We start from the raw sequence: 56,802 nt of genomic DNA on the forward strand, positions 1-56,802 counted from the left end.
GCGGCCCGGCTGCCGAGACCGTGTCCGGCGTTGGCCCGGCTGCCGAGACCGTGTCCGGCGTTGGCCCGGCTGCCGAGACCGTGTCCGGCGTTGGCCCGGCCACCGAGACCGTGTCCGCTGTTGGTCCGGCTGCCGAGGCCGTGCCCGGTGTTGGTCCGGCTGCCGAGGCCGTGCCTGGCGTTGGTCCGGCCTCCGAGACCGTGCCCGGCGTCGACGGGGCCGACCAGATCGCGCCCGGCTCGGCCGCACCGGGCAGGCCCGGCGAGGGCTCGGCCGCGTCGGGTGGCGAGCCGATCGCGGACCCGCCGGGCCGCGACGACCGGAGCGACCACGACGGGGGTACGGCCTGATGCCGCTCTGGGTGGAGTTGGTGCTCCGGATCGGCGGCGTGGTGGTCGCGTTCCTCACCCTGCCGTTGCTTGTCGGCCAGGCCGAGCACAAGGTGATGGCGCACATGCAGGGTCGGCTCGGCCCGATGTACGCGGGCGGCTTCCACGGTTGGGCGCAGCTCGTGGCCGACGGGGTCAAGTTCGTGCAGAAGGAGGACATCACTCCGCGCGAGGCGGACCGGGCGGTGTTCCGGTTGGCGCCCGCGGTGGCCCTGGTGCCCTACCTGCTGGTGTTGCTCGTCATTCCGCTCGGTCCGAACGACCTGGTCGGGCAACCGTTGGACATCGGGCTCTTCTTCGTGCTGGCCGTGGTCGGCGTCGGGGTGGTGGCGGTGCTGATGTCGGCGTGGGCGTCGGCCAACAAGTACAGCCTGCTGGGCGGGTTGCGCGGGGCGGCCCAGTTGCTCGGTTACGAGCTGCCGCTGGTGCTGGCCGCCGCGTCGGTGGCGATGGCGGCCGGCACGCTCAGCCTGTCGGGCATCGTCGAGGCGTGGCAGCCGTGGTGGCTGCTCTGGCAGGCACCCGCGATGATCATTTTCTTCGTCGCCGGGCTGGCCGAGATCCGTCGGCCACCGTTCGACATGCCGGTGGCCGACTCGGAGCTGGTCTTCGGCTACATGACCGAGTACACCGGTCTGCGGTTCGCGTTCTTCCTGCTCGCCGAGTACGTCGGCATCGTGGTGATCGCCGCGCTGACCACTGTGCTGTTCCTGGGTGGTTGGCAGGGCCCGTTCGCCGACGACCAGCTGGGCTGGCTCTGGACGCTGCTCAAGATCTTCGCGGTGTCCTTCGTGATCATCTGGCTCCGGGTCTCCTACCCCCGGCTGCGCGAGGACCAACTCCAACGCCTCTGCTGGCTGGTCCTCGTACCCGCATCCCTCGCTCAACTGGTCCTAACCGCAGCCGTCCGCATAGCCCTGTAACCCAACCCCGCCCCGCAGCCCGGCCCCGCCGCGCCCCCGCCGCGCCCCGCCCGGCCCCGCCGCGCCCCCGCCCCGCCGTGCCCCGCCGCGTCGATCAAGGAGTTGTGGTGGGTGACAAATCACCCGGACACCCGTAATTCAGGCACCACAACTCCTTGATCGACGGGGTAGGGAGGTCGCCGACCCGCGATCTTGCACTTACTGTGCCGACAAAAGGGGCGTAGTGCTCGAATCGGCAACCAAAACTGCAAGATCGGCGGGGCGGACGGGTGAGAGCGCGGGCGGGCGGGGCGCGGTTGGGCGTGCGTCGGCGGGCGGGCGCGAGTCGGCGGAGCGGACGGGTGAAAGCACGGGCGCGGGGCGGGCGGGGGGTTGTTCGTTTAGGGCAGCGGGGTGTGTTCGGGGTTGACTGGTTCAACCGGGGGTGGGGGCGGGGTGCCGTCGCCGAAGGGGCGGCCACCCAGCGCTTCCCGACCGTGTGGGGTGAGCCAGTTGGACAGGTCGGGGCCGAGCGGAACGATCCCGGTCGGGTTGATGTCGCGGTGCACCTCGTAGTAGTGCCGCTTGATGTGGTCGAAGTCGATGGTGTCGCCGAACCCGGAGGTCTGGAACAGGTCCCGGGCGTACGCCCACAGCACCGGCATCTCGCTCAGCTTCTGCCTGTTGCACTTGAAGTGGCCGTGGTAGACGGGATCGAAGCGGACCAGGGTGGTGAACAGTCGCACGTCGGCCTCGGTGATGGTGTCGCCGACCAGGTAGCGCTGGTCGGTCAACCGCTCGGTGAGCCAGTCCAGCCGGTCGAAGAGCTGGTGGTACGCCTTGTCGTACGCCTCCTGGTTGCCGGCGAACCCGCACCGGTAGACGCCGTTGTTGACGTCCCGGAACACGACGGCGTTGACCTCGTCGATCTGTTCCCGCAGGTGCTCGGGGTAGAGCTGCGGGGCGCCCTCGCGGTGGTACGCCCTCCACTGCGTGGACAGGTCAAGGCTCATCTGCGCGTAGTCGTTGGTCACCACCTGCCCGGTCGGCACGTCCACGATCGCCGGCACTGTGATGCCGCGCTCGTAGCCGGGGAAGCGCTTGAAGTACGCCTCCTGGATGCGCTCGATGCCGAGCACCGGGTCCCGGCCGTCCGGGTCGAGGTCGAAGGTCCAGCTCCGGGCGTCGTGGGTCGGGCCGGCCACCGCCATCGAGATGGCGTCCTCCAGGCCGAGCAACCGCCGCACGATGATCAGTCGGTTGGCCCACGGGCAGGCCCGGCTGACCGCCAACCGGTACCGGCCCGGCTCGACCGGGTATCCGTCGCGCCCGTCCTCGGTGATCCGGGTGGCGATGTACCGCTGGTCGCGGGTGAACTCGCCGCCCGGCTCGACGTACTTGCCGCCTTTTTCCTCGCCCACGTCGCCCTCCCGGTCTGGTCAGTGTCTCTACCCAATCCTCGCGGATCTACGGCGCACCGTGGTCCCGGTTACCCTGCCGGCATGACGGACGTGGAGGCGGCGGCCCGGCGGTTCATCGCCGATGTGTGGAATGCCCGCCAGGAGGAGTCGGCGTACGAGCTGGTCGCCGAGGAGTGCCCGGGGCTGGGCGGCACCGGGCCGGAGGCGACGTTGGCCTGGCATCGTGAGCGCCGGGCGGCCTTCCCGGACCTCCGTTACAAGATCGTCGACGTGGTCGCGGCCGGTGAGCGGGTGGCGGTGCACTGGCGGGCCGCCGGCACCCACGTCGGGCAGTTCGGGCCGGTGCCGCCGACCGGGCAGGTGGTCAGCTATTCGGGTGCGACGTTCCTTCGCTTCGACGCGGCGGGCCGGATCGTCGAGGTGTGGAGCTGCAACGAGCTGTTCCAGTTGCTGCAACAGCTCGGCGTCGAGATGCTCCCACCGGTGGTCGGCGGGCCCGCTGCGTGATTCGGCTGATCCGCAGGTGACAGTGCTCCTCGGGTGAGCCCTAGGGCCGTAGACCTGTGGGTGGTGGTCGCGCGCGCCGTGGCCACAGGGCAGGATGGTCGACATGAGTGACCCCAGCGAGCGCGGTGCCACCGGCGAACGCGGCCTTCCCGGCGCGGGCCTGGTGAAGGGGCTGGCGGTCACCCTCAAGACGATGACCAGCCGTTCGACCACCCAGCAGTACCCGGACACGGCTCCTGATCTGCCGCCGCGCTCGCGTGGTGTGATCGCGCTGTCCGAGGAGAACTGCACTGTCTGCATGCTCTGCGCCCGCGAGTGTCCGGACTGGTGCATCTACATCGACTCGCACAAGGAGGAGGTGGTGGTGCCCGGCGCCGCCCGCCCCCGCCAGCGCAACGTGCTCGACAAGTTCGACATCGACTTTTCGCTCTGCATGTACTGCGGCATCTGCATCGAGGTCTGCCCGTTCGACGCGCTCTACTGGTCACCGGAGTTCGAGTACGCCGAGTACGACATCAAGGACCTGCTGCACGACAAGGACCACCTCGGTCAGTGGATGGCCACCGTTCCGCCGCCGCCCGCGCACGACCCGAACGGCGAGCCGGCCAAGGAGGAGACGTCCGCCGCGCGCAAGGCGGCCGCCTCCCGTCCCGCTCCGCCAGCGGTACGTCCCGACGCCGACCAGGATCCGGCGTCGTGAGCGCCCGAGCCGGAAGGGCGCCGCGGTGACCGGCGCGGATGTGCTGCTGGTCGCCCTCGGCGCGGTGGCGGTGGGTGCCGGCGTGCTGGTGGTGACCACGAAGCACCTGGTCCGGGCCGGGCTCTACCTGGTGGTGTGCCTTGGCGCGTTGGCCGGTGACTTCCTGGTGCTCAGCGCCGAGCTGGTGGCCTGGGTGCAGGTGCTGATCTACGTGGGCGCGGTGGTGGTGCTGCTGTTGTTCGCGGTGATGCTGACCCGGGCCCCGATCGGCGCTTCCGACGACCTGGACCGGCCTGGCTGGCCGGCCGCGCTGATCGGTGGCGGCGCCGGGCTGGGGCTGACGGCCCTGCTTGTCGACGCGTACCGCTGGAGCACTGTCACACTGCCGCACGCCGGCACCGCCGAGCGGTTGGGCGAGCAGATCTTCCAATCCTGGGTGCTGCCGTTCGAGGTGCTCTCGGTGCTGCTGCTCGCCGCCCTGGTGGGCGCGATCGTGCTGTCCCGTCCGGACATCGGCCGAGCCGCCCCGCAACGCGACGGCCGGGCGGCCGACCTGGTCGACAGCGAGCCCGGGGGTCGCCGGTGAGGCCGGTCATCCCGTACGTCACCGCCGCGCTGCTGTTCGGCCTCGGCGTGTACGGCGTACTGCGCCGCCGCAACGCGGTGCTTGTGCTGATGTCTGTCGAGTTGATGCTCAACGCGGTCAACCTGATCCTGGTCACCGCGGACACCACGGCCCGCGCCGTGCTGCCGCACTCGGGGCAGGTCTTCGCGCTGTTCGTCATCGTCCTGGCCGCCGCCGAGATCGGGGTGGGGTTGGCGATCGTCCTTCAGCTCTACCGGCTGCGGGCGACAGTCGCGGTGGATGACGTGCCGCTGACCGAGTCGCCGGATCCCGTCGGTGGGCGCGAGCCGGCCGTCGGAGACTCGGAGGCGGTCCGGTGACCGGGCTGCTCGGGGCGCTGCTGCCCGCCGTACCGCTGGTCGCCGGGCTGCTCGGGCTGCTGCTGCCACCGGCCCCTCGGCGCGACAGCGCGACCGGCGGCGACCGCGCCCGGACGGCCGCCGTGACGCTCGGCGTCGCCGGTGCGGCCGGTGCGCTGGCGCTGGCCGTCGCGCTGCTGCTCACTGTCGACGGGCCGATGGAGACGTCGGCCACCTGGGTCGACTTCGGTGGGCTGGCGGTGACCCTCGGCGTACGGCTGGACGGGGCCGCCGCACTGGTCGCGGTGGCGGTCACCGCTGTCGCCCTGGCCGTGCAGGTCTACTCGATCGGTTACCTGCGGCGCGGTCCGCACGACGACGTCGACGTGGATCACCGCTACCCGCCCTACGCCGCCCAGATCAGCCTCTTCACCGGTGCCATGTTGCTGGTGGTGGTCGCCGGGGACCTGATCATGTTGTTGGTCGGCTGGGAGGTGATGGGCCTCTGCTCGTACCTGCTGATCGCCCACGACCGCCGACTGGCCGGCGCCCCCGCCGCGGCCATGAAGGCGTTCCTGGTGACCCGGGTCGGCGACGTGGGGTTCCTCCTCGGCATCGCGCTGCTGGGTGTGTCGACGGGCAGCTTCCGGATTGCCGACGTGCTCGCCCACGACCACTCCGGCGCGACCTTGACCGCCGCTGGCCTGCTGCTGCTCGCCGGTGTGGCGGGCAAGAGCGCTCAGTTCCCGCTGCACACCTGGCTGCCGGACGCGATGGCCGGCCCGACCCCGATCTCCGCGCTGATCCACGCCGCGACGATGGTCGCCGCCGGGGTGTACGCGGTGGCCCGGCTCTACCCGCTGTTCACTGCCGCGCCGGTGACGCTGACAGTGCTGGGGGTGCTCGGCGCGGTCACGCTGCTGCTCGGCGCGCTCGCCGCCACCGCCCAGGACGACATCAAACGCGTGCTGGCCTGGTCGACGGTGTCCCAGTTGGGTTACATGACCGGCGCGCTGGCGGTCGGTTCACCGTCGGCAGCGCTGTTCCACCTGCTCACCCATGCCGCCTTCAAGGCGCTGCTGTTCCTCGCCGCCGGCGCGGTGATCCACGCCGTCGGCACCACGCTGATGTCGGAGATGGGCGGGCTGCGGCGCAGCATGCCTGTGACGTTCTGGTGCACCGTGGTGGGCCTGGGCGCCCTGGCGGGGGTGCCGCCGTTGGCCGGTTTCTGGAGCAAGGACGGCGTGCTGACTGTCGCCGAGTCGGCCGCGCTGGAGGGCACCGGCCCGGCCCCGTCCTGGGTCGGCTGGATCGTCTGGATCGCCGGGCTGGTCGGCGTGGCGGTCACCGCCTGGTACGCAGGTCGGCTGCTGTTGCGCGCCTTCTTCGGCGCACCGCGCCTGCCCCTGGTCCAGCCGCACGACCCACCGGCGGTGCTGCGCTGGCCGGTGCTGCTGCTGGCCGTGCCGGCCGCGCTGCTCGGTCTGGCCGGTTTCGTCGGGGCGTTCGCCGACCGTCTGCGGTTCCCCACCGTCCCGGTGGCGGGCTCCGAGGACGGCCTGGTCCACCTGGGGTCGGGGGTGCTGCTGCCGCTTGCTTTCCTGCTGTTCGGCGCCGCGCTGGTGCTGCTGGGCTGGCGGCGCGACAGGGCCGCCGACCCGGCGGCCGCGCTGGGTCCGCTGCGGCCGGTCTTCGCCCGCGCGTTCCGGCTCGACGACGTCCAGCACACCCTTGTCGTACGCCCGGTCCGCGCGCTGGCCCGTGCCGCGCGAACGGGTGACGAGGTGGTGGTGGACGGCGCTGTCGAGGGCAGCGGGCGAGCCGCGTCCGGTCTGGGCGCGGGGCTGGCCGCGCTGCACCGCGCGGCGCTGCCCCGGGCCGCCGCCGGTGTACTGGCCGGCGCGCTGCTGATCGGCCTGGCCGCCGCACTGGTGGGAGTCAACCGGTGAGCGCGAGGAGTGAGCCGGGTTTGCGAGCCCCGCAGTCGCGAACAGAGGCGGTCCGGTGAGCGCGAGGAGTGAGCCGGGTTTGCGAGCCCCGCAGTCGCGAACAGAGGCGGTCCGATGACGCTTGGGCAGGGGTTGCTGGTCGCGGTGCTGGCGGTGCCGGCGCTGGGTGCGGTTGCGGTGGCGGCGACGCCCCGGGACCGGGTGGCCCGGCTGGTCGGCACTGTCGCGGCGGCGTTGACCCTGTTGGCCGCGGTGCCGCTGGTGTTCGGCGGTCGGGGCTGGGTCGCCTGGTCGGGCAACGAGCCGGCGGTGCGCCCGTGGCACCAACTGGACCTTCAGTGGGTGCCCGGTCTGGAGTTGCGCTTCCACCTCGGCGTCGACGGCATCTCCTGGCCGCTGGTGGTGTTGACCGCGCTGCTCACGTTGCTCTGCTGCGCGTACACGATGTGGCGGGTTCCGGACGGCGGCAGCGGCCGGGCGCTCGTCGCGCTGCTGCTGGTGGTCGAGGTGGGCATCCTGGGCACCTTCCTCGCCCTGGACCTGGTGTTGTTCTTCCTCTTCTTCGAGGTCGTCCTGCTGCCGATGTACGCGATCATCGCCGGCTGGGGTGGCGCGGAGCGGCGTCGGGCGGCCCGGAAGTTCGCGCTCTACACGCTGTTCGGTTCGGTGTTGCTGCTGGTCGGCGTGTACGTGGTGGTCGCCGCCGCCGGCACCGCCGACCTGGTGACGTTGACCGGTGGCGCGGGGATGTCCCGGGGTACCCAGTTGGCAGCGTTCACACTGCTCGCGTTGGCGTTCGCGGTGAAGAGCCCGCTGTGGCCGTTGCACTCCTGGCTGCCTGATGCGCACACCCAGGCACCCACTGTGGGCAGTGTCGTGTTGGCCGGTGTGCTGCTCAAGATGGGCACGTACGGCCTGATAAGGGTCGCGGTGGGGGTGGCGCCGGAGGGCGCCCGTTGGGCGGCGCCGGTGCTCGGCGTGCTCGCCGTCGCCGCGATCCTGATCGGATCGCTGGTCTGCCTGGCCCAGTCGGAGGTGAAGCGGCTCATCGCGTACTCAAGCGTGGGGCACATGGGCTTCGTGCTGCTGGGCGTCGCCACGCTGACCGCCACCGGCATCCAGGCGGCGTTGATCGGCAACGTCGCGCACGGGGTGATCACCGGCCTGCTGTTCTTCCTGGCCGGGGCGGTGAAGGACCGTACCGGCACGGGTACCCTCGCCGAGCTGTCCGGGTTGCGGGAGACCTCGCCCCGGTTGGCGGGTCTGCTCGCGTTCGCGGCGATCGCGTCGCTGGGCCTGCCCGGGCTGGCCGGTTTCTGGGGTGAGGCGTTCGCGGTGATCGCCGCAGTGCAGGTGGGCGGTCCGCTCTGGACCACCCTCGGGGTGCTGGCGGCGGTCGGTGGGGCGCTCACCGCCGCGTACTTCCTGCGGTTGTTGCGTCAGGTCACCCACAACCGGCCGAGCCCCGCCGTCGGTCGGGTCGGCCCCGGTCTGGCCGGTGCGGAGTTGACCGCCTGGGTGCCGCTGGTGTTGCTCGCGTTGGCCATCGGGCTGGCGCCGACTCTGGTCCTCGGCGTCGCTGAGGCCCCTGTCGACGCCCTGATCGGGGTGGTCAAGCCATGAACGTCGTGCAGAGCGTGGACAGCGTCGCGCTGCTGCCGGCCTACCTGGCCGCCGGCACGGCCGTGCTCGTGCTCATCACCGACCTGCTCGTGGCCCGGCCACGGGCCACCATCGCCGTGGCCGCGCTCGGCGCGCTCGGCACCGCCGTCGGCTCCGCGCTGGTCGGGATGAGTGCCGAGCGGCGGACGTTCTGTGTGGGCGCCGACTGTTCCTGGATCTTCGGCGGTCGGGCGGCAGTGGTCGGCGTGGTGGTCGCGCTGCTGACGCTGGGCGTGCTCGGGCTGTCGGTGCCCGCGCTGCTGGCCGGACGGTCACCGACCGGGGAGTATGCCTTCCTGTTGGCGTGCTCGATGACCGGCGGTGTGGTGCTCGGCGCGGCCGGCGACCTGATCACGCTGATCGTCGCGCTGGAGACGCTGACCCTGCCGCTGTACGTGCTGGTCGGCCTGCGCCGGGGGAGCCTCGCGAGCGCCGAGGCGGCGGTGACCTTCTTCGTGGTCAGCGTGGTGGCGACCACGCTGACCCTGCTCGGCGCGGCGCTGCTGTACGCGGTGACCGGTGGGCTGCACCTGGACCGGCTCGGCGCGTTGCTCGCCGCGCAGCCGGAGCTGCGGGACCTGCCGTTGACCACAGCCGCGGTGGCGGTGCTGCTGGTCGGTCTGGCCTTCAAGGTGGCGGCGGTGCCGTTCCACGCCTGGGCGCCGGCCACCTACGACGGCGCGCCGCTGCCGGTGGCCGCGTACCTGTCCACCGCGTCGAAGCTGGGCGGCCTGGTCGCCCTGCTCGCCGTTGTGCAACGGGCGCTGCCGGCGGACCAGACCGGTCCGGTGCTGGCTCTGCTCGCCGTGCTCACCATGACCGTCGGCAACCTGGTCGCCCTGCGTCAGCGGCGGACCGTCCGGCTGCTCGCCTGGTCGTCAGTCGCGCAGGCCGGGTACATCCTCGCGCCGTTGGGAGCGTTGGCGCTGGCCGCCGGACGCACTGACGAGGCACTGTCCGCCGCGTACGCGGCCGCCCTGGCGTACGCCGTGTTCTTCGTGGTGTTGGAGCTGGCCGCGTTCGCCGGGGTGACAGCGCTGCGGCCGGCGGGTGCGGACGGGGGCACGCTGGACGACCTGCGCGGGGCAGCCCGGCGGCACCCGTGGCGGGCTGCGGCGTTCGGTCTCGCGCTGGTGGGTCTGGCTGGTCTGCCGCCGGGGCTGGCAGGCCTGTTCGCGAAGGTGACGGTGGTCCGGGCGCTGCTGGACGGTGGCGCGGCCTGGCTGGCGCTGGTGGTGGCGCTGAACGCCGTGATCGGGCTCGCCTACTACCTGCGGGTGACCGCCGCGCTCTGGGCGCCGAGCACGACGCCCGGCCCGGCCGCGGCGCTCGCCGGTGGCGGAGCGTCGGGCGTACCCGTGGTGGGTGTGGTGGCGGTGGTGCTCGCGGTGGCGACGGTGGCCGCCGTGGTGCTCGGCGTCGCCCCGCAGTTGGTGCTCGACCTGGCCGGTCGCTGACCCCACCTGGGCTTCGGTCTCAGTCAACTCTCAGCGTTGAGACGGATGGTTGGTGGGTACCGGGTTGTTACACCGGTCAGCGGATCCCGGCGATCCGTGCACCGAAGGAGACATCGTGCACCACAACCGTCTGAAGACCGCAGCGCTGCTTGGCCTGCTCAGCGCCCTGATCCTGGCGGTGGGCTACTGGTTCGGCGGCAGCGGCGGCCTGGTCATCGCCGTCGTCGTGTCTCTGGTCATGAACGGCGTCACCTACTTCTACTCCGACAAGCTCGCACTCCGCTCGATGGGGGCGCAACCGGTCACCGAGGCACAGTTCCCCGAGCTGTACCGGATGGTCCGGGAGTTGGCCACCGACGCCCGGCAGCCGATGCCGCGGCTCTACGTCAGCCCCACCGCGCAGCCCAACGCGTTCGCCACCGGTCGCAATCCGCAGCACGCGGCGGTCTGCGTGACCCAGGGCATCACCGAGATCCTCGACTACCGTGAGCTGCGCGGCGTGATCGGGCACGAACTGTCCCACGTCTACAACCGGGACATCCTGATCTCCAGCGTGGCGGCCGGCCTGGCCAGCATCATCACCCTGCTGGCGAACCTCGCCTTCTTCATTCCGCTGGGCGGCGGGGACGACGAGGACCGACCCAACCCGGCTGTGCTGCTGCTCACCCTGATCCTGGGCCCGATCGCCGCCACTGTGATCCAGTTGGCGATCAGCCGGAGCCGCGAGTTCCAGGCGGACGCCTCCGGCGCTGAGCTGAGCCGCGACCCGCTGGCCCTGGCCAGCGCGCTCCGCAAGATCGACGCGGTCGCCCGACGTCGGCCGTTGCCGGCTCAGGGCCAGCTCACCAGCACCGCCCACCTCATGATCGCCAACCCGTTCCGGGGCGGCGGCATGGCGGCGCTCTTCTCCACCCACCCGAAGATGGAGGACCGCGTCGCCCGGCTGGAGCAGATGGCCCGCAACTCGGGGCCGGTGCAGTTCCAGCGCTGACCCGCTGATCCACCGCCTCCGCCCGTACCCGGCCGCGCCGGGTACGGGCGGATCGCTGTGTCGGAGACTATTCCGCTGTCCTCCTGTCAGGCAGCGGCGTTAGGGTCATAACGGCTCACGCTCGTTACATCCTCGGGAGGTTCACGGTGTCCGCGCTGCGTCAGTACCTGGGTGTCTGGCGGATCCCCGGCGCGCCCATGCTGCTGATCACCGGCATCATTGGGCGGCTCGGAATCGGCATGACCCCGCTGGCGCTGCTCCTGGTCGTCGAGCAGGTGACCGGGCGCTACTCGCTGGCCGCCATCGCCGGTGGCATCTACGCCCTCGCCGGGGCCGCGCTCAGCCCGGTGGCCGGACGGATCGCCGACCGGATCGGCCCCAGCCCCGTCCTGCTGCTCACCGCCGTGGCCCACCCGCTGGCACTCATCGGGCTGCTGCTGGCCAGCCGCTCCGGCGACGACGCGCTCCCCGTCATCTACCTGACCGCAGGCGTGGCTGGCGCCACCTACCCGCCGCTCAGCGCCGCCATCCGAGGCGCATGGAACGACCTGACCGGTCCCAACTCCGGCCGATACCACCTCCGCAACACAGCGCTCGCCGCCGAGACCACGCTGTTCGAAATCGTCTTCGTCCTCGGCCCACTGCTCGTCGCCGGCTTCGTCCTCGTCGCCGACGCGGCGGCCGCGCTGATCGGCGCGGCAGTGGTCACACTGGTCGGCACCACCGCCGTGGCCCTCGGCCGGGTCATGCGCGGCTGGCGTCCGCACCCACAGGAACACCACGCCCGTGGGCTCGGCCCACTGAAGGTCCCCGGCTTCCCGGCCCTGCTGATCTGCGTCGCCGGCCTGGGCATCGCATTCGGGGCCGCCGGTGTGATCGTCCCGGCGTTCGCCAGCGACCACTCCACCGGCGACCCGGAGAGCCTCGCCGGCGTCCTGCTCGCGGTCTGGGGAGTCGGCAGCGCCCTCGGTGGGCTCTGGTTCGGCGTCCGCAAGCCAGCACCGAACATGACCCGGCAGTTCGCCCTGCTGCTCGCCGCGCTGGCCGCCACCTTCGCCGTGTTCGCGGTGATGCCCACCCCGCTCGCGCTGGGCGTCGCGCTGGTCGCCGGTGGGGCCACCATCGCGCCCGCGCTGACCCTGGAGAACACCCTGGTCGGCCGGATCGCCCCGACCGGCATGTTGAACGAGGCGTACACCTGGGTGGTCACCGTCGCGGTGGCGGCGAGCGCCGCCGGCGGCTCGCTGGCCGGCGTGATCGTGGACCACGCCGGCGGTGTCCGCTGGGCGTTCCTGTTCGCCGGGGCGGCGGTCGCCATCGGGGCCGCGGTTGCCGCATTACCCGCCGGGCCCATCGCCCGCGCGGAAACCGCAGCGGTACGCGCCGAACACCCCGTCCCGGTCTGACCTGCTCGCTTTTGCCTGTCTTCAGTGCGGCTTCCGGTCGGCTTGATCCACCCGGCGGCCGTGCCGCCTGATCCACCCGGCGGCCGTGCGCGCTTGATCCACTCGGGTTCCTGGAAGTCGGGGTGTCCCTGCGCGGCGGACGCCCCGACTTCCAGGAACCCGAGTGCCGTCCGCCTACCCTGGGCTCATGGCCAAGCTTCTATATTCGGCGACGGCGTCGCTCGACGGCTACATCGCCGGCCCCGGCGGCGACATGTCGTGGCTGAGCGACCACCTGGGCGGCGAAAACCCGACGGCGGAGCGCCTGCTCAACAACGTCGGCGCGATCCTGGCCGGCAACGGCACATTCGGCGGCGACGACCCGAACCGTGGCACCGACAGCGAAGGCGCGTTCGGCGGCCAGTACCACGGGCCGGTGTTCGTCCTCACCCACCGGCCACCGGCCGAGCCACCCGCGGACGTCACGTTCGTCGGTGACCTGCACACCGCCGTCGCCCAGGCCAAGGAGGCCGCCGGGGACCGGTATGTCAACATCCTCGGCGCCAACGTCGCCAAGCAGTGCATCGAGGCCGGGCTGCTCGACGAGGTCCTCATGTTCTTCGCCCCGGTCCTGCTCGGCGACGGGGTCCGCATGTTCGACCACCCCGGCGGCACCAAAGTGAGGTTGGAGTCGCTGCCCGGCGAGACCCAGCACTGGTACCGCGTCGTCTACTGAGCCCGCGTACGGATGGGGTGAGCCACATGGAACACGTCGACGACCCGGATCGAGCCTTCGGCCTGCGCATGACCACCCGGCAGTGGCGCCACCTGGATGGCGCGGTCGACAGCGAGGTCAGCGTTGCGGCGGAGAGCGGCGATCCTCACCAGCTCGTGCAGACAGGGTCAGGCATCCGCGAAGCGGGATGGGATCAGATCGCGCACTGGACCCCCGGTGTCGCCGGCTCGGGGAACTGGCCGACCGACGACGAGGAAGTCGCCGTCAAGCTGTCGCGCAGACAATGGGAGCTGGCTGCCCAGTGCGCCGCGCACTGGGCAGCTGTCGCCGGCGACGTGGGCCACGAGCAGGAAGCGGCCGTGCTGCGCTCTGTCCACGCACTCGTGGTCGACGGACTCCGTGCGGAATCAGCCTGACCAGCGGGCGAGCCGACGCACAGGGCGACGACCACCGCGTCGACGGTGACCTCGACCGGGCCGCGCCTCCTCGGTCTGGCGGTTGTCCCGGTTCGCTTGCCAGGCGGCCGACGCCGGCCAGGGCGGTTGATGCCGGCTCGGGCGGTGACGTCGACTCGGATGGTTGATGCCGGTCTGAGGGACGGCGCCGGCCCGAGCGGATGACGTCGGCTCGGGTGAGGTCGACGCTGGCGAGCGGATGGCGCGCAAGCCGAGGTGCCGAGCGACGGCAACCAGGCGGCCTCCGGGCATGCCGGGAGTAGGTCCGGGTACCTCCCAGGCGTGACCTTCTCGATCGCCGCACGGTGCCGGCGTACCGGCCAGCTGGGGGTGGGAGCCCTGAGAGCCAGACCTGCGGTCGGCAAGCTCGTCGCACATGTCCAGTCGGGCGGCGGTGCGGTGGCGACCCAGGCCACCCCCAATCCGTTTCTGGCCTATCACGGCCTGCCGTTGCTCGACGAGGGCCGCCCGCCGGAGGAGGTCCTGACCGAGCTGCTGGCCCATGACCCGGGCCGGGAGGTGCGGCAGGTCGGCATGGTCGATCACCACGGCCGCTCGTACGCCTTCACCGGCTCCCGAACAAAGGGCTGGGCCGGACACCGCACCGGGCCGGGTTACGCGGTGCAGGGCAACCGCCTGGTAGGCCCGCAGACCCTCACGGAGATCATCCGAGTGTTCGAGGAGAGTGCGGAACTCGACCTGGCGGAGCGGCTCGTCCTGGCCATCGGGGCCGGCGAGGAGGCCGGCGGTGACCGGCACGGCGCGCGTTCGGCGACCGTCGTGGTGATCGGGGATCAGCCGTACCCGCTCTCGGACGTGCGAGTCGACGACGCCGAGCATCCGGCGCGGGAACTGCACCGGCTGCACGGCGTCTTTCGGGAAGAGGTGCTACCGACCATCCGCGGGATGCCGACCCGCGACGATCCCATGGGCGAAGCCGCACGGCAGGCGCTCGGGGCGCAGATGGTGGGCAGGACACCGGCAAACGCCGTCCACCAGCAGACAGCAACGCCGGGAACCGACGAAGCCCTGTGAGTAGGCGTCCGATGCATCCAGCGGTCCCCGGTCTCGCCGCACCCAGCCAGGCCCTGCGCCTGCCTGACTTCGATGTCGTAGAGCCCCGGCTGGTCGGCAGCGGCTTGAGCGGCGGTCGCCGTCCTACCTGTAGTTGTTGAACTGGAGGGCGACTCCGAAGTCCTCGCCCTTGAGCAGCGAGATGACCGCCTGCAGGTCGTCGCGCTTCTTGCCGGTCACGCGCAGTTGGTCGCCCTGGATCTGCGCCTGCACGCCCTTGGGGCCCTCTTCGCGGATCTTCTTGCTGATCGCCTTGGCCTTGTCCGTCTCGATGCCCTGGATCACCTTGCAGTCAATCTTGAAGATCTTGCCCGACGGGCGCGGCTCCCCGGCATCCAGCGACTTCAGCGAGATGTTCCGCTTGACGAGCTTCTCCTTGAACACGTCCAGTGCGGCGCGGACGCGCTCCTCGGTCTCCGCCTGAAGACCGATCGCCTCCTCGCCAGACCAGGAGATCTCAGCGCCGGTGCCGCGGAAGTCGAACCGCGTCGCAAGCTCCTTCTCCGCCTGCCGAAGGGCGTTGTCGACCTCCTGACGGTCAACCTTGCTCACGATGTCGAACGACGGGTTCGCTGCCATGTTTCTGCTCCTGCTGTCCGGCGGTCTGGGCCTGCCGTCGGCCGCCGACCAGCGGCACGACCCCCTGACCGTACCCGGTTGCGTAGGTGCCGGGGGGAGCCGCTATCCTTGCTTCCGCCGCCGCGTTACGACGCGGTGGGGTGCCCTGGCGGGTTGCCCGAGCGGCCAATGGGAGCGGACTGTAAATCCGTCGCGAAAGCTTCAGAGGTTCGAATCCTCTACCCGCCACCAGGTGCAGACACGGCCCCTGACCAGCAGAGATGCTGATCGGGGGTCGTTGTCGTTTGTCTAGCCAAGTCTGGCTGGGTCCAGCCGATGACGACTGGTTGTGGGCAGATGGTGGGCAGGTCGATCTTGCCTCTCATTGCTTCTCTGGGGGCTGCGAACGCCCGTGTTCCGGGGGTTGCCGGCCTGGCGTGATCGCACCTGGAGCACCGGCTGAGGCTGCCGCGGGCTTAGCTGGATGCTTAGGTAGCCCGGGGGCAAGCCAGTCCCGGGGTTGGACTGGCGCGGCAGTCGGAAGCCCTCGCCCTCGATCAGGTCGACATGCCGGCTTCCGTGCCGCCTGGCCTTGGTCGTGCTCGTCTGGATCAGTGGAGTTCGGGGCGGCGGTCCGGCGGCAGTCGGTGGCTCTCCGCCCCGGCGCCGGAGGCGGCCGGGGCGGCTTGCCGCCGGCCGGCTCACCGCCCGCGCCGTGCGGAGCGCGGCGCCTTGATCCAGAACATAGGAAATCGGCAGCAGAGTGGGGGATCACAAGTGGGGGCAGATCACACGTCGGGTGGCACGCCGGACCGAGGGATCTCGCTTACAAGCTCTGTGCGACGCATCCAAGCACGTCTGCGAACGGTTGCAACTCCGGATCGAGTTTGTGCCAGTGCGTGTCAGCGCCAGTATCCGGCCTCGTTGCCGTCAGCAATGCTGTCAACAGCCAGTTTCATGGATAGCCAGGCGGCCCAGTTCGGCACAGCTAAGTTGGCGCTAGGTTTGACCCATCACGGCGTTCGTTGACCTTTCGTCGAAGCCGGCCGTCAGGCCGGCTGCTGAGGACGGACCCCCGACAGCCCGAGAGCGATCGCACCTTTTGCACCTTTTGCCTACTACAACTTGACACACCAGCGTGTCATGCTGTTCGCACCTATCCTGGGGAGAGGGACAAGGGCGACGACGGAGGGCGGCAGAGATGGCCACGAAGACCGGCGCCGAGTTGATCGAGTTCGGAGAGATTTCCGCCGAGGACCAGCAGGGCATGCTGGAACGTGCAGCACGAAGCCTGCTCAACCTATCTGCGACAGAGTTCCGCCAGCGCTGGGAGGCTGGGCTGTACAGGGAGAACGAGGACCCCCAGGTCACACAGGTAGCAATGCTGCTGCCCTGATGCCTGGTCGGACCCCGTACAACGCATACAGCGCGTTCGTGATCCCGCTCGCGAGCGCGCTGTCTTGCGTCGCAAGAGCGAAGATCGTGTGCACAAGTGGCGGTAGCAGCCAGCTTGGCAAGATTCATCTACTCCTGTTGGGCGGCGTCGATGAAGGTGCCTACGTCAGGCTCAAGGGTGGCGTTGACCTTGAGCTACGTGCCCGGATGCGATACGAAATCATCGAAGATGACCGTGAAGGCATGGGGCCGTTTCGGGTTACTACCCGTTGGTATGAGTACTCCCTTCAGGAGTCTGGTGGTCAGGCAGTAGTCGAGTACCACTGGCATCCGGGCGGGAAGTCTCACGAAGACCGTCCACACGTACACCTTGGCACCGCCCAACTTCGTCCGAACGCCGTCATGACGAAGAAGCAACACTTGCTGACTGGGAGGGTGACCTTCGAGCAGGTGATTCGCCAAGCCATCGAATACGGTGTCGAACCGCTGTGCGCTGACTGGGACGACAAGTTGACGGCAGCTGAGACGCCGCACGTTCTCTACAGAACCTGGAGCGTCGCGCCGAACATGCGTTAGGGGCGATGCAAGGGAACGGCTGCGCTTGGGGCAGCTCAGTTAGGCGGCCTCCACTACGCTGAGGCCGCCCGTTGGGTGCCTGGCATCGCGTAGCGACGGCCTCAGCGTAGTGGAGCTGTCAAGCCGCTGACATCGGGCGCAGCAGGCCGCAGCCGGCACGGTCAGCCTTAGCTACATACGGTTGAGGGAATCTCAGCGTCGCTGAGCGCGCGCTCGGCCTGCCTGCGGCCAACGCAGACCAGCGGCGTCATGGCCCGTTCAGGCTAGACCGTCGTTGACCCTCGTCAGCCCTGGAATCGGGCACGCAACACGGGCACGCCCCGCCCCCGGTGCAGTATGCCCAGTAGGGCTGTGGCATGGCTCGTTCCACTGACAATCCCGGCGACATGCTGGGCAACCTTCCACTACTCCGTGTCATTGGGGCCTTCCAGCGCGTTGCGAGGTGGGTTACGGTCGTGCATGTCTACATCGGAGCTTCGGAGGACGCATGGCGCGACGCAAGGGCCTGATTGCTCAGATGCTCGACGCGCGCAAGCAGGCCAAGAAGCTCCAAGCGCAAGCAGAGGCGCGCTGGCACCGCGAGTTGATGGCCGAACAGAAGCGTCATGAAGCCGAGGCCAACCGCGAGGCTAAGCAAGCCGAGGCAGCTGCGAAGAAGGCAGAGGCAGCGCGGCTGCGGCAGGAAGTACAGGCGACGCGTCTAGCCGACCAAGCAGAGGCGAAGGCAGCCCGGGAGGCCCTCCAACGCCAGCGTGTTGAGGAACGTCAGCGAGCTGCTGATGAACGTTCAAAGGCGCAGGAGGCAGCCGCTGCAAATCGCCTGGCGGAGCGGGAGACACACGCTCGCAAGACGGCAGAAGCGGAGTTTCGGACTGAGGCCATCAGCACGAGGATTGCCGAGTACGAACAACTGCTAGCCCACAGAAACCGACGGGCCGCTGGAGCCGCCCTTGAGCTTAGGGCGGCGTTGACGCACGGCGGACCGAACGCGTTCGTTGAGCGTCTACAACATGTCCTCGCCCAGTCGCGATACCCAGAGGGCCTGACAGGCAAGGTTGCCGCTCACTATGATTCGGCCTCCAGTGAGCTGCTGATCGAATACGAGCTACCGCTTCGAGACGTGGTGCCCAGCCTCGCGGCCTACCGTTACACGGCGACGAAAGGCATGACTGCGATACCGCGAAAGGAATCCGACACCAAGAAGCTGTACGGCAACCTCCTAGCTCGATTGACGTTGCGAACCATTGATGAGACGTTCGACGCGACTCCTCCAGATCTCATCACTAGCATCGTCTTCAACGGCTACGCTTCGACCAAGGACAAGGCAACTGGTCGCGCCATTCGCCCGCTGCTCATGAGCGTGGGCGCGGAGCGTGACAAGTTTGCCGTTGTGCAGCTCGATGAGCCAGAACTGGACCCGGTGCTCTGCCTTCGCAGCCACCTGAATGCCATTGTCTCCCCGCACCCGTATGACCTAGAAGGCGTCAGGCCAGTCGTTTCTTTTGACCTTTCAAAGTACAAGTTCGTCGATGGAATGGATGTCGTTGCCGGCTTGGATAGTCGTACGGACCTACTGACACTTTCTTCTGGAGAATTTGAGCATCTCATCCGTAGCCTCTTCGAGAGCCTCGGCATGAAGTCCTTGGTTACGCAACCCTCTAAAGATGAAGGTGTCGACGGTGTCGCTGTCAATGAGGATCCAATTGTGGGCGGGCTTTGCATCATTCAAGCAAAGCGTTACAGCAAAATCGTCGGCCTAGAAGCTGTTCATGCGCTTGCTGGCGTTATGGACCACAAGCGTGCAGCCAAGGGCGTCCTCGTCACTACCTCTTGGGTCGGCAAGGCGAGCCGCGACTTCGCCGCAGCAAATGGACGCATCGAGATTATCGAAGGCCGCAATCTCAAGCACCTACTAAGGGAGCACCTTGGCCTCGACGTCCTGATTGGTCTAGAGAAGATCCCACCGGGCTGGAACAGGGCAGACCTGGAGTAGAAACAACTGCATCGGGTTGATGGACCAGTGTGCCCCCTGGAGACTCCTTGACCCCTAGGTAACGATCAGGACCCGGCAACCTGCCCCGACACTCGACTTAGGCTGGCATCCGCGTCCTTCATCGTTCATCAGCGTCCAGGTGTGTACGCCCGGATGCCGGTGGCCCCCGAGTTGACCGGCCTGCCGTCGCTCACTTAGTCATTCAGCTTTTTGAACGCTCCTGGATCTTCTGACTTCCCTCTAGCAGGCGAAGTGCGTCCTCCACCAAGTCCAGGTATTCGAAGGCCTCGTCTTGAGTAATTGTGCGACCAGGGAAGTCTTTGGCGTGATTGGCAATGTTTCTGAGCTGTCGCATGTCCTCAATTGCGTTCCCAGAACTTGCACCGAGGATGCCCCGAGTCACTAGCACCGACAGGTCATCCCGAATGGTTCGAATGCGGCGATACCCTGCTTCTGGCGGCAGATAGGGCGTCGCGAGATCCCTTACTGCGCCTTCGACCAGATGGAAGCCGCCGATGACCCCGAGGGCTGGAGAGAGGGAAGCCACGTCTCTAAGCCGCCGTAAAGCTTCCTGCGTTTCATCCGACTCACCTTGTTCCTCGGTCGGATCGCTTGTCGACTCTGCTTCGAAGCCGGCTCTAGCTTCTTCTGTCAGAATGGCCCACTCAGCCTCGACAGGACCCGCTTTGAGCCTCGTTAGACCCTTTCCGAGTAGGTCGTTCAGTTTCCGTCTCAAGATTAGGACGACCGCTACTACAGTGAGGGGCCATGCAGCCGACTTAACCACACTGGACACGAACTGAAGCCAGGTCACCCCACTGACCTTAGGCCTCCAATCCGTCTTCCGCCGACCCGCCGTCCTGGGGAGCGGGCGGTGGACTGGTCGGATTGCCCGTGTCGTCGGCTGGCGGGATGGCTGGCGCAACCACCCACGGACCGCGACCTGCCGACGGACCCCTCGGCCATCTCGGAGTCGTCGCGCCCCCGCCAGAGGCGCGGTAACCGCGACCGACCCGCCGCCACCCGCTGCACGGATCCGGCGTGCCCTTTCCCGCGCCGCTCGGTTCGGCTCGGCGCGGCCGGCTGCCGGTCCGCGAACATCGAACACCCTCGGCGCTACAGTCTGCGGCGGCCCCGGCTTCCCGCGCTCCGCGCCTGCCGCCGGTCGTTCTGCATGGCCGGCGTGGAGCGACAGCGGAGCGTGCGGCCCGTCCTCGGCCGGCCTTCAAGGACGGAATGGTCTATCGCTCTGCCTGAAGCAGTCGGTAGGTTTTGACGACTGTTCCGACGACTCCGTTTGTCCGAGTGAGGCTCTGTTGTTCCATTAGGGCCGCGCCCACCTCGACAGCGAAAAGGGCTGCAAGCTCTGCGTCAGCGGCGACCTGGCGCTGTTGCGTTTCCGTCTCGGAGCCTTCGTCTGGACCGCGCTCACGTTGGCGAGGGGTTGCGTAGGTGCCGCGGCCGTGTTCGGTGGACACCAAGCCTGCCTCGCGCAGCGCGGCTATTGCTTGACGAACCGTGCCGCGCGCTGCCTGAAACTCGGCGGTGAGCGCGCTCTCGGCCGGCAAAAGAGTTCCGGGCGGGATGATGCCGCTCTCGATGCGCTCTCTCAACTCTTCGGCGATGGCGCGGTAGCGGGGCTGTCCGTAGTGCGGGGTGGGCACCTGCTCACCGTACCTGGCACTTGTCTTACCAAGTGCCAACCAAGTGACCTGTTTCGACGTATGGACAACTCGTCCACTTGTAGATACGTTTCCTTGTGTGCGGCTGAGGTGACGGCTCGTGTCAGGGGTGGTCTCGCGCCGGCCCTTGGTCGCACCTGATGCGCGGCGTCCTGACGGACCGGTTGCGGTAGCCGCGCGTACAAGTTGGCTCGGCGGTACCCGACCCGTCCGGCGTCGGACGGTGCGCCGTGCCTTCATCCGGGCCGGTGGCCGGCCGCATTCCCCCGCGGCTGGCCACCGGTCCCCGCCTACCTGTGGAGGTGCGATGTCCGACTCCCATCGTCGACACCATTGGCTCTCGTCCTGGTGGTCTCGGAGACGCCCATCTGCCTGGAGCGCCAGCAGCAACGGTCGGTCGAGTCCTGGCACGGCTTCTACAACCTCCTCGCCTTGGTGGTCGACGGGCGCCACCCGGGAATTGCCTGTGCTCCGGTATGCGCCCTTGATGACGCGAGCCCAGCTCTTCCGAGGCAACGGCGGGCGGTGGCCGCGATGAGTCGTACGAGCAAGCCGCCTGCCGTCACTAGCCACCCGGACTGGTGCGCCCCGGATCGCTGCGGCTACCTGGTGCCGCCGGTGATGACGCATATGGCCCGTCGTCATCGCGGCCCAATGCAGAGGGCCGGCGACAGTCGAGCGGGCGGGCTCGTCGTCACGTACCTCATCGGCAGCGACGCTCTGGGTGGTCCCATGGTCGGTGTTCATGTGACGTGCCGGGCCGGGAATTCCTGGGCGGAGTTGTCCTTGCCGCAGGCAGCCCAACTGGTTGAGCAACTTCGCGGATCGCTGGCCCAGGCCACCGGGCAGCAGGGGGCCGGCGATGAGTGAGGCTGCTGCCATCCCAGAGAGGCCGTCGCCGTCGACGATCGCGCCGGTCGTGTGCCCGGTGTGGTGTCGAGGCTGTGGACCGAACGACCCGATGCACCGCGGGCTTCTCTCCACCATCGGACGGGAGCGGACCGGCTGGGTCACCGTCCAACTGATCGTCGACCGGTTCGCCCGCCGGGACCTGGCCGTGAAGCTCGATGCGACCCGATACGGCGCGACGCAGACCGTGCTTCTGTCGCCCGCGCAGCTGGACCGGCTCATCGACGAGCTGGTGTACGCCCAGCTGGAGATGCTGACACCGGCAGAAGGCGGCGAGCGGGCCGGAGAGACGCGGTGAACGCCAACACCCGTCGGGGCTCAGTCGTTCCTCGTACTCCTGGCCTGCGTCCTGCGCCGCCACCGCGAGCAGCGGTAACAGTGCCGCCGGTTCCTGAGCGGCCCGCCGGCGGGACCACCTGGCAGACGTTGGAACGTCTAGGGGGTACGGTGACCGGTGTGCAAGGCCGGGACTGGCGCCCTCGCTACCTGCAACTCGCGGAAGAGTTGCGGGCGAAGATCGTGGGCGGCGAGCTGGCCCCCGGCACCCTGATGCCCAGCGAGACCGAGTTGGCCGACACCTCGGGCCTGTCGCGCACCAGCGTTCGAAACGCCATCCGGCAGCTCCGAGAATGGGGCCTGGTCCGCGCGGAGCAGGGGCGCGGCACCTACGTGCGGGCACCCCGCCAACGGGTACGCCGTCGCAACACCGAGCGGTACCAGTGGGAGAAGGATCGCGTCCTGCTCGACGAGGACGAGCGGCTGAAGACGGGCGCCACCGAGCACGACACCGGCCTGACAGTTGACGACCTGAAATTTCACGCCGAATACTCCCGGGTGGAGGCGGATTCGGAGATGGCGGCGGCCTTGCAGGTCGAGCCGGGTACGCCGCTGCTGCGCCGGGTCTACTGGACGTCGTCGCGGCACGAGAACGCCCCGCTGACCGTGTCGTACTCCTACCTGCCGTACGACCTGGTGGCCGCGAACCCGGACCTGCTCGACGCGGGCAACGAGCCGTGGCCGGGCGGCACCCAGCACCAGCTCTACACGCTCGGCATCGAGCTGGACCGAATCGACGACGAGATCCGCGCCCGCCCGCCGTCGCCCGATGAGGCCGAGTTACTGGACATCGACCCGGGCGTCTCCGTGCTCACCGTGCGGAAGACGTCGACCGACACCACCGGCCGGGTCGTCGAGGTCGCCGACGTGGTGATGCCGGGCGACCGCACCGAGCTTGTCTACTCCCACAAACTCCAGCGGTGGAAAACTTGACGCAGCTCGTCTCGGTCGTCACCCCGGTCCACGCGCCCAGTATCGAGTACTTGGCTGGCGCCTACGAGTCGTTGACCAAGCAGGAGATGCCGGCCGGGTGGGACTGGGAATGGCTGGTCCAGGAGGACGGGCAGACCGGCGCCCTGGTCGACGTGCTGCCCGACGATCCCCGGATCAGTCTGGGCACCGGCCGTCCCGGTGGGCCTGGTGTTGCCCGTACCCTCGCTCTCTCCCGAGTCTCCGGGCAACTCATCAAGGTGCTGGACGCCGACGACCAGTTGACCCCCGGCGCACTTGCTCGGGACATCGCCGCGTTCGACGCGCACCCGCAAATCGGCTGGACCACCTCGCGGGTACTCGACCTGCTGCCCGACGGGTCGACCGCCGGATGGGACAAAGACCCGGCCGGCGGAGTCGTCGACCGCGGTTCGGTCCTGTCGTTCTGGAAGGCGAACGACTACCGGGCATCGGTGCACCCGGCGACCCTGTGCCTGCGGCGGGATCTCGTCTTCGCATTGGGCGGTTGGATGGCGCTGCCGGCCTCCGAGGACACCGGCCTCCTGCTCGCCGCTAACGTGGTCAGCGCGGGCTACTTCACCCGGGAGTACGGCCTGCTCTACCGCAAGTGGCCCGGCCAGGTCACCAGCCAGGCCGCTCACCGGGAGCCGGCCGAGTACCAGGGACGGATGAGGATCATCGAGGCCAGAGCCAACGCCCTGGCCTCGATGATCCCGAACGGTTTCGGCGGCAGCGCTACGGCGTAGCCTCGTGCCCCGGCATCCCGTGGGTACGCCGCCGCTCCTTCATCTCCGCCTCGAAGATGTGCCGTCGGCCGCCGGCTAACTTCTCCCGCGCGTCCTGCTCGATCTCCTGGAACGCGGCGTAGTAGCCGTCGTCGAACTCCTCCACGATCTGGAACGTCCACCGACCGGGGAGCAGGTTCCGCCCCAACAGTTCGCGCTCGATGCGGTCGGCGACCTCAAGATGCCCGGCCTCCCGCATCAGCTTGACCACGTGGTCCAAGGTGAGGTCCGCTCCGCCGACAAGCTGGTGGGCTGAGTAGAGGTGGCCTCTCACGCGATGGATCGTCTCCATGGCCTTACTCAGCTCACCTAGTGCTTCAACAGTCTTATCAGCCATGCCGGGCGCCCTGGCGTGTGCTTCGTCAACAGAGCCCGTTTGATGGAAGGCGGTCACACAGCGATAGTAGACGGTCTCCCGCCTCCGTATTCATGGATCTTCATCCTGCCGCTCCGGCGGGAACGTCCAAGGCTAGTCCTTTGAGCTATAGAATAAGGCAGCTGCAAGCCCTGCCAGCATCATTAGCCCAGTAAAAACGGCGCCCGTGGCACTCCCGAACAAGATGACTAGTTCATTCCCTCGAACGCCTGCGGTGTAGGCAACGCAGACTCCTAGGATGCCGCTCAGAGGAGATATCGTAAGTGCACCTAGTGCTGCGATGAGGAAAAAGTAAATCCGGTCACGCATTGGATCCTCCGATTGAACTGACCGCCACCCCCGCTCGTGCGCAAGGGGCCTCGCCTAGAGAACGGTGGGCGGAACAGGTTTTGCGCGGATCCCGTCGTTATTTATTGTAGGTAGAGTGGGGCCCCTCGGATTGTCGTCCGAGGGGCCCCATGCTTGCTTAATCTAAATTAGCTAATAAGGACGGGTAGCCTGCCTGCTCTGCTGGCAGTGCGTTCCCTTCCGAATAGGTCGATCAGTGTAACCGTGATCGGCGCTACGGTGGATATCAGCGCGACAATGTTAAAAGCCAGTTGGACGGGGGGCCACTCGCCCCTCGTTCGGTTGCCCCGCTTTTGGTGATTCACCTCGATCCCTTCTTCCGTATAATCAAATTTGGCTCAATTCCGACACGATTCCGGTTCCTCCCGCTGGATGAGGGACCGGCCGAACCTTGGCTCCTGCCGGCTGCCATCGAAGCCGGTGACGGCGCTGCCGCCTGGTCTGAGCATCTGCTCAAGGAGTTTAATCCATTAGGGCACTTGCCCTAATGCTTCGTTGTTGTGAACCCTGAATATTTAATTACAGCGCATTCCTTTGGTAGTGGGATAGTGCTATCCTTCCTTTCCTTCACGGAGATTGCCCCCGAAGGGGCCGACCCGCGAGGGGGCGGCCCCTTCGGTTTCACGCGGAGTTCCGTCGATCCCTGCCGCAGCGAGCCCGATGCGAGCAAAAACCTGCGACGTGAACCGATCTTCATCGTCTTTGGAAACCTGCTCCGCGAAGGAGGAAACCACCTTCAGTAAGCGCTCCTCAACGCTCATCTCAGGCCTCCTCTTTCAACAATTCCTTCAAATTCGCGATCGCGGACTTGTGCAACTTTTCGGCTTCCCTGCGCGGGATCGTCAGGTGCCTGGACGCCTCGCTCAGGTTCATTCTCAGCCAGTACAGGAGGAAAATCAGTTCCGCCTGCTCTTTGCTCAAGCGGTTGATCGCCTGTCTTACTTCCCAACCGGACTCTTCGTCGGAATTTCCCTCCCAAACTCCGTCGTCGTTGTCTTCCGGAAGTCCGGCTGACTGCTCGTGACGCCTATAGCTTTTTTCGAGACCGTCTAGAAAGAGACGGCGAACCAGTTGGTAGACGTAGCGCGGACTTGTCTTAAACAACTCACGCATGCGCGTATTCGGCCAGCGCGACCAGATCTTGACTGCCGCGTCGCAGGCAGTCTCACTGCCTCGGCGCCCGCAGATGCTGTGACCGGCCCGCATGAGCGAAGACTTCCCGCTCTCGTGGTACCACTGCTCGAAATCGGCCTGGAGGGAGCGGCGCTGCTTATCGTCTAGGCCCTCCCACCAGTGCGTCAGGTTGTCGCTGGCACGCCGCTGCTCTGGAACAAGGTCCATTGCGTCGACCAGGGACTCGTCGGAGTCAGGCGTCTGCCTGCTCCCCGGGGGCCGATGGCTGCCCTCCGGGCGGTTCAGAGCACTCAAGTGCTCTCTCCTTCGGTTGCGCTCCAGCTCCAGCGGCTGGAGCTGAGGGCAACGCGCCCGCTGCCTATGGAACGGGGTCAGGCATCGGATTTTGCGGGCCAGGCCAAGATTTTTCTGCCTGCTCGATGAGCCAACTCGTTGACTTGTCTGCCAAGTGCCGTCTACCTTGGACGCAACTTGGCAGACAAGTTAACAAGTTGGAGGTTGAGCGATGGCTCTGCGCGGCGGTACGAGGTTCGCGGTGCGGTGTGAGGACGTGTTCCCAGCGGGGTGCGCGTTGGTGCCCGAGTCTCTGGGTGAGGTCGAGGACTACGACGAGAAGACCGGTCGCCGTAGCCCGGCGAAGGACAAGCTGACCGGCCAGCGGGTGTGGCAGGTCCGGGTGATGGACCTGGATCCGGAGCTGGGGAAGCGGTCGCGGGAGACGACGGTGAAGATCTCGGCGGACTACCAGCCGGTGCCGCCGACGGGTGGCCTGTTCGAGGCGGTGGAGTTCGACGGCATGACCGTCACGCCGTACGTGGGCAACAACGGTCGGATGGCGTATTCGCTGCGGGCGACCGGGATGCGTGCCCCGGCGGGCGCGGCGACGAAGGCGGCGCAGTAGCCGCATCTGGTGGGGGCGGGGCTGTCAGGTCTTGGCGGACGGCAGCCCCGCCCTCTGTCTCTTTCCCCTGCTCTGTCGAGAGAGGTAGTGACATGTCCAAGCGTATGCCTGCCGTCCTGCGGCGGCCCACAGTGGCGAGTGCCCGATGATGCGCCGGCCGCGCGGCGAGGTTGTGATGACCACCGCCGGGGACCTGATGGTGATCCGCCCGCGCCGTCTGGAGCTGCCCGTCTGGCTGATCGCGCTCGGCCTGGTGCTGCGGTGGATGTGGCGGGGCCTGTGGTGGTGCCTTCGCCACCCGGTCGCCGTCGGCCTGGTCGTGGCCGGGGTGAGCCTCTACCGCGAGTTCGGCCGGTCCGGCGTGATCGTGCCCGTGGTCCTGGCCGCTGCCGTGTCGGCGCTGTGGCGGTGGCGGCACGAGTCGTCCTGGTGGACCTGGTGCGCCGGCCCGATCCTCGGCCGGTTCCGTCAGCTCTTCGTCTACCGGCGGGCCTGGCGAGAGGCCATGACCCTCTGCGGCCTGGCCAAGGTGTACGACCATCGCACGGTCCTGCCGGAGCTGCTGCGGGTCCGCTCGGATCAGGCGCTCGACGTGCTGACCATCCGCATGGTCCGCGGCCAGACACCGGAGGAGTTTCAAAAGGCAACGGCGAACCTGGCGTACGCCTTCGGCCGGCGGCACGCCCGGGCCTACTCCGAGCGTCCCGATGACCCGCCGATCCGGTCGGGCTACTGGGCGCTGGTCCTGGGCGCGGTGGACCGGCTGCGGTTCCGGGACCGGCCGTCGGTGGTCTACCTGGTGGTGGTCCGCACGGATGCGCTGCGCACTCTGGTCGACCCGTTCGACGTCCCGTCGGTGCCCGACTTCACCGCGCTGCCGTTGGCTCGGCGGGAAGACCTGCGGCACTGGTGCCTGCACCTGCTCGCCACGCACGTCCTCATCGGCGGCGCCACCCGCTCGGGTAAGGGCTCGGTGCTGTGGTCGCTGGTCCGCGTTCTGGCCGGTGGGATCTCCTCCGGGCTGGTCCGGCTGTGGGTGATCGATCCCAAGGGCGGCATGGAGTTCGCCATGGGCCGGCCGCTGTTCGCCCGGTTCGCCTGCAAGTCGTTCGAAGCCATGGCCGACCTGCTCGACGAAGCCGTGACGGTGATGCGCGAGCGGCAGACCCGTCTTGCCGGCGCGGTGCGGGTGCACACTCCTACCCTGGATGACCCCCTGGTCGTGCTTGTTATCGACGAGATGGCGGCACTGACCGCGTACCTCCAGGACGTCGACCTGCGCAAGCGCATCGCCGGCTCACTCGGGCTATTGCTGTCGCAGGGTGCCGGTGTCGGCGTGCTGGTGGTGGCCGCGTTGCAGGACCCCCGCAAGGAGGTACTGCCGTTCCGGGACCTGTTCCCAACCCGGATCGCGCTCGGCCTGACCGAAGCGGCACAGGTCGACCTCGTCTTGGGCGACGGCGCCCGCAACCGGGGTGCCCTCGCCGACCAGATGCCCCGCTGGGCCAAGGGCGTCGGCTACGTGATCCTCGACGGCACCCCGGAGCCAGCCCGGGTCCGCTTCTCCTACATCTCCGACGACCACATCCGGGAGCTGGCCGCCGAGTACCCGGCGCCGGCCGACGCGGCGGACATCCTCGCCCAGGTCGGCCGGGAAACCGCCACTGAACCCGCCCGGCCGTCTCTGCCCCGGCAGCGTCGCGGACCACTGCTGCCCGACTCCCTGCTGAACATCCTCGACCGGGACACCGACGGAGGTGAGCCGCGGTGACCGCACCGACCGACGGCCGAACCTTCTACCGGCTCCGCGCACCCGGCACCGACGGCGCCACCAGCACGGCCGTGTCTGTCCGCGTCGACCCCGACCGGCCTGACCCGTACCCGGTCTATCTCGCGGTCGGTGGCGGCCGGCGGCGCATGTACCTGACCCCCGAGGAGGCGTGGGCGCTGTGGCGCTGCCTCTCTGAAGCGGTGGCCTCCCTCGGCGAGCCACCCGACCACATCCGTACCCGCGTCGCCCCGGCCCGGAGGTAACCGATGTCCCTCAAGAGCTTCTTCCTCGGCACCCACCGCCTCAAGCCGCTGCACATCGAACTTGACGGCTCCCCGGACCGGCTCGCCGGTGCCCTGCACGGCTTGGCGCACATGGTCAACCGCCGCCGCGACCTCAACGGCCAGCGAATCTGCATCACCCTGACCATCCGCGACAACGGCAGCGGCCGATGATCCGCGAACGCGCCGAGTCCGGCGTCCGGGTGCTGATCCTGCTCGCCATCGGCACCATGGCCGGCGCCGCCGCCTTCGCCCACGTCCACGACCTGACCGTCGCCCACGGACAGCCTGACTGGATCGGCTGGGCCAACGCCGTAGCGGTCGAGCTGATGGCCATCTACCTCGGACTGGAGATCCGCGCCCGCCGCCGCGACGGTCGACCCGTCGGCCTGGTCGGCGTCCTCCTGATCGCGTTCGCGCTGCTCTCCCTCGCCGCCCAGGTCGCCGAAGCCGAACCGTCCGTCTGGGGCTGGATCGTCGCGGCGGTGCCGTCGCTGGCCTTCCTCGCCCTGGTCAAGGTCGTCCTATCCAGCGAACCCACCACCCCACCGGCATCGGAGCCCGATCAGCCGCAGGGCGATTGGTACGACGAGCCGCAGCCGGTCGAACCCGCGCCGCCGGCTCCGGTGATGCCGCCGGCATCAGCCGCGGTGCTGCCTCCGGTCGGGGTCGTCCAGCACAACCGGCCCCAGGTTGTCGGGATCATTCGATGACGGCTCCGACCCTGCCCGGTCTCGAACCCGCCCCGACCCCGGTTGCTCCTCGGCCGGGGTCGCGGGCGGCCCGCATGGCGCTGCCCCGCTCGATCGACGTCCTGAAGGACATCGCCATCGAGTACGGCGTCTGCGTCCGCCCGCTCGCCATGCGCCGCACCGACCTCGACACCGGCCTGACCGAAGTCATCGACCTGCCCTGCGGCGCGACCCGCGAGGACAAGTGCCCACCGTGCGCCAAGAAGAACCGCCGGTTGCGCCAAGCCCAGATCCGCGAGGGCTGGCACCGCGACGACGAGCCACTACCCGGCCCGGAACCCGCGACCGAGGCGCAGAAGTCCCTGATCCTGTTCCGCGCACACCTGGAGTTCTCCCGCGACGAGGCCGTACGCGCCGCCCAGTGGGACCAGGTGACCGACCTCGACGAGGCAATCCGCGAGGTAGAGGAAGCCATCGCCGCTGAGGGCCTGCGCGGGCGCGTCGGACCACCCCACACCACCGACGACGAGGACCAGGACGGCGAGCCCGGCCCACGGCGCAAGCGCTCCACCAAGCGGCGCCAGGATGCCCCGGAACTGCCCCGGCGCAAGGTCGAGCGGCGCACCGTCGGCAAGACCTACACCGCCCCGGACGGCTCCACCTACCAACCGTCGATGTGGCTCACGCTCACCCTCGACTCGTACGGCCCGGTCCGCCCCGACGGCACCCCCGTCAACCCGGCCAGGTACGACTACCGCCGCGCAGCCTGGGATGCCGTGCACTTCCCCCGGCTGCTCGACCGGTTCTGGCAGAACCTCCGACGGTGCGAGGGCTGGAACGTCCAGTACGCCGGCTGTGTCGAGCCGCAACGCCGTCTCGCCCCGCACGCCCACTTCGCCATCCGGGGCACCATCCCTCGGGACGTGCTCCGCACCGTGGCGGCGGCGACCTATCACCAGGTGTGGTGGCCCTCGGTCGACGTCCAGCGCTACACCCTCGACCGGCTTCCGATCTGGGACGAGCAGGCGACGGCATGGGTCGACCCCGATACCCGGGAGCCGTTGACCACCTGGACGGAAGCCCTCGACACCATCGACGACGACCCGGACGCCGAGCCGGTGCACGTCGTGCGCTTCGGCGCCCAGGTCGACGCCCGCGGCGTCATGCCCGGCACCGAGGACGCCGAACGGACCATCCGGTACGTCACGAAATACATCACCAAGCACACCGGCGACTGCCACAAGGCGACCACCGACCGGCAACGCAAGCACCTCGACCGGCTCTGGCAGCAACTCCAGCTCACCCCGTGCACCGACCGGTGCGCCAACTGGCTGCTCTACGGCGTCCACCCGAAGAAGGCGCACGCCAAGCTCAAGCCGGGCCGCTGCAAGGGCAAGGTCCACCAGCGCGACACCCTCGGCATCGGCGGCCGGCGCATCCTCATCTCCCGCGACTGGTCCGGCAAGACCCTCGCCGACCACAAGCACGACGCGCGGGCGTGGGTGCGGGCACTGCTCGGCGTCACCACCGACGGCACGCAGCTCGTCGACGACCAGGGCGACACCGCCGAACGGGTCCGGCACGCCTGGGAGTTGGCCCGGCCCGATGACCCGGACGTCGGCCCGATGACCCACCGGCTCATGCGGTCGATCAGCGAACGCGCCCGCTGGCGATCCGAACTGCTCGCCGCGAAGGACCGGGCCGCGCAGGGGTCTCCAGATCTTTCGGCAACTCAGCACGGCGCGCAGCACGACGGGGAGGAACCGCAGTGAACGAGGAGTTGTTGACCGTGCCGGAAGTGCTCGCCGAGCTGCGCGTGCCGCGCTCGACCTGGTTCTACTGGCGGCAGACCGGCAAGGGACCACGGGTGATCAAGCTCCCGAACGGGCAGCTGCGGGTCCGCCGGTCGGCGCTCGGTCGGTGGCTCGGCGACCTGGAGCAGGACGCCGCATGAAGAGCTACGAGGTCCAGATCTGGGAGATCGGTAAGCGCGCTGATCGGAAGTCCCGGCCGTGGCGGGTCCGCTGGGCGGTGAGTGGCCAGCGCTTCGAGGACATGTTTCGTACTAAGGCCCTGGCGCACTCGTTCCGCGCCGAGCTGGTCCAGGCGGCCAACGCGGGGGAGCCCTTCGACCCGGCCACCAGCCGCCCGGTCTCCGAGGCCAGAACCAAGAACCCCACCACCTGGTACGCGCACAGCCGCGCGTACGTCAAGATGAAGTGGCCTCGGGCGGCGGCCAAGACCCGGCGCTCGATCGTCGAAGCGCTGACCTCGATCACGGTGACCCTGACCCGGCCGGCGAAGCGGGGCCGACCGACTGACGCGCTGCTCCGTGAGGCGCTGTACCTCTACGGCCTCAACCCGCGGCGCTGGTCCGACGAGATCCCGCCCGAACACACAGCAGCGCTGACCTGGCTCGAAACGGCCTCCCTGCCGGTCGTCGAGCTGGACTCGCCCGCGATGGTCCGCCGTGTCCTCGACAGCCTGTGCATACGCCTCGACGGCAGGCCCGCGGCTGCCTCCACCGTCCAGCGGAAGCGGGCCACCTTCTACAACGTGCTCGGGTACGCGGTCGAGCTGGAGCTGATCGCCTCCAACCCGGTCGACCGGGTCCAGTGGACTGCTCCCGAGGTGGCTCAGTCCATAGACCGGCGGGTGGTGGCGAACCCGGCCCAGGTCGCCGCGCTGCTGGAGGCGGTGAAATCTCTCGGCAAACGGGCCGACAAGGTCACGGCGTTCTTCGGCTGCCTCTACTACGCGGGGATGCGTCCCTCGGAAGCCGCGGACCTACGGCGGGAGGACTGCGATCTCGCCGGGCGGTGCGTCGACTGCGGTGCCGACTTCGACGACCTGGCGGCGGTCAAGCCTTCCCGGTCCTGCGACCACGAGAAGATCGAACATCGCTGGGGCCGCCTGGTGCTCGCCGGCACCTCGCCGCGCGCCGGGTCGCACTGGACGGATGACGGCGGCTCCCACGAGCGGCGCGGACTCAAGCACCGGGGGAGGGCTGAGACTCGTACGGTCCCGATTCCGCCCCGGCTCGTCGAGCTGCTCTGCGCGCACGTCGAGAATCACGGGGTCGGCCCGGACGGTCGGTTCTTCCGGGGCCTGCACGGTGGGCCGCTCTCCGAGTCGGTGTACGACCGGTGGTGGAAGCTCGCCCGGGAGAAGGCGCTGGCCGAATCGCAGGTCGTCTCGCCGCTCGTACGCCGGCCCTACGATCTGCGGCACGCGGCGGCGTCGCTCTGGCTGAATGCCGGCGTCCCGCCGACCGAGGTCGCCCGGCGCCTGGGCCACGGCGTCGCCGTCCTGCTCCGCGTCTACGCCAACTGCATCGACGGCGGAGACGACACCATGAACGACAAGATCGGCGACGCCCTCGGATGAGCAAGGGCTGTTGGAGGATGACGCCGTGAGTACCGAGTCGGGCGAAGCGCTGGCCAGGACGGAACGCCTCGTGCTGCGGGAAGTCCGGGCGCACGACCTGCCGGTGCTTGAGCGGATGTGGCAGGACCCGGTGATGCGGCGTTACCTCGGCGGCCCGGTGCCTGACGAGGTGGCGGACGAACGGAGGGCGGGTGACCACACGGGCGGGCTGATGGTGACGAGGAGTTCCGGAGAGATCGTCGGTTGGTGCCACCTCGGCCGGTACCGGACGGGCGATCTGGAGCTGTCGTACATCTTCCTGCCGGAGTGGTGGAGTCATGGCTACGCCCGGGAGGGGTGTGCAGCGGCCATCGTTCTTGCCTTCGACCGGTTCCCGGACGCATCCCGGCTGATCGCCGTCACGCAGAGAGCGAACCTTCGATCGGTCCGTCTTTTGCAAGCCCTCGGCATGGTCCTGGTCGACATCTTCGAGGAGTTCGGTGCGCGTCAGGTGATGTACGCGATCGACCGTCCGGACAGCAGCGACGGGCGGATGAGGTGAGGTGGGAGTTGCCTACGTCGCAGGGGATGATCTCGGCTATGTCCTCTAGCGCACCTGACCGGGACCTTCCTGCCGGTGATCAGCTCATCAAGATCTGGTTCAAGTTCGTTCCGCGCGAAGGGTGGCTTCCCTACGACACAGAGGGCCTTTGGGCTGCCGCTGCCGGTCCTGACACAGCCCGCATCCGCAACGTCCCGTTCCTCCAAGACGGCGTTGCTGAGGGAGACATCGTGCGCTTCACCGTGGATCCTGACGGACTTCCCTGGGCAACCGGGCGGGTCGAGGCGTCGGGCAACTGCACGGTGCGGGTCCTGCCGATCCCTCGTGGCCCTCTTGGGCCAAGCGCCCAAGCTGTCTACGACCGCCTGGCGCCCTTCGGCCTCGGCGGTGAGACGTTCAGCAAGGAACTTCCTCTCGTTGCTTTCACCGTGCCAGCCGGTGCAGATCTCCCCGCGATCAAGGCGACCCTGCAACGGGGCGAGGCGGAGGGCTGGTGGAGCTTCGAGGTCGGTTGCGCGAGCGACGAATGGAGAGCGGCCTGAGCATCGGGCGTCTCCTGGCAGCGTGCCGTGGGCGTGGGCACATGGTGGGCGGTTGACCGGTCGTTGTGCCTGCGGCGGCGAGAAACAGCAGCTCAGTGCCGCTGACCTAGGCATGATCACGGACGCCCTGTAAATCCGTCGCGAAAGCTTCAGAGGTTCGAATCCTCTACCCGCCACCAGGTGCGCAAAGAGGCCCCTGACCAGCGTGAACGCCGGTCAGGGGCCTCTTTCGTGAGTCTCACTCAGTCCCGCTTCAGCCCGCTCAATCTCGCTGGCCGTGTCGTATACGTGTCGCCAGCCGACGTTGGGTTGCAGCGCGGCTGCACCATGGTCGGATGGCATGGGAGTGGTTGCCCCCGGCAGGGACAGTTGCAGCATCAATAGTCGGGACAGTCGGCCTCGTGGCCGTATCAGTGCGCGCTGCGGCTGCCGGCAGGCAAACGCAAGTCGATGTTGCCAAGGTCCAGGCTGACGCAGCGTTGACGAAAACCCTTCTTGACGAAAAGCGTGCGCTATACGCCAAGTTTCTCGGTTTGGCGGACACCGCCAGAAACAAGGTCGCTGACGAGCGTAAGCGCAAAGCCGCTCTCGTCCAGTTGGTTGGGCATGACGAGCCGGACGGTGACGAGGTTGAGCTTGAGGGTGAGACGGCTGACGTGGAGTGGTCTGCTGAACTCAACGAGCTACTCACCGAGATGTCTGGCCTACGCATGCAGATCATGATCCTTTCCGGTCCTGAGATGGCCCGCAAGGCGGGCGACCTATTCGCCGTCGTGCGCGACTTCGCAAGGCGTAAGGCCACCGAAAGCGACGTCGAGGTTGAGTTGGTCGCTGCTGGAGATGCGATGCACGTGGACGCAACCCAGCCCTAGGCTGTGCCTACTCGGTTAGGTGCTCGCCTAGGGCGGCGTCGATCCGGCGGCGAGCTGTTTCCTCCTGGCCGTAGACGCACTTCGCGTACACCCGCACCAGGACGTAGACGCTGTGTCGGCCCACTTGGCGACCGGGGTAGCTGGCACCCCTGCATTGAGCCAGAGCGACACGGCGGCGCGCTGCACGTCGTACGGTCGCCGGCCAGGGGGCGTTGCTGCGCCGGGGTGAGCACCTTTGCCCGCGCGTCGCGCCACGCCTTCCCGTAGGTGTTGTTCGGGATCGGCTGACCGTCGGTGGGCACGTACCGGCCACCGGGGGCAGCGCCGGGTTACGAACAGCCCCGTTCGATCCGGGCGGGTACTTCTTCACGTGGTGGTCGAGCAGCCGCGCGAGCGGGTGGCACCGGCACGTCCCGCGTTGGGGCCTTCGCTCGGTGCTTCAACCCTCGTTCCTTGGCTGCGTCGCTGCCCTCGCCCCAGTCTCGGCCGCAGGCCACGGGCGAGCCGGTCAGGTGCAGTACGCCCCACCCGTCAGGCTCCGCGGGCCGCTCGTACTCGTCTTCGCGCAGGTGAAGAACGTCTTCAGGCGTGGGGCGTTGTAAGACATTCATCCAAAGAACGCTTCCAAGCCGGGGATGGATGGCATGGGACGGCTCCCTTCGCAGCGTTGCCGGACGAACCCGGCGCACAGGGTGGGCGCATCCCGTCGCTCCGCCAGAGTGCCGTCACATGGCTGGCAGCCTCGCCGTCCTGCCCACGAACGGCACTGTTGTTCGATGGCGCTCCGACGGGCGGTCCAACGCGAGTCCCTTGTCGACACCGGGACGCTGTGGTGGCTGACCGTTGCCGTCACCTCGTTCGCCCGGTGGTGCTGGGAGTTTTCGGGCGATTTGAGGCCGCGGCCCAGGCGGTTGGCCGAGCCCCGCCGCCGGTATCGGTTCCGGTCGGCTCCACCAAACTCGCCGGTGAGGTCTGGGCCGCTTCGCGGAGCTGGCCGAGTCGGCCTACCCGGCCTCTCGTACTTCAACGAGGTTCTTCGCGGCCGCGGCGGCCACTTCGCGACCTGAGAGAAGCCGTGTGGAGTTCGCCGATCGGTCGCGAAGGCTACAGAGTCTCGAACCGTCCGTCTCCGGCGGTGATAATCGAGAGACTCCGATGCTATGGATCCGAGAGGATTGTTGTGTTCAACTGGTCACCGGTTGCGAACCCGGCCAACCGGCGCCCGTCGTCCTGGGGAGTTTCGGTGGTCGGGAAGGTCCGGTGCCGCCCATACCTGCCGGCTTTGCGTTCGCGGCGGGCTTTGCTACTGGAAGCGGCTTCCATGACGTAGATCCAAATTGTGGCTATAACTTGAACACGCATCATCTGCGCGTCTCCTGGGACCAGCCAACGACCTTGCAGGGCTTCCGTCGTTGAAGCGTTCGGGCCGGCTGGACGGGCCTGCGCCGCTCAGCCGTCCGACCGCTTTGCGGGCTGCCTCGTGTGTGGCACCATCGTGGAATCTTGCCTTCCCGACACCCCTGCCATGAGGAGCACACGATGTCTGGTCAAAGGCTGGCCCGGCGGGTCGGCATGGTGTTCGCAGCACTGGCTTTCGTTGTGATGGCAGGCGGGGCTTCCGGAAGTTTCGGGGAGTTCCAGGCTTTTGACTACGTCTGGACGGCGCCGCAGCGCTAGCCGAGGCTGGTGACACCACTGTCGTATCGGACGGTGTCGTCAGCTTCGTTTCCGGCCGTGCGTCCTTCGCAGCAGTGACCGGTAAGGAGTGGGATGGCTGGCCGCCGGTCCGCGTCGGGTGGCTCGGGGTCTCCTCGGCGCCCGGCCCAGTACGCATGGTTCATCACCGGCCCGTTGATGTTCCTGGCCGTCGTCTTCTCGATGACGATCGGGCTGGTGACCCCGAACCGGCCGCACCCCTCCGGGTCCTGGGGGCTCGCCGCCGTCCTGCTGGGCGTGATGGTGATCGCCGGCCTGCCGATGCTGAACTTCGTCATCGGGCGGCAGTCCTTCGGGGTGCGGCTCGTCGAGATCCCGCTGGTGCCGGCGTTCGTCTTTCTTCCGCCGTTGATGGTCGTCCTGGTTTACACCCTCTCCACGCTGATAACCCACCTGCGGTACCGCTTCGGGGTGGAAAAGCTGGCCTTCAACGTCGCCAACGCCGCCGCTGCCGTATCGCTGGCCGGCCTCGTGTTGCTGGCGCTGCCGCCGGTCGTGGGTGTCGGACCGCGGACGTGGGGAGTGCTCTTCGCGTCCGTCGGTACCGTCGTGGTGTCGACCCTCGCCGGCGTGGCCGGGGTGATCGCGATCATGCACGGCCGGCATGCCGCGCTGGGTGTGCTGCGTAGCGGGTTGCCGTCTCTGCTGGCCAACGGTGTCAACCTCGTAGTCGGGTTGATCGTCCTGATCGCTGTGGACAGCACCTGGTGGTCGGCCGTGTTGATCGTCGTGCTCGGGGTCGCGCTCGCGAAGGTCTACCGATCGTACGAGCAGTTCTTCCGGCAGCACCGGACGCTCGGCGACATGTACGAACTCACCCAGGCGATGACCGCCAACGGGCAGAGCGGCAACCTGGCTGACGTCCTCCTCGGTCGGATCCGGGGGTTGATGCAGGCCGAGTACGCGACGCTGTGGCTGCCGGCCCAGGGGCGTCACCCGGAGGTGATGCTGACCGCGCGGGTCGACGACGCCGGCCTGTTGGACACGTCGCCGACGCCGGTGGTCGTTCGCGAGGAGGCCCGCCGTCAGCGGCGCAGTCTGGCCATGGGTGTTCGCCTCGGCGACGAGGAGAGCCTGCGAGGGTCGCTGCGCGCCACCGGTGTGAAGGACATCATCGTGGTGCCGCTCTACTCGGGTCAGGCGGTGATCGGCACGCTCGAGGTGGTCAACCGCCTCAGCGACGTCGGTCATTTCACCCCGGGCGACATCCCCGTCTTCGAGACGGTCGCCGCTCATGCGGCCGTGGCCCTGGAGAATTCGCGGTTGGTCGACCGGCTTCGGCACGACGCCCACCACGACACGTTGACCCGACTGCCCAACCGGCGGCGGATCACCGGAGCGCTGGACGAGTCGGTCAAGATCCGGGCACCGGGCGAGGTGGTGGCGCTGCTGCTCTTCGACGTCGACGGGCTGCGCCAGGTCAACGAGTCCCTGGGGCACGCGGCCGGGGACAAGGTCCTCACCGAGGTCGCCACTCGGCTGCGGGCCAGCGCGCCGTCGTCGGCTCTGGTTGGCCGCGCCGGTGGGGACGAGTTCCTGGTGACACTGCGGTTGGAGAGCGCCGAGGCCGCGCTTGAGTTGGCCGCCCAACTGCGCGACCAGATCCGCGACGAGATGGTCTTCGACGCGCTCACCCTCGACGTGGACACTGCCGTCGGGGTGGCCGTACACCCGGATCATGGCAGCGACGCGGCGACCCTGCTGCTCCGGGTCGACCTCGCCGCCACCGCGGCCAAGTCGGTGCCGGGCAGCGTGCAGCTGTTCAATCCCGCACTGGAGTCCCGTTCACTGCGCCGGTTGGGTCTGGCCGGCGATCTGCGCCGAGCGCTGGACCAGAACGAGCTGGAGGTCTACTTCCAGCCCAAGGTGACCCTGCGGGACCGGCGCCTGGTGGGTGTGGAGTGTCTGGCCCGCTGGGAGCATCCGGCGCACGGCACTGTCGCGCCCGAGGACTTCGTGGCGGTGGCCGAGCACACCGGCCAGTTGAGCCGGCTCACCGAGGTGGTGCTCCGGGAGGGCCTTCGGCGCAGCCGGGACTGGGCGCTGGCCGACCAGCCGCTGCCCATCGCTGTCAACCTCTCGGCTCGGACGCTCATCGACAGGCACTTCCCGGACCGGGTCCAGGAGTTGTTGACCGAGTACAAGGTGCCGGCGCAGCGCCTCACCCTGGAGATCACCGAGTCGGGGGTGCTGGACGGCACGGACCGGCCGATCCCCACCCTGCAACGGCTACGGGATCTCGGCGTACGGCTGTCGGTGGACGACTTCGGCACTGGTGACTCGTCTCTGGCGCACCTGCGCCGGCTGCCGGTGCACGAGGTGAAGGTGGACCGGTCCTTCGTGCAGGGCATGGCGACCGACCCGGGGGACCTGGCGATCGTCAACGCGGTGGTCACTCTTTCCCAGCAGTTCGGCCTGGCGGTGGTGGCCGAGGGGGTGGAGAGCGAGTTGACCCTGGAGCTTCTCCAGGACATCGGCTGCGAGATCGGGCAGGGTTTCCTGTTCAGCCGGCCGCTGCCGTACGAGCGGTTGGCCGCCTGGTTCGGTGCCCAGGTCGAGCCGGAGACGACCTCGAACGGGGAGCTGCCGCGCCTGCGTGTCGTGCCCTGAACAGGGCGCGGACGATCACCGGGGATCCGATTTCACCTGTCGACCCGGGCCGTGTACTCTTACTCCTGCGCGCCCCACGGGGAGATCGCGCAGGCCCCCTTAGCTCAGTCGGCAGAGCGTCTCCATGGTAAGGAGAAGGTCTACGGTTCGATTCCGTAAGGGGGCTCGAGGGTTCAGCTGGACCCATCGCAGCGGTGTAGCTCAGATGGTAGAGCAAGCGGCTCATAATCGCTGTGTCGCCGGTTCAAGTCCGGCCACCGCTACTCTCGTCTTCCGGGCTCGTTGCCGGTGGTCGTAAGAATGGGCGCTTCTGGCGCCCACTTTGCATGTCCGCGCTGTCAGCGTCTAGGCTGGCGCGTCGTAGTTGTTTCCGTTAGCGAGGAAGGCACTCCGCCGTGGCGAAGGCTACCGATGTCCGGCCGAAGATCACTTTGGCGTGTGTGGAGTGCAAGGAGCGCAACTACATCACGCGCAAGAACCGGCGCAACGACCCCGACCGCATCGAGCTGAAGAAGTTCTGCCCGCGTGACGGTCGGCACACGGTCCACCGCGAGACCCGCTGACTGCTGGTCGGCCTCAGGGCCGGCCGTTGTCGAAGCTTTCCGATCGCCGATCTGACCGGTTTGGTGCGGCTCCGCCGCCGCCTACCGATCAGGTCGGCGATTGGGCTTTCCGTGTAGGTTCGCGGCATGCCTCTGGACCCTTCCTTCGTCGGCCGGACGTATCCGCCGACCGCCCCCTACCAGGTGGGCCGAGAAAAGATCCGCGAGTTCGCCAGCGCCATCGGTGCCACTGACCCGGCTCACCACGACCCGGAGGCCGCGCGGGCGCTGGGTCACGCCGACGTGGTCGCCCCGCCGACCTTTCCGGTGATCGTGACGATGGCCGCGAGCAGTCAGATCATCGAGGACCCGGCCCTGGGTGTCGACTACAGCCGGCTGGTGCACGGCGACCAGCGGTTCGCGTACACCAGGCCGGTGGTCGCCGGCGACGAGCTGGTCTGCACCAACACCATCGAGGACGTCAGCACCAGGGGTGGGCACGGCTTCCTGACCACGCGCACCGACGTGAGCACCGTCGGCGGGGAACCGGTGGTCGCGGTCTGGGCCAGGTACGTCATTCGCGGGGAGGCCTGAGATGGAGTTGCCAGCACAGACGTTTCAGGTGACCCGCGCGGACCTGGTCCGCTACGCCGGCGCCTCGGGCGACTTCAACCCGATCCACTGGAGCGACCGGGTCGCCACCGCTGTGGGTCTGCCCGGGGTGATCGCCCACGGCATGTTCACCATGGCGCTGGTCGGCCGGGCGGTCACCGAGTGGGCCGGGTCGCCGGACGCGGTGGTTGAGTACGGCGTGCGTTTCACCCGGCCGGTGGTGGTCCCCGACGACGACCAGGGGACTGAGATCGAGGTGACCGCGCGGGTCCGCGAGGTGACCGAGGACGGTCTCACCCGACTCGAGGTGACCGCAACCTGCCTGGGTGACAAGGTGCTGTCGCAGGCGCGGGCAACCATCCGGACGGCGCGCTGAACCGAGCCCGCCACGCGTGGCGGAGAGACCGGTTGGGAAAGTCGGGCGGCTACCCGTACACTGGTCCGCCGTGGGGCAAGTGACCCCTGCTCGGTCGTCTGTGGCCGCGTGGGGCGAGTGTTGCCACATAGGGGTGTAGCTCAATTGGCAGAGCAGCGGTCTCCAAAACCGCAGGCTGCAGGTTCAAGTCCTGTCACCCCTGCGCCTCAGGCCTGACCGTTCCCGTGGGTCGCGCCGCCAGCTTGGCGGCGTCCGGCCCGTGGTGGTGGCATCGGCGGGGTGGCTCCGAGGCAATCGGGGCCCTCCGGGCGATCCACCGGCCGCGGCCCGTCGCGGGACGGTTGGGTCCGGCCGGCGTGACCAGCGCCGCGTACGCCACTCGGCGTGCGACCCCAGATTCCGCGACGGAGGGCGAAGTGGCCGACAACAAGCGGCGCGACGACGACGGCGACGATCGTCTGGACGACGAGATCGTCGACGACGTGGCCGACGACGACGCCTCCGGCGCGGACGAGCCGGTTTCCCGGGGGGGCACCGCCACGCGGTCCCGTGCCCGGGCGGAGTCGGCGGACAGCCGGCCGACCACGCGGTCGGAAACGGGTCGGGTGGGCGTCTTCGGCCGCATCGCCCGGTTCTTCCGCGAGGTCGTAGCTGAACTGCGTAAGGTCATCTGGCCGACCCGCAAGGAGTTGCTGACCTACACCGCCGTGGTGGTGGCGTTCGTCGCGGTGATGCTGACGATCGTGGGTGTGCTGGACTTCGGCTTCGCCAAGGTCGTGTTGTTTGTCTTTGGCAACTCGGACTGACCGGCTGCCTCCAGCCATAGTGACGGAAGTGAGCGAGCGTGCCTGAGTACGACGAGACCGCCGGACCGGTGGACGAGCAGTCCACGGTCGCGACGGCGGCTGGTGACGAGTCGGTTGAGGCCGCCAGCGAGCCGGAGTTCCCTACGACCGAGCCCGCCCCGGACGAGGACTACGACCCCGTCGCGGAGCTGAGGCAGAAGCTGCGCTACGCGCCGGGTGACTGGTACGTGGTGCACTCGTACGCCGGCTACGAGAACAAGGTCAAGACCAACCTCGAGACCCGGATCACGAGCCTCGACATGGAGGACTTCATCTACCAGGTCGAGGTGCCGACCCGGGAAGAGGTCGAGGTCAAGAACGGTAAGCGTTCGCAGATTCAGGCCAAGGTCTTCCCGGGTTACATCCTGGTTCGGATGGAGTTGACCGCCGAGTCCTACTCCTGTGTCCGGAACACTCCGGGTGTGACAGGCTTCGTCGGCGCGACCGACAGGGCCGACCGGCCTGCTCCGCTCTCGCTCGACGAGGTGCTGAAGTGGCTGGCGCCGGCTGTCGAGACCGAGCAGAAGAAGTCGAAGCCGGAGATCAAGGTCCTCGACTTCGAGGTGGGCGACTCCGTCACCGTCACCGACGGCGCGTTCGCGTCGCTGCCGGCCACGATCAGCGAGATCAACGCCGACCAGCAGAAGCTCAAGGTGCTGGTGTCGATCTTCGGTCGTGAGACTCCGGTGGAGCTCAACTTCAACCAGGTCGCCAAGATCTGATTGGTCGTCGGCGGCGGGCCCGACCCGCCGCCGACGTCGGCGTACGCGCTCTCGCTCGACCTCGGCGGACGAGTGGGCTGCGGCCTGCGCTACTCTTGAATGTCGCCGCTGTCGCACCGCGCTGACCGTGCGCGCCCGAGGGCGGCGACAGCCGCATTTTCCCAGCTCCAAGCCCCAGGAAGTGACATGCCTCCGAAGAAGAAGCTCGTCAAGACGTTCACGCTTCAGTTGCCGGCGGGCCAGGCCACGCCGGCGCCGCCGGTCGGCCCCGCGCTCGGCCAGCACGGCGTGAACATCATGGAGTTCTGCAAGTCCTACAACGCGCAGACCGAGTCTCAGCGGGGCGACATCGTCCCCGCCGAGATCAGCGTGTTCGAGGACCGGTCCTTCACGTTCGTGCTGAAGACCCCGCCCGCTGCCCGGCTGCTGATCAAGGCCGCCGGTGTGCAGAAGGGTTCGGGTGTTCCGCAGTCCGAGAAGGTCGGCTCGGTCAGCCGCGCCCAGCTGCGTGAGATCGCCGAGAAGAAGATGGCCGACCTCAACGCCAACGACATCGCCCAGGCCGAGAAGATCATCGCCGGCACCGCCCGGTCGATGGGCATCACCGTCAACGACTGACGTCGGCCCCGGCCTTCGACCCGACAGTGGGAGGGCTCGCGCCGAGCGGCCCGCCAGAGACCACAGGAGTAATCAGTAATGCAGCGCAGCAAGAGCTACCGCAAGGCCGCCGATGTCATCGACCGGTCGAAGCTCTACACCCCCACCGAGGCCGTGAAGCTGGCCAAGGAGACCACCAACGTCAAGTTCGACGCCACGGTCGAGGTCGCCATGCGCCTCGGCGTCGACCCCCGCAAGGCGGACCAGATGGTCCGCGGTGTGGTCAACCTGCCGCACGGCACCGGTAAGACCGCCCGCGTGATCGTGTTCGCCAGTGGCGCGAAGGCCGAAGAGGCCGCCGCCGCGGGTGCGGACGAGGTGGGCACCGATGAGCTGGTCGCCCGTATCCAGGGTGGTTGGCTCGACTTCGACGCGGCGATCGCCACGCCGGACCAGATGGCCAAGATCGGCCGGATCGCGCGGATCCTGGGCCCGCGCGGTCTCATGCCGAACCCGAAGACCGGCACGGTGACCATGGACGTCACCAAGGCGGTGTCGGACATCAAGGGCGGCAAGATCACCTTCCGGGTGGACAAGCACTCCAACCTGCACCTGATCATTGGCAAGGCCTCCTTCACGGAGACCCAGCTGGTGGACAACTACGCTGCGGTGCTCGACGAGGTGCTGCGCGCCAAGCCGTCCGCGGCCAAGGGCAAGTACCTCCGCAAGGTCATCCTGACCACCACGATGGGCCCGGGCGTCCCGGTCGACCCGAACCTGGTGAAGAACCTTCGGGAGGACCAGGCCGACGCCTGAGTCGACAGTTCGCTCCGCCGGGGCGCCGCCACGACCGTGGCGGCGCCCCGGCGCGTTTCAGGTGTGGCAGGCTCGACGCCATGCGGCTGGAGAATGTCTGGTTGCGGTACCACCGGCGGGGGCCGTGGGTGCTGCAAGGCATCGACGTGCGGATCGGTCCCGGCGAGGTGGCGATCGTGTTGGGTCGCAACGGGGTGGGCAAGTCGACACTGCTCCAGGTGGCCGCGGGGGTCCTCCGCCCGGGCCGGGGCCGGGTCACCGACCGTCCGACGCGGGTGGGCTGGGTGCCGGAGCGTTTCCCCGCGGACCAACCGTTCACTGTCACCCGCTATCTGACCGGGATGGCCCGGGTGGCGGGGCTGGGCAGGGCTGCGGCCGACGAGGCGGTGGCCTCCTGGACGGACCGGCTCGGGCTGTCCGCGTTCCGCTCGGTCCGGTTGCCGGAACTGTCCAAGGGCACCGCGCAGAAGGTCGGTCTCGCCCAGGCGCTGCTGCGCCCACCGGGCCTGCTGGTGCTCGACGAGCCGTGGGAGGGGCTGGACGCCGCCACCCGTGAGTTGGTGCCCGAACTGATCGCCGAGGTGCTCGCGGCCGACGGCTCGGTCCTGGTCAGCGACCACCGCGGCGAGACGGTCCGGCTCCCGGCCGCGCGCCGCTGGTTGGTGGCCGACGGCTCGCTCTGCGAGGAGACGTCGTCGACGGACGAGACGATCGCTGTGGTCGAGGTCGCGGTGCCGGCCGCGCGGGTCGCCGGCACCGTCGCCCGGTTGCGCGCCGAGGGCCACCAGGTGCTGCGGGTACGCTCCGACGCCTCCACCGCCGCATCCCAGGCCCTACCCGTCGAGCCGCCCCGGTCGGTCGGTGCCGCCCGACCCGCCGAGCCGCCCCTCGGGATGGCCGGGGAACTGGCAGCCGAGCAGCCCGACGCCGTTGACGCCGCGGTCGAGTCGGCAGCGGGGGAGACCCGGTGAGCGCCCTGGTCCGGATGCGGTTGGCCGGTTTCCTGCGGACCGGCCGGGCGTTGGCGCCGTTGCTCGCCGGCCTGATCACGCTCGGCATCCTCTACGGCGGTGGCCGCGCCCAGCCGGCGGAGGCGTACGGGGTCTCCGCGGTAGTGCTCTTTCCGGTGCTCGCCTGGCAGACCAAGATCCTGTTGGACGTCGAGCCGGACGTGCAGCGTCGGCTGGCGCAGGTGACCGTCGGGGTGGCCCGGGAGCGGTTGGCCGGGCTACTCGCCGCCGTGGTGACGGCGCTGGTGACGGTGGCCGTCGCGCTGCTCTTTCCGTGGCTGGTCGGCGGGGTGTCCGGCCCGGTCGACCCGGAGGAGCGGTCGATTCCGGTCGGGCTCGCCCTGGGATTGTGGGCGCATGTGCTGGTCGTACCCGCTGCGGTTGCTCTTGGCGCGCTGGCCAGCCGCGCGTCGGTCGGCGGCGCCGGATACGGCGTCGCGGTGTTGGCCCTCGGAGGGGTCGGCGCTGTGGTGCTCGGTCTGACCGGCTCGGTGGCCCCCTGGCTGGCACCGCCGATCATGGCGGCCGCTCGCACCACCGCCGGCGACGCCGCCGCGCTGACAATGCTGGGGCTGAGCGGGTGGGCGCTGGCCTGGAGCGCCGCTGTCGTCGGCGGTTACCTGTGGCGTCGGCGGGCCCAGGGCTGACCGGCCCTGGCGCGGGTGACGCGGCTCACCGGGCGCGATTTGGCGCTGCTGGTCGGGGCGCGTAGTCTTCAACAGTCATCCGTGTTCTCATGGATGAGGAACCACCCAGAGACCGCTGGTCACCGTGTTTCGGCACGGTCGAAGGTCCCGCGACAACGGGCGACCCGCGTAGGGCGGCAAGCGTAACTCGGCAGTGAGCATGGTCCGCCGACCATGACGATCCGCCGGCCCTCGCCCCGTGCGCCCTGCGCCGGGGCTTTTTCGTTGTCGCGCTGCCTCCGCCCCCGTTCCGGCTTCGGCCGAGACGGGGACCAGCCTCGAGTAACGAGAGAGGAGGGACATGGCGGACAAGCCGATCCGGGCCGACAAGGCCACGGCCGTCGCTGAGCTGACCGAGAGCTTCCGCAGCTCGGGCGCCACCGTGCTGACCGAGTACCGCGGTCTGACGGTTTCCCAGCTCACCCAGCTTCGGCGCTCGCTCGGCGCCGATACCAGCTACACGGTCGCGAAGAACACGCTGGCGAAGCGTGCTGCGACGGACGCGGGCATCACCGGCCTCGACGAGCTGTTCACCGGTCCTACCGCGCTGACTTTCGTTTCGGGCGACGTCGTCGAGGCGGCGAAGGGGCTTCGCGACTTCGCGAAGGCCAACCCGAAGCTCGTCATCAAGGGCGGTGTCTTCGAGGGCAAGGCCATCACCGCGGCCGAGGTCACGAAGCTCGCCGACCTTGAGTCCCGCGAGGTGCTGCTGGCCAAGCTGGCCGGCGCGATGAAGGGCAACCTGAGCAAGGCCGCGGCCCTGTTCCAGGCCCCGCTGTCGAAGACCGCCCGTCTGGCGGCTGCACTGCAGGACAAGCGCGAGAAGGAGGGCGCCGAGGCGGCCTGAGGCCCCCACGGCGCACCAGTTCTTACTTAACAGAATCAGGAAAGGACGCCAGATATGGCGAAGCTCAGCACCGACGAGCTGCTCGACGCGTTCAAGGAGATGACGCTGATCGAGCTCTCTGAGTTCGTGAAGCAGTTCGAGACGACCTTCGAGGTCACCGCTGCCGCTCCGGTCGCGATCGCCCAGGGTGGTGGCGGCGGCGGCGCTGCTGCCGAGGCCGAGCCGGAGCAGGATGAGTTCGACGTCATCCTCGAGGCTGACGGTGGCAAGAAGATCCAGGTCATCAAGGTCGTGCGTGAGCTGACCGGCCTGGGCCTCAAGGAGGCCAAGGACGCGGTTGAGTCCGCGCCGAAGGCCATCCTGGAGAAGGTCAACAAGGAGACCGCCGACAAGGCGAAGGCCAAGCTCGAGGGTGAGGGCGCCAAGGTCACCCTCAAGTGACCTGACGTTCCACCAACGCGTACCCGGCTCGTGAGCTGGGACACCATCGCGTCGCGGCGGGCGGTGATCCGACACGGATCACCGCCCGCCGTATTGGTGGATCTGGCTGCGACCGGTCCTGAGCTGGGCTCCGGCCATGGGTACCCTTGACCCGAACGAGCGTGGCGGGTCGCCCTCCAGTGGGAAACAAGGGACAACCCGGATACCGGCCCTTGACGCGGCCCGGGGCTGCCAGGCACGCTGACACCAGCAAGACACCGCGCTTGCGACGGCCACGACGTGGGTATGACAGCGGCGGCACCATCAGCCGCTGTAACCCGAGCGGCCCAGTGGGGAGTTGCGTTCTGAGCGGCCCGGCAGACCCCGGTTGACGGGGGCCGAGGCGCGCTCCGCAAACAACCTGCGGGGTGGGCTGGACAGCGGTTAGCCTCTCGGCTACACTGCTAGTTTGCGCTGCCTTCCGACTTGACCCCTGCTCGGAAATGTCCGTTTACGGATATTTCTGGTGGGGTCATTGGAGTGCACGCGTACCAGCCGTTCTGCAGCACCGGTCCTCGGAAGGACGCATCTTGGCAGCTTCCCGCCCTGCGAAGACCAGTCGTACGTCGAGCGCATTCGCTCCCCGCCGAGTTTCATTCGGCAGGATCACCGAACACCTCGAGGTCCCCAACCTCCTTGCCATTCAGAACGAGTCCTTCGACTGGCTCGTCGGCAACGAGGCTTGGCAGGGCCGGTCGGCGGACGACCCGCACGCACGATCGGGTCTCGCGGAGATCCTTGAAGAGATCAGTCCCATTGAGGACTTCTCCGGCACCATGTCGCTCTCCTTCTCAGCGCCGCGCTTCGACGAGGTCAAGGCCTCGATCGAGGAGTGCAAGGAGAAGGACCTGACCTACTGCGCTCCGCTCTTCGTGACCGCGGAGTTCACCAACAACACCACTGGCGAGATCAAGAGCCAGACGGTGTTCATGGGTGACTTCCCGATGATGACGCCCAAGGGCACCTTCGTCATCAACGGCACCGAGCGCGTCGTGGTCAGCCAGCTCGTCCGGTCTCCGGGCGTGTACTTCGACAAGCAGCCGGACAAGACCTCCGACCGCGACCTCTCCAGCGTCAAGGTCATCCCGAGTCGGGGTGCCTGGCTGGAGTTCGACATCGATAAGCGCGACACGGTCGGTGTACGTATCGACCGCAAGCGTCGGCAGGCCGTCACCGTCCTGCTCAAGGCCATCGGATGGTCGGCCGAGCGGATCCGTGAGAAGTTCGGCTGGTCCGAGCTGATGATGACCACGCTCGAGAAGGACCACATCGCCGGCGCCGACGAGGCTCTGCTCGACATCTACCGCAAGCTGCGCCCTGGCGAGCCGCCGACGCGCGAGAACGCCCAGACCCTGCTCGACAACCTCTTCTTCAACCCGAAGAGGTACGACGTCGCCAAGGTCGGGCGCTACAAGTTCAACAAGAAGCTCGAAGTCGGCGTTCCGATCACCACCGGCACGCTGACCGAGGACGACATCGTCGCCACCGTGGAGTACCTGTGCCGGCTGCACGCCGGTGAGGACGGCTACGAGGCCGACGACATCGACCACTTCGGCAACCGGCGTCTCCGTACCGTTGGCGAGCTGATCCAGAACCAGGTTCGGGTCGGCCTGTCCCGGATGGAGCGGGTCGTCCGCGAGCGGATGACCACGCAGGACGTCGAGGCGATCACCCCGCAGACCCTGATCAACATCCGCCCGGTGGTGGCGGCGATCAAGGAGTTCTTCGGGACGTCCCAGCTGTCCCAGTTCATGGACCAGACCAACCCGCTGGCGGGCCTGACCCACCGGCGTCGGCTGAGCGCGCTCGGCCCGGGTGGTCTGTCCCGGGAGCGGGCCGGCTTCGAGGTCCGCGACGTGCACCCGTCCCACTACGGCCGGATGTGCCCGATCGAGACGCCGGAAGGCCCGAACATCGGCCTGATCGGCGCGCTGTCCACCTTCGCCCGGGTCAACCCGTTCGGCTTCATCGAGACGCCGTACCGGAAGGTCGTCGAGGGTCGGGTCACCGACCAGATCGACTACTTGACCGCGGACGAGGAGGACCGGTTCGTCAAGGCCCAGGCCAACGCGCGCCTGAAGGCTGACGGCACGTTCGCCGAGGAGCGGGTGCTCTGCCGTCGTAAGGGCGGCGAGACCGAGGACGTCCTCCCCGGCGCCGTCGACTACATGGACGTCTCGCCCCGGCAGATGACCTCGGTCGCGACCGCCATGATCCCGTTCCTCGAGCACGACGACGCCAACCGGGCACTGATGGGCGCGAACATGCAGCGCCAGGCGGTGCCGCTGGTCAAGGCTGAGGCGCCGCTCGTGGGTACGGGCATGGAGTACCGGGCCGCTGTCGACGCTGGCGACGTGGTGGTCGCCGAGGTCGGCGGTGTGATCGAGGATCTCTGCGCCGACTACGTCACCATCCACCAGGATGACGGCCACCGCCGGACGTACCTGCTGCACAAGTTCCGCCGCTCCAACGCCGGCTCCTGCGTCAACCAGAAGCCTGTCGTCTTCGAGGGCGACCGCGTCGAGGCCGGTCAGGTCATCGCCGACGGTCCGTGCACCGACGAGGGCGAGATGGCACTCGGACGCAACCTTCTGGTGGCGTTCATGTGCTGGGAGGGCCACAACTACGAGGACGCGATCATCCTGTCGCAGCGCCTCGTGCAGCAGGACGTGCTCACCTCGATCCACATCGAGGAGCACGAGGTCGACGCCCGGGACACCAAGCTCGGTCCGGAGGAGATCACCCGCGACATCCCGAACGTCAGCGAGGAAATGCTCGCTGACCTCGACGAGCGCGGCATCATCCGGATCGGCGCCGAGGTCGTCCCCGGTGACATCCTGGTCGGCAAGGTCACGCCCAAGGGTGAGACCGAGCTGACCCCGGAGGAGCGCCTGCTCCGCGCGATCTTCGGTGAGAAGGCGCGTGAGGTTCGGGACACCTCGCTGAAGGTGCCGCACGGCGAGACCGGCACGGTCATCGGTGTGCGCACGTTCTCCCGCGAGGACGGCGACGAGTTGCCGCCGGGTGTCAACGAGCTGGTCCGGGTTTACGTCGCCCAGAAGCGGAAGATCCAGGACGGCGACAAGCTCGCCGGCCGGCACGGCAACAAGGGTGTCATCTCGAAGATCCTGCCGATCGAGGACATGCCGTTCCTCGAGGACGGCACCCCTGTCGACATCGTGCTCAACCCGCTCGGTGTGCCGAGCCGGATGAACATCGGCCAGGTGCTGGAGACCCACCTCGGTTGGGTCGCCAAGACCGGTTGGAAGGTCGAGGGTGACGACGCCGACTGGAAGCGTCAGCTGCGCTCGATCGACGCGCACGAGTCCGAGGGCGACACCAACGTGGCCACCCCGGTCTTCGACGGTGCTCGCGAAGAGGAGATCTCCGGTCTGCTCGAGTCGACCCTGCCCAACCGGGACGGCAAGCAGCTCATCGGTCGTACCGGCAAGGCGCAGCTGTTCGACGGTCGTTCCGGTGAGCCGCTGCCGGACCCGATCGCGGTCGGCTACGTCTACATCCTGAAGCTCAACCACCTGGTCGACGACAAGATCCACGCTCGTTCGACCGGCCCGTACTCGATGATCACGCAGCAGCCGCTGGGTGGTAAGGCGCAGTTCGGTGGTCAGCGTTTCGGTGAGATGGAGTGCTGGGCGATGCAGGCGTACGGCGCTGCCTACGCCCTGCAGGAGCTGCTCACGATCAAGTCCGACGACGTGCTCGGCCGAGTGAAGGTCTACGAGGCCATCGTCAAGGGCGAGAACATCCCGGAGCCGGGCATCCCGGAGTCGTTCAAGGTGCTGCTCAAGGAGCTGCAGTCGCTGTGCCTCAACGTTGAGGTGCTCTCCAGCGACGGTGTGGCCCTGGAAATGCGCGAGACCGACGACGAGGTGTTCCGGGCCGCTGAGGAGCTGGGCATCGACCTGTCCCGGCGCGAGCCGAGCTCGGTCGAAGAGGTCTGAGGTGAGCGGTCGGGGGCCGGCTCGCCGGCCCCCGACCTCACCCGAGAATTAGCAGTACAGACGACGACATAGGGGACATAGTGCTCGACGTCAACTTCTTCGACGAGCTGCGCATTGGTCTCGCCACCGCCGACGACATCCGTCAGTGGTCGCACGGCGAGGTCAAGAAGCCTGAGACGATCAACTACCGCACCCTGAAGCCGGAAAAGGACGGGCTCTTCTGCGAGAAGATCTTCGGTCCGCAGCGGGACTGGGAGTGCTACTGCGGTAAGTACAAGCGCGTCCGGTTCAAGGGCATCATCTGTGAGCGCTGCGGCGTCGAGGTGACTCGCTCCAAGGTCCGCCGTGAGCGGATGGGGCACATCGAGCTCGCCGCTCCGGTGACCCACATCTGGTACTTCAAGGGCGTTCCGAGCCGGCTGGGTTACCTGCTGGACCTCGCTCCCAAGGACCTCGAGAAGATCATCTACTTCGCCTCGTACGTCGTGACGAGCGTGGACGCGGAGTCGCGTCACCGCGACCTCTCGACGATCGAGAACGAGATCCTGGCCGAGAAGCGGCAGTCCGAGAACAGCCGCGACTCGGAGATCGAGAAGCGGGCCGCCAAGCTCGAGGCCGACCTGGCCGAGCTGGAGGCCGAGGGTGCCAAGGCGGACGTCCGGCGCAAGGTCAAGGAGGGCGGAGAGCGCGAGATGCGCCAGATCCGCGACCGGGCCCAGCGCGAGATCGACCGCCTGGACGAGGTGCTGGACACCTTCCGCAAGCTGGAGCCGAAGCAGCTGGTCACCGACGAGCTGCTCTACCGCGAGCTGCGCGACCGGTTCGGTGAGTACTTCACCGGTTCCATGGGCGCCGAGGCGATCAAGGCGCTGGTCCAGAACATGGACCTCGACGCCGAGGCCGAGAGCCTGCGGGAGACCATCCGGTCCGGCAAGGGCCAGCGGAAGATCCGGGCGCTCAAGCGACTCAAGGTCGTCGCGGCGTTCCTGAACACCCGCAACTCGCCGCTCGGCATGGTGCTGGACTGCGTCCCGGTCATCCCGCCGGACCTGCGCCCGATGGTGCAGCTCGACGGTGGCCGCTTCGCGACCTCCGACCTGAACGACCTGTACCGCCGCGTGATCAACCGGAACAACCGCCTCAAGCGGCTGATCGACCTCGGCGCGCCCGAGATCATCGTCAACAACGAGAAGCGGATGCTCCAGGAGGCCGTCGACGCGCTGTTCGACAACGGCCGTCGCGGCCGGCCGGTCACCGGCCCGGGTAACCGCCCGCTGAAGTCGCTGTCCGACATGCTCAAGGGCAAGCAGGGCCGGTTCCGCCAGAACCTGCTGGGCAAGCGCGTCGACTACTCCGGCCGTTCGGTCATCGTGGTCGGCCCGAAGCTCAAGCTGCACCAGTGCGGTCTGCCCAAGCAGATGGCGCTGGAGCTGTTCAAGCCCTTCGTGATGAAGCGGCTGGTCGACCTCAACCACGCACAGAACATCAAGTCCGCCAAGCGGATGGTCGAGCGTCAGCGCCCGGTCGTGTGGGACGTGCTGGAAGAGGTCATCGGCGAGCACCCGGTGCTGCTCAACCGGGCGCCGACCCTGCACCGCCTGGGCATCCAGGCCTTCGAGCCGCAGCTGGTCGAGGGCAAGGCGATCCAGATCCACCCGCTGGTCTGCACCGCGTTCAACGCCGACTTCGATGGTGACCAGATGGCGGTGCACGTGCCGCTGTCCGCCGAGGCTCAGGCCGAGGCGCGGATCCTGATGCTGTCGTCGAACAACATCCTCAAGCCGGCCGACGGTAAGCCGGTCACCATGCCTACCCAGGACATGGTCATCGGTCTGTACCACCTCACCCACCTCACCGCCGGTGAGAAGGGCGAGGGCCGGGCGTTCAGCTCGGACGCCGAGGCGCGGATGGCCTTCGACAACGGCGAGCTGCACCTCCAGGCGCCGGTGAAGATCCGCCTGCGCGGCGTGGTCGGTGTCGACAACGGCAACGGCTCCGAGGCGTGGAGCGCCCCGGAGGGCTGGGTCGAGGGTGACCCGCTGACCGTGGAGACCACGCTGGGTCGGGTGCTGTTCAACGAGACGCTGCCGCAGGGCTACCGCTTCGTGAACTACGAGATCCGCAAGGGTCAGCTCTCCGCGATCGTCAACGACCTCGCCGAGCGCTTCCCCAAGGTGGCGCTTGCCGCCACCCTGGACGGGCTCAAGGAGGCCGGTTTCCACTGGGCCACCTGGTCCGGCGTGACGATCGGCATGGAGGACGTCATCGCTCCGCCGCGCAAGGCGGAGATCCTGGCGCGGTACGAGAAGGACGCCGACCAGATCGACAAGCAGTACCAGCGTGGTCTGATGACCGCCGAGGAGCGTCGCGGCGAGCTCATCGAGATCTGGACCAAGGCGACCAACGAGGTCGCCAAGGAGATGGACACCGCGCTGCCGCAGGAGAACCCACTGTGGAAGATGATCAACTCGGGTGCTCGCGGTAACCTGCTCCAGCTCCGGCAGATCGCGGCGATCCGTGGTCTGGTGGCCAACCCCAAGGGCGAGATCATCCCGCGGCCGATCAAGGCCAGCTACCGGGAGGGTCTGTCCGTGCTGGAGTACTTCATCTCCACGCACGGTGCCCGTAAGGGTCTTGCCGACACCGCGCTGCGTACCGCCGACTCGGGTTACCTGACCCGTCGTCTGGTGGACGTCTCGCAGGACGTCATCATCCGCGAAGAGGACTGCGGCACCGACCGGGCGATCCCGATGCAGATCGGCGAGAAGCTGGACGGCAAGCTCGTCGTCCACACCCACGCCGAGACCAGCGTGCACGCCCGGACCCTCGCCGACGACATCAAGGGGCCGGACGGCACCGTGGTGGCTGAGCGCGGTCAGGACATCAACTCCATCGGGGTCGACAAGATCGTCGCCGCTGGTGTGGAGACGGTCCGGGTGCGCAGCGTGCTCACCTGCGAGTCGAAGCTGGGCGTCTGCGCGGCCTGCTACGGCCGGTCGCTGCCGACCGGTAAGTCGGTCGACATCGGCGAGGCGGTCGGCATCATCGCCGCCCAGTCCATCGGTGAGCCCGGTACGCAGCTGACGATGCGTACCTTCCACACCGGTGGTGTCGCGGGTGAGGACATCACCCAGGGTCTGCCGCGTGTTCAGGAAATCTTCGAGGCTCGGGTCCCGAAGGGTAAGGCGCCCATCGCCGACACCCCCGGTCGGATCCGGATCGAGGATGGCGAGCGCTCGCGCAAGATCATCGTGGTGCCGGACGACGGCAGCGAAGAGATCGTCTACGACAAGATCTCGAAGCGGGTCAAGCTCCGTACCCACGACGGCGGTCACGTCGCTGTCGGCGAGAAGCTGACCGAGGGCACCATCGACCCGCACGAGCTGCTGCGGATCATGGGTCCGCGGGCGGTCCAGGTCCACCTGACCAGTGAGGTCCAGGAGGTCTACCGCTCGCAGGGTGTGCTCATCCACGACAAGCACATCGAGATCATCATCCGCCAGATGCTCAAGCGGGTGACGGTCATCGACTCCGGCTCGACCGAGTTCCTGCCGGGTGTGCTCGTTGACCGGGCGCTGTTCGAGTCGGAGAACCGCCGACTCGTCTCGGAGGGCGGCGAGCCCGCCGCTGGCCGTCCGGTGCTGATGGGTATCACCAAGGCCTCGCTGGCCACCGACTCCTGGCTCTCGGCGGCCTCCTTCCAGGAGACCACCCGGGTGCTGACCGACGCTGCGATCAACTCGCGCAGCGACTCGCTGGTCGGCCTCAAGGAGAACGTGATCATCGGAAAGCTCATCCCGGCCGGTACGGGCATCAGCAAGTACCGCAACGTCCGGGTCGAGCCGACCGAGGAGGCCAAGGCCAAGGTCTACTCGATGACCGGTTACCCGGAGACCGACTACGGGTTCGGGCCGGCCAGCGGGCAGGCAGTGCCGCTGGACGACTTCGACTTCGGGTCGTACCGCTAAGCACCAGTCACACGACGAGGCCCCCGGTGAAAGCCGGGGGCCTCGTCGTGTCCGTGCCCACCCACCCCTGCGCCGGGTTCGGCATGATGGGGAGATGACGACAGCACCCGGGCAGGTGTCCGTCGCCCAGCAGGGCATGCGCCACCCGCTGGACCCGGACCCGGCCCGCGCCACGAAGGCACGGGCGGTCTTCGCGCTGGGCCTGCTCGGCATGTTGACCGGGCTGTTCATCGGTGGCGTGGTGCCGGCCACGGTGGCCCTGCAACTGGCCCGGCAGGCGCGCCGGGAGGCGTACGCCTCCGGGGGTTTCCTGACCGGCGGCGTCTGGCTGCGACGGGGGGAGTGGATGGCCTGGACCGGCCTGGTGCTGGTGGCGGTCAGCGTGGTGGCCGCGGTGGTCATCGGGGTGGTCCGGTTGGCCGGCGCCCCGTTCGGCCACGACTACCCGGCGAACATGGACTGAGCCACCGGTGGCCGCGCCCGGCGCGGGCGGCGGTGCTCGCGGCGGTAGCCTGGCCGGTGTCCGCCGAGTGGCGGTGGCGGCCTTTCGACAGGAGGACCTCGTGACGGAACCGGCGCGGCCCCCTGCGGACGAACCGGCCGGCCCGCCGGACCCCCCGGCTCCGCCATCCGAGCCGAGCGACTGGGCGCGACCCGGCCCGAGCGGCGAGACGCACCAACCGGTCTCCAACCCGGGCCCGCCGCCCCCTGCGGCGCCGCACCCCGGTTGGGGTCCGAACGGCTGGGGCACCACCGCGACGCCCGGCTCCGACCAGCCGTACCCGGTCTCCAACGCACCGACCTCGATGCCGCAGGGCTGGGGTCCGTCGTCTTCTGCGCCGGCTGCGCCGTACGGCTGGGGTCCGCCGTCGTCAGGGCCTGGGACGCCGCCCGGCTGGGGTCCGCCGTCGTCTGGGCCCGGGGTGCCGCCCGGCTGGGGCCCGCCGCCGTCTGGGCCTGGGACGCCGCCCGGCTGGGGTCCGCCGTCGTCTGGGCCCGGGGCGCCGTACGGCTGGGGTCCACCGCCGCCGGGGCACGGCCCGGGGTGGGGTGGCACACCGGGGCGTTCGGTACCGCCGCCCACCGACGACCAGCGTCGGCCGCCGAAGCGGGTGGAGGCGATTTCGGGTACGCCGTTCGGCGTCGTGCACCTGGACGTGGCACCGGTCACCTCCGGGCTGGCCATCGGGGCGCTGGTGGCGGGGATCGCCTCACTCCTGGTCTCACTGCTGGTGATCTGCTTCGGAGTGGCCTTCAAGAACGACGGCGGGGCCTGGGCCTCCGGGGCGTTCGCCGCGCTGGGTGTGCTGGCCGGCGGGGCGGCGGTCGTCATCGGGCTGCTCGGCCGGCGGCAGATCGGGCGGCCCACAGCGCCCTCCGCGGTCCAGTTCACCGGCCGCGGGTTGGCGATGGCCGGGATCAGCTGCGGCGCGGCGGGGGCACTGCTCAGCCTGCTGGGCCTGGGTCTTGCCCTGCTTCTCACACTGACGTGAGGGTCGTCACCGAGAGATCCGGCACCTGGCGGGGGTTTTCCGCGGAAGGCTTCCGGTCACCCCGGGGGCGATGGGTGCTTCTGCGGGGAAGCCGGTACACTTACATTCGTAGGTGCCCATCGCGGGCGACGGGGCAGGACGAGATCCGGCCGGCGGGTGTGAGACAGTCGCCGGGCCATTCCGTTTTGACCTGGGCGGTTGTGGTAGGTACTCTTTCCCCTTGTGCCCGGGCATGCCCGGGCAACTCGTGCGTGCGCTGTTTCCGGCTTACGGGCGGCGGCACGACAAGCCAAAGATCCGGGGCGGGGCGACCCGCGTGCCGGTGACAAAACCCGGTACGAACGCGAGAGCGTCGCAACGGGGCCGTGACGAGGGCGACACGCCCGACCGCGGGTGCCGGGGTCTCCGCAAGGCGACCCTGGTCGGAATGTAGGAGAGCCGGTCATCAGGCCGGCTAACGAGCAGACGGCGCGGCCGCGGATGCGGCCGAAGGGAGCGGAGAAACCCGGTGCCCACGATCCAGCAGCTGGTCCGAAAGGGCCGTCAGGCGAAGACGACCAAGACCAAGACCCCGGCGCTGAAGGGTTCCCCTCAGCGGCGCGGCGTGTGCACCCGCGTGTACACCACCACCCCGAAGAAGCCGAACTCGGCGCTGCGCAAGGTCGCTCGCGTGAAGCTCAGCAGCCAGATCGAGGTGACCGCCTACATCCCCGGCGTCGGTCACAACCTGCAGGAGCACTCGATCGTGCTCGTTCGCGGCGGTCGGGTGAAGGACCTCCCCGGCGTGCGTTACAAGATCGTTCGCGGCTCGCTGGACACCCAGGGTGTCCGCAACCGCAAGCAGGCGCGCAGCCGGTACGGCGCGAAGAAGGAGAAGAGCTGACATGCCGCGTAAGGGACCCGCTCCGCGGCGGCCACTGGTCGCTGACCCGGTGTAC

56 protein-coding genes, 4 tRNA genes and 1 pseudogene (1 of these 61 only partly in view) are annotated in these 56,802 nt (G+C 68.5%); 54 read left to right on the forward strand and 7 right to left on the reverse strand.

Translation table 11 applies throughout. From position 1 onward, the window contains the following. Positions 1-350, forward strand: a pseudogene (locus MED01_RS05805) (hypothetical protein); the annotation flags it as partial. Then, positions 350-1,312 (forward strand): complex I subunit 1/NuoH family protein, encoded by a 963-nt coding sequence (locus MED01_RS05810; RefSeq protein ID WP_030329816.1) that lies wholly within the window; start codon positions 350-352, stop codon positions 1,310-1,312. The pseudogene MED01_RS05805 and the gene MED01_RS05810, both read left to right, overlap by 1 nt. Positions 1,313-1,692: 380 nt before the next feature. Here the strand turns inward: MED01_RS05810 and MED01_RS05815 are convergent, their stop codons facing one another. Continuing rightward, positions 1,693-2,712, reverse strand: a complete 1,020-nt coding sequence (locus tag MED01_RS05815) for a glutathione S-transferase family protein (RefSeq protein ID WP_238667493.1) — start codon at positions 2,710-2,712, stop codon at positions 1,693-1,695. Between the two features lie 81 nt (positions 2,713-2,793). On the opposite strand from MED01_RS05815, the gene MED01_RS05820 reads away from it, so the two are divergent. From MED01_RS05820 to MED01_RS05875, 12 genes are all read left to right on the forward strand, one after another. Continuing rightward, positions 2,794-3,219 carry an ester cyclase gene (locus MED01_RS05820; RefSeq protein WP_238667494.1) on the forward strand — a complete coding sequence of 142 codons (426 nt, stop codon included), beginning with the start codon at positions 2,794-2,796 and terminating at the stop codon, positions 3,217-3,219. A gap of 103 nt (positions 3,220-3,322) precedes the next feature. Then, entirely contained in the window at positions 3,323-3,919 is a 597-nt protein-coding gene (locus MED01_RS05825; protein WP_238667495.1) for a NuoI/complex I 23 kDa subunit family protein, read from the forward strand. Between the two features lie 25 nt (positions 3,920-3,944). Beyond that, positions 3,945-4,505: an NADH-quinone oxidoreductase subunit J family protein gene (locus tag MED01_RS05830; RefSeq protein ID WP_238667496.1), complete on the forward strand. Its 561-nt coding sequence runs from the start codon at positions 3,945-3,947 to the stop codon at positions 4,503-4,505. Continuing rightward, entirely contained in the window at positions 4,502-4,864 is a 363-nt protein-coding gene (gene nuoK / locus MED01_RS05835) for an NADH-quinone oxidoreductase subunit NuoK (RefSeq protein ID WP_238667497.1), read from the forward strand. The genes MED01_RS05830 and nuoK overlap by 4 nt, the downstream gene beginning before the upstream one ends. Then, the gene (locus MED01_RS05840) at positions 4,861-6,792 is read left to right on the forward strand and encodes an NADH-quinone oxidoreductase subunit 5 family protein (protein ID WP_238667498.1); all 1,932 of its coding nucleotides are present in this window, start codon (positions 4,861-4,863) and stop codon (positions 6,790-6,792) included. Before nuoK ends, MED01_RS05840 begins: the two co-directional genes overlap by 4 nt. Positions 6,793-6,906: 114 nt before the next feature. Next, positions 6,907-8,415 carry a complex I subunit 4 family protein gene (locus MED01_RS05845; RefSeq protein WP_238667499.1) on the forward strand — a complete coding sequence of 503 codons (1,509 nt, stop codon included), beginning with the start codon at positions 6,907-6,909 and terminating at the stop codon, positions 8,413-8,415. After that, complete coding sequence (locus MED01_RS05850; RefSeq protein ID WP_238667500.1) at positions 8,412-9,911, forward strand: NADH-quinone oxidoreductase subunit N; 1,500 nt, start codon at positions 8,412-8,414, stop codon at positions 9,909-9,911. Before MED01_RS05845 ends, MED01_RS05850 begins: the two co-directional genes overlap by 4 nt. 115 nt (positions 9,912-10,026) lie before the next feature. Then, a complete protein-coding gene (gene htpX, locus MED01_RS05855) occupies positions 10,027-10,902 on the forward strand; it encodes a zinc metalloprotease HtpX (protein WP_124858758.1) in 876 nt (291 codons plus the stop codon). A 146-nt stretch (positions 10,903-11,048) separates the two neighbouring features. Beyond that, positions 11,049-12,308, forward strand: a complete 1,260-nt coding sequence (locus MED01_RS05860) for an MFS transporter (protein ID WP_238667501.1) — start codon at positions 11,049-11,051, stop codon at positions 12,306-12,308. Between the two features lie 187 nt (positions 12,309-12,495). Next, positions 12,496-13,023: a dihydrofolate reductase family protein gene (locus MED01_RS05865; protein ID WP_238667502.1), complete on the forward strand. Its 528-nt coding sequence runs from the start codon at positions 12,496-12,498 to the stop codon at positions 13,021-13,023. 26 nt (positions 13,024-13,049) lie between these two features. After that, on the forward strand, positions 13,050-13,439 hold the full coding sequence (locus MED01_RS05870; RefSeq protein WP_238667503.1) for a hypothetical protein: 390 nt from the start codon (positions 13,050-13,052) through the stop codon (positions 13,437-13,439). Between the two features lie 321 nt (positions 13,440-13,760). After that, complete coding sequence (locus tag MED01_RS05875; protein ID WP_238667504.1) at positions 13,761-14,513, forward strand: DUF1028 domain-containing protein; 753 nt, start codon at positions 13,761-13,763, stop codon at positions 14,511-14,513. Between the two features lie 123 nt (positions 14,514-14,636). On the opposite strand, the gene MED01_RS05880 is transcribed toward MED01_RS05875, so the two are convergent. Then, a complete protein-coding gene (locus tag MED01_RS05880) occupies positions 14,637-15,131 on the reverse strand; it encodes a YajQ family cyclic di-GMP-binding protein (protein WP_091402478.1) in 495 nt (164 codons plus the stop codon). Between the two features lie 147 nt (positions 15,132-15,278). On the opposite strand from MED01_RS05880, the gene MED01_RS05885 reads away from it, so the two are divergent. The 4 genes from MED01_RS05885 (at position 15,279) to MED01_RS05900 (ending at position 19,074) form a co-directional block, all read left to right on the forward strand. Next, positions 15,279-15,362: transfer RNA gene (locus MED01_RS05885), tRNA-Tyr, on the forward strand. Between the two features lie 949 nt (positions 15,363-16,311). Further along, complete coding sequence (locus MED01_RS05890; protein WP_124820934.1) at positions 16,312-16,506, forward strand: hypothetical protein; 195 nt, start codon at positions 16,312-16,314, stop codon at positions 16,504-16,506. Between the two features lie 38 nt (positions 16,507-16,544). After that, positions 16,545-17,081, forward strand: a complete 537-nt coding sequence (locus MED01_RS05895; RefSeq protein ID WP_124820935.1) for a hypothetical protein — start codon at positions 16,545-16,547, stop codon at positions 17,079-17,081. 487 nt (positions 17,082-17,568) lie between these two features. Beyond that, positions 17,569-19,074 (forward strand): restriction endonuclease, encoded by a 1,506-nt coding sequence (locus MED01_RS05900; RefSeq protein ID WP_238667505.1) that lies wholly within the window; start codon positions 17,569-17,571, stop codon positions 19,072-19,074. A gap of 202 nt (positions 19,075-19,276) precedes the next feature. Here the strand turns inward: MED01_RS05900 and MED01_RS05905 are convergent, their stop codons facing one another. Further along, positions 19,277-19,888, reverse strand: coding sequence for a hypothetical protein (locus tag MED01_RS05905; RefSeq protein ID WP_238667506.1), 612 nt, complete (start codon positions 19,886-19,888; stop codon positions 19,277-19,279). A 427-nt stretch (positions 19,889-20,315) separates the two neighbouring features. Then, positions 20,316-20,738 (reverse strand): GntR family transcriptional regulator, encoded by a 423-nt coding sequence (locus MED01_RS36015; protein WP_238667507.1) that lies wholly within the window; start codon positions 20,736-20,738, stop codon positions 20,316-20,318. Positions 20,739-21,089: 351 nt separating this feature from the next. Here MED01_RS36015 and MED01_RS05915 point away from each other — a divergent pair, with 351 nt between their 5' ends. From MED01_RS05915 to MED01_RS05930, 4 genes are all read left to right on the forward strand, one after another. Continuing rightward, a complete protein-coding gene (locus MED01_RS05915) occupies positions 21,090-21,626 on the forward strand; it encodes a hypothetical protein (protein ID WP_238667508.1) in 537 nt (178 codons plus the stop codon). A 91-nt stretch (positions 21,627-21,717) separates the two neighbouring features. Further along, on the forward strand, positions 21,718-21,963 hold the full coding sequence (locus MED01_RS05920; RefSeq protein ID WP_238667509.1) for a precorrin-4 C11-methyltransferase: 246 nt from the start codon (positions 21,718-21,720) through the stop codon (positions 21,961-21,963). A gap of 149 nt (positions 21,964-22,112) precedes the next feature. Then, entirely contained in the window at positions 22,113-22,934 is an 822-nt protein-coding gene (locus MED01_RS05925; protein ID WP_238667510.1) for a GntR family transcriptional regulator, read from the forward strand. Further along, positions 22,922-23,698, forward strand: a complete 777-nt coding sequence (locus MED01_RS05930) for a glycosyltransferase family 2 protein (protein WP_238667511.1) — start codon at positions 22,922-22,924, stop codon at positions 23,696-23,698. The genes MED01_RS05925 and MED01_RS05930 overlap by 13 nt, the downstream gene beginning before the upstream one ends. On the opposite strand, the gene MED01_RS05935 is transcribed toward MED01_RS05930, so the two are convergent. From MED01_RS05935 to MED01_RS05945, 3 genes are all read right to left on the reverse strand, one after another. After that, entirely contained in the window at positions 23,688-24,074 is a 387-nt protein-coding gene (locus tag MED01_RS05935) for a hypothetical protein (protein ID WP_238667512.1), read from the reverse strand. The two genes, MED01_RS05930 and MED01_RS05935, sit on opposite strands and share 11 nt — an antisense overlap. A 938-nt stretch (positions 24,075-25,012) precedes the next feature. Further along, positions 25,013-25,222, reverse strand: coding sequence for a hypothetical protein (locus MED01_RS05940; protein WP_238667513.1), 210 nt, complete (start codon positions 25,220-25,222; stop codon positions 25,013-25,015). Position 25,223: 1 nt separating this feature from the next. Continuing rightward, entirely contained in the window at positions 25,224-25,889 is a 666-nt protein-coding gene (locus MED01_RS05945) for a sigma-70 family RNA polymerase sigma factor (RefSeq protein ID WP_238667514.1), read from the reverse strand. Positions 25,890-26,100: 211 nt separating this feature from the next. Between MED01_RS05945 and MED01_RS05950 the strand changes: the two genes are divergently transcribed. The 32 genes from MED01_RS05950 to rpsG all read left to right on the forward strand — a co-directional run. Further along, positions 26,101-26,496 carry a transcriptional regulator gene (locus tag MED01_RS05950; RefSeq protein WP_238667515.1) on the forward strand — a complete coding sequence of 132 codons (396 nt, stop codon included), beginning with the start codon at positions 26,101-26,103 and terminating at the stop codon, positions 26,494-26,496. Positions 26,497-26,671: 175 nt separating this feature from the next. Beyond that, positions 26,672-28,267 (forward strand): FtsK/SpoIIIE domain-containing protein, encoded by a 1,596-nt coding sequence (locus MED01_RS05955; protein WP_238667516.1) that lies wholly within the window; start codon positions 26,672-26,674, stop codon positions 28,265-28,267. Continuing rightward, positions 28,264-28,530: a hypothetical protein gene (locus MED01_RS05960; protein ID WP_238667517.1), complete on the forward strand. Its 267-nt coding sequence runs from the start codon at positions 28,264-28,266 to the stop codon at positions 28,528-28,530. The genes MED01_RS05955 and MED01_RS05960 overlap by 4 nt, the downstream gene beginning before the upstream one ends. Positions 28,531-28,533: 3 nt before the next feature. Beyond that, positions 28,534-28,722: a hypothetical protein gene (locus MED01_RS05965; RefSeq protein ID WP_238667518.1), complete on the forward strand. Its 189-nt coding sequence runs from the start codon at positions 28,534-28,536 to the stop codon at positions 28,720-28,722. Beyond that, entirely contained in the window at positions 28,719-29,261 is a 543-nt protein-coding gene (locus MED01_RS05970) for a DUF2637 domain-containing protein (RefSeq protein ID WP_238667519.1), read from the forward strand. Before MED01_RS05965 ends, MED01_RS05970 begins: the two co-directional genes overlap by 4 nt. Next, positions 29,258-31,012 (forward strand): replication initiator, encoded by a 1,755-nt coding sequence (locus MED01_RS05975; protein WP_238667520.1) that lies wholly within the window; start codon positions 29,258-29,260, stop codon positions 31,010-31,012. The genes MED01_RS05970 and MED01_RS05975 overlap by 4 nt, the downstream gene beginning before the upstream one ends. Continuing rightward, complete coding sequence (locus MED01_RS05980) at positions 31,009-31,194, forward strand: helix-turn-helix transcriptional regulator (RefSeq protein ID WP_030329852.1); 186 nt, start codon at positions 31,009-31,011, stop codon at positions 31,192-31,194. The genes MED01_RS05975 and MED01_RS05980 overlap by 4 nt, the downstream gene beginning before the upstream one ends. Beyond that, complete coding sequence (locus tag MED01_RS05985; protein ID WP_238667521.1) at positions 31,191-32,627, forward strand: tyrosine-type recombinase/integrase; 1,437 nt, start codon at positions 31,191-31,193, stop codon at positions 32,625-32,627. The genes MED01_RS05980 and MED01_RS05985 overlap by 4 nt, the downstream gene beginning before the upstream one ends. A 25-nt stretch (positions 32,628-32,652) precedes the next feature. Further along, positions 32,653-33,168, forward strand: a complete 516-nt coding sequence (locus MED01_RS05990; RefSeq protein WP_238667522.1) for a GNAT family N-acetyltransferase — start codon at positions 32,653-32,655, stop codon at positions 33,166-33,168. Between the two features lie 38 nt (positions 33,169-33,206). Beyond that, positions 33,207-33,710, forward strand: a complete 504-nt coding sequence (locus MED01_RS05995) for a DUF4265 domain-containing protein (protein ID WP_238667523.1) — start codon at positions 33,207-33,209, stop codon at positions 33,708-33,710. Positions 33,711-34,045: 335 nt separating this feature from the next. Next, the gene (locus tag MED01_RS06000) at positions 34,046-34,582 is read left to right on the forward strand and encodes a hypothetical protein (RefSeq protein ID WP_238667524.1); all 537 of its coding nucleotides are present in this window, start codon (positions 34,046-34,048) and stop codon (positions 34,580-34,582) included. A gap of 1,770 nt (positions 34,583-36,352) precedes the next feature. After that, complete coding sequence (locus MED01_RS06005) at positions 36,353-38,908, forward strand: putative bifunctional diguanylate cyclase/phosphodiesterase (RefSeq protein WP_372493590.1); 2,556 nt, start codon at positions 36,353-36,355, stop codon at positions 38,906-38,908. Positions 38,909-39,001: 93 nt separating this feature from the next. After that, positions 39,002-39,074 (forward strand) — tRNA-Thr (locus tag MED01_RS06010). A 24-nt stretch (positions 39,075-39,098) separates the two neighbouring features. Beyond that, positions 39,099-39,171: transfer RNA gene (locus MED01_RS06015), tRNA-Met, on the forward strand. Positions 39,172-39,303: 132 nt separating this feature from the next. Beyond that, the gene (gene rpmG / locus MED01_RS06020; protein ID WP_007073056.1) at positions 39,304-39,471 is read left to right on the forward strand and encodes a 50S ribosomal protein L33; all 168 of its coding nucleotides are present in this window, start codon (positions 39,304-39,306) and stop codon (positions 39,469-39,471) included. A 126-nt stretch (positions 39,472-39,597) separates the two neighbouring features. Further along, positions 39,598-40,044, forward strand: a complete 447-nt coding sequence (locus MED01_RS06025) for a MaoC family dehydratase N-terminal domain-containing protein (RefSeq protein WP_238667525.1) — start codon at positions 39,598-39,600, stop codon at positions 40,042-40,044. A 1-nt stretch (position 40,045) separates the two neighbouring features. After that, entirely contained in the window at positions 40,046-40,438 is a 393-nt protein-coding gene (locus MED01_RS06030; protein WP_238667526.1) for a MaoC family dehydratase, read from the forward strand. A 129-nt stretch (positions 40,439-40,567) separates the two neighbouring features. Further along, positions 40,568-40,640 (forward strand) — tRNA-Trp (locus tag MED01_RS06035). A gap of 214 nt (positions 40,641-40,854) precedes the next feature. After that, complete coding sequence (secE, locus tag MED01_RS06040; protein WP_030329860.1) at positions 40,855-41,244, forward strand: preprotein translocase subunit SecE; 390 nt, start codon at positions 40,855-40,857, stop codon at positions 41,242-41,244. A gap of 38 nt (positions 41,245-41,282) precedes the next feature. Continuing rightward, on the forward strand, positions 41,283-42,005 hold the full coding sequence (gene nusG, locus MED01_RS06045; protein WP_238667527.1) for a transcription termination/antitermination protein NusG: 723 nt from the start codon (positions 41,283-41,285) through the stop codon (positions 42,003-42,005). Between the two features lie 186 nt (positions 42,006-42,191). Continuing rightward, complete coding sequence (gene rplK / locus MED01_RS06050; protein WP_091402426.1) at positions 42,192-42,623, forward strand: 50S ribosomal protein L11; 432 nt, start codon at positions 42,192-42,194, stop codon at positions 42,621-42,623. A gap of 78 nt (positions 42,624-42,701) precedes the next feature. Beyond that, positions 42,702-43,418, forward strand: coding sequence for a 50S ribosomal protein L1 (gene rplA / locus MED01_RS06055; protein WP_238667528.1), 717 nt, complete (start codon positions 42,702-42,704; stop codon positions 43,416-43,418). Positions 43,419-43,498: 80 nt separating this feature from the next. Beyond that, the gene (locus MED01_RS06060) at positions 43,499-44,389 is read left to right on the forward strand and encodes an ATP-binding cassette domain-containing protein (protein ID WP_238667529.1); all 891 of its coding nucleotides are present in this window, start codon (positions 43,499-43,501) and stop codon (positions 44,387-44,389) included. Beyond that, complete coding sequence (locus MED01_RS06065) at positions 44,386-45,075, forward strand: hypothetical protein (RefSeq protein WP_238667530.1); 690 nt, start codon at positions 44,386-44,388, stop codon at positions 45,073-45,075. Before MED01_RS06060 ends, MED01_RS06065 begins: the two co-directional genes overlap by 4 nt. 340 nt (positions 45,076-45,415) lie before the next feature. After that, on the forward strand, positions 45,416-45,961 hold the full coding sequence (gene rplJ, locus MED01_RS06070; protein WP_112584808.1) for a 50S ribosomal protein L10: 546 nt from the start codon (positions 45,416-45,418) through the stop codon (positions 45,959-45,961). 54 nt (positions 45,962-46,015) lie between these two features. Then, positions 46,016-46,402 (forward strand): 50S ribosomal protein L7/L12, encoded by a 387-nt coding sequence (gene rplL / locus MED01_RS06075; protein ID WP_091402415.1) that lies wholly within the window; start codon positions 46,016-46,018, stop codon positions 46,400-46,402. A gap of 569 nt (positions 46,403-46,971) precedes the next feature. After that, positions 46,972-50,403, forward strand: a complete 3,432-nt coding sequence (gene rpoB / locus MED01_RS06080) for a DNA-directed RNA polymerase subunit beta (RefSeq protein ID WP_238660443.1) — start codon at positions 46,972-46,974, stop codon at positions 50,401-50,403. An 80-nt stretch (positions 50,404-50,483) separates the two neighbouring features. Continuing rightward, on the forward strand, positions 50,484-54,371 hold the full coding sequence (locus tag MED01_RS06085; RefSeq protein ID WP_124858781.1) for a DNA-directed RNA polymerase subunit beta': 3,888 nt from the start codon (positions 50,484-50,486) through the stop codon (positions 54,369-54,371). Between the two features lie 94 nt (positions 54,372-54,465). Then, complete coding sequence (locus MED01_RS06090) at positions 54,466-54,834, forward strand: hypothetical protein (RefSeq protein ID WP_238667531.1); 369 nt, start codon at positions 54,466-54,468, stop codon at positions 54,832-54,834. Positions 54,835-55,483: 649 nt separating this feature from the next. Continuing rightward, positions 55,484-55,864, forward strand: a complete 381-nt coding sequence (locus MED01_RS06095) for a hypothetical protein (protein ID WP_238667532.1) — start codon at positions 55,484-55,486, stop codon at positions 55,862-55,864. Between the two features lie 508 nt (positions 55,865-56,372). Further along, a complete protein-coding gene (gene rpsL / locus MED01_RS06100) occupies positions 56,373-56,747 on the forward strand; it encodes a 30S ribosomal protein S12 (RefSeq protein ID WP_007465318.1) in 375 nt (124 codons plus the stop codon). A 1-nt stretch (position 56,748) separates the two neighbouring features. After that, positions 56,749-56,802 carry the beginning of a 30S ribosomal protein S7 gene (gene rpsG, locus MED01_RS06105; protein ID WP_007465317.1) on the forward strand. It continues 417 nt past the right edge of the window, so only the first 54 of its 471 coding nucleotides appear in the window; it begins with the start codon at positions 56,749-56,751; its stop codon lies beyond the right edge, outside the window.

The sequence above is a fragment of the Micromonospora alfalfae genome, assembly GCF_022230925.1.
Classification (GTDB): Bacteria; Actinomycetota; Actinomycetes; order Mycobacteriales; family Micromonosporaceae; genus Micromonospora; species Micromonospora alfalfae.

What these genes read in the sequence shown, in the direction of transcription:
- MED01_RS05810 (WP_030329816.1), top strand. Translation starts at nt 350, where the DNA reads ATGCCGCTCTGGGTGGAGTTGGTGCTCCGGATCGGCGGCGTGGTGGTC.
- MED01_RS05820 (WP_238667494.1), top strand. Translation starts at nt 2,794, where the DNA reads ATGACGGACGTGGAGGCGGCGGCCCGGCGGTTCATCGCCGATGTGTGG.
- MED01_RS05825 (WP_238667495.1), top strand. Translation starts at nt 3,323, where the DNA reads ATGAGTGACCCCAGCGAGCGCGGTGCCACCGGCGAACGCGGCCTTCCC.
- MED01_RS05845 (WP_238667499.1), top strand. Translation starts at nt 6,907, where the DNA reads ATGACGCTTGGGCAGGGGTTGCTGGTCGCGGTGCTGGCGGTGCCGGCG.
- MED01_RS05850 (WP_238667500.1), top strand. Translation starts at nt 8,412, where the DNA reads ATGAACGTCGTGCAGAGCGTGGACAGCGTCGCGCTGCTGCCGGCCTAC.
- MED01_RS05865 (WP_238667502.1), top strand. Translation starts at nt 12,496, where the DNA reads ATGGCCAAGCTTCTATATTCGGCGACGGCGTCGCTCGACGGCTACATC.
- MED01_RS05870 (WP_238667503.1), top strand. Translation starts at nt 13,050, where the DNA reads ATGGAACACGTCGACGACCCGGATCGAGCCTTCGGCCTGCGCATGACC.
- MED01_RS05880 (WP_091402478.1), bottom strand. Translation starts at nt 15,131, where the DNA reads ATGGCAGCGAACCCGTCGTTCGACATCGTGAGCAAGGTTGACCGTCAG.
- MED01_RS05890 (WP_124820934.1), top strand. Translation starts at nt 16,312, where the DNA reads ATGGCCACGAAGACCGGCGCCGAGTTGATCGAGTTCGGAGAGATTTCC.
- MED01_RS05900 (WP_238667505.1), top strand. Translation starts at nt 17,569, where the DNA reads ATGGCGCGACGCAAGGGCCTGATTGCTCAGATGCTCGACGCGCGCAAG.
- MED01_RS05920 (WP_238667509.1), top strand. Translation starts at nt 21,718, where the DNA reads ATGCACCGCGGGCTTCTCTCCACCATCGGACGGGAGCGGACCGGCTGG.
- MED01_RS05935 (WP_238667512.1), bottom strand. Translation starts at nt 24,074, where the DNA reads ATGGCTGATAAGACTGTTGAAGCACTAGGTGAGCTGAGTAAGGCCATG.
- MED01_RS05940 (WP_238667513.1), bottom strand. Translation starts at nt 25,222, where the DNA reads ATGAGCGTTGAGGAGCGCTTACTGAAGGTGGTTTCCTCCTTCGCGGAG.
- MED01_RS05950 (WP_238667515.1), top strand. Translation starts at nt 26,101, where the DNA reads ATGGCTCTGCGCGGCGGTACGAGGTTCGCGGTGCGGTGTGAGGACGTG.
- MED01_RS05955 (WP_238667516.1), top strand. Translation starts at nt 26,672, where the DNA reads ATGACCACCGCCGGGGACCTGATGGTGATCCGCCCGCGCCGTCTGGAG.
- MED01_RS05965 (WP_238667518.1), top strand. Translation starts at nt 28,534, where the DNA reads ATGTCCCTCAAGAGCTTCTTCCTCGGCACCCACCGCCTCAAGCCGCTG.
- MED01_RS05970 (WP_238667519.1), top strand. Translation starts at nt 28,719, where the DNA reads ATGATCCGCGAACGCGCCGAGTCCGGCGTCCGGGTGCTGATCCTGCTC.
- MED01_RS05975 (WP_238667520.1), top strand. Translation starts at nt 29,258, where the DNA reads ATGACGGCTCCGACCCTGCCCGGTCTCGAACCCGCCCCGACCCCGGTT.
- MED01_RS05985 (WP_238667521.1), top strand. Translation starts at nt 31,191, where the DNA reads ATGAAGAGCTACGAGGTCCAGATCTGGGAGATCGGTAAGCGCGCTGAT.
- MED01_RS05995 (WP_238667523.1), top strand. Translation starts at nt 33,207, where the DNA reads ATGTCCTCTAGCGCACCTGACCGGGACCTTCCTGCCGGTGATCAGCTC.
- MED01_RS06000 (WP_238667524.1), top strand. Translation starts at nt 34,046, where the DNA reads ATGGCATGGGAGTGGTTGCCCCCGGCAGGGACAGTTGCAGCATCAATA.
- MED01_RS06005 (WP_372493590.1), top strand. Translation starts at nt 36,353, where the DNA reads ATGGCTGGCCGCCGGTCCGCGTCGGGTGGCTCGGGGTCTCCTCGGCGC.
- MED01_RS06025 (WP_238667525.1), top strand. Translation starts at nt 39,598, where the DNA reads ATGCCTCTGGACCCTTCCTTCGTCGGCCGGACGTATCCGCCGACCGCC.
- MED01_RS06030 (WP_238667526.1), top strand. Translation starts at nt 40,046, where the DNA reads ATGGAGTTGCCAGCACAGACGTTTCAGGTGACCCGCGCGGACCTGGTC.
- rplK (WP_091402426.1), top strand. Translation starts at nt 42,192, where the DNA reads ATGCCTCCGAAGAAGAAGCTCGTCAAGACGTTCACGCTTCAGTTGCCG.
- rplA (WP_238667528.1), top strand. Translation starts at nt 42,702, where the DNA reads ATGCAGCGCAGCAAGAGCTACCGCAAGGCCGCCGATGTCATCGACCGG.
- MED01_RS06060 (WP_238667529.1), top strand. Translation starts at nt 43,499, where the DNA reads ATGCGGCTGGAGAATGTCTGGTTGCGGTACCACCGGCGGGGGCCGTGG.
- rplJ (WP_112584808.1), top strand. Translation starts at nt 45,416, where the DNA reads ATGGCGGACAAGCCGATCCGGGCCGACAAGGCCACGGCCGTCGCTGAG.
- rplL (WP_091402415.1), top strand. Translation starts at nt 46,016, where the DNA reads ATGGCGAAGCTCAGCACCGACGAGCTGCTCGACGCGTTCAAGGAGATG.
- MED01_RS06090 (WP_238667531.1), top strand. Translation starts at nt 54,466, where the DNA reads ATGACGACAGCACCCGGGCAGGTGTCCGTCGCCCAGCAGGGCATGCGC.